The 55,746-nt window shown below is 66.2% G+C and carries 56 protein-coding genes and 2 pseudogenes (2 of these 58 running past the window's edge); 10 read left to right on the top strand and 48 right to left on the bottom strand.

Annotated features, from left to right (window positions below; all coding sequences use genetic code 11):
- The 32 genes and pseudogenes from C1926_RS16800 to C1926_RS16650 all read right to left on the bottom strand — a co-directional run.
- Positions 1-320: the 5' portion of a FliH/SctL family protein gene (locus C1926_RS16800; protein WP_174214134.1), read on the bottom strand. The gene continues 289 nt to the left of window position 1, outside the view; only the first 320 of its 609 coding nucleotides appear in the window; the start codon lies at positions 318-320; its stop codon lies beyond the left edge, outside the window.
- Between the two features lie 29 nt (positions 321-349).
- Positions 350-1,336, bottom strand: a complete 987-nt coding sequence (fliG, locus tag C1926_RS16795) for a flagellar motor switch protein FliG (protein ID WP_079225218.1) — start codon at positions 1,334-1,336, stop codon at positions 350-352.
- Between the two features lie 7 nt (positions 1,337-1,343).
- The gene (gene fliF, locus C1926_RS16790) at positions 1,344-2,990 is read right to left on the bottom strand and encodes a flagellar basal-body MS-ring/collar protein FliF (RefSeq protein ID WP_108759994.1); all 1,647 of its coding nucleotides are present in this window, start codon (positions 2,988-2,990) and stop codon (positions 1,344-1,346) included.
- Positions 2,991-3,003: 13 nt separating this feature from the next.
- Positions 3,004-3,372 carry a flagellar hook-basal body complex protein FliE gene (gene fliE, locus C1926_RS16785; RefSeq protein WP_108759993.1) on the bottom strand — a complete coding sequence of 123 codons (369 nt, stop codon included), beginning with the start codon at positions 3,370-3,372 and terminating at the stop codon, positions 3,004-3,006.
- A gap of 446 nt (positions 3,373-3,818) precedes the next feature.
- Entirely contained in the window at positions 3,819-4,235 is a 417-nt protein-coding gene (locus C1926_RS16780; protein WP_108759992.1) for a hypothetical protein, read from the bottom strand.
- Between the two features lie 164 nt (positions 4,236-4,399).
- On the bottom strand, positions 4,400-4,975 hold the full coding sequence (locus C1926_RS16775) for an SUKH-4 family immunity protein (protein WP_159095134.1): 576 nt from the start codon (positions 4,973-4,975) through the stop codon (positions 4,400-4,402).
- 444 nt (positions 4,976-5,419) lie between these two features.
- Entirely contained in the window at positions 5,420-5,890 is a 471-nt protein-coding gene (locus C1926_RS16770; RefSeq protein ID WP_108759990.1) for a hypothetical protein, read from the bottom strand.
- 146 nt (positions 5,891-6,036) lie between these two features.
- Positions 6,037-6,224: pseudogene (locus tag C1926_RS21855) on the bottom strand (helix-turn-helix domain-containing protein); the annotation flags it as partial.
- A 60-nt stretch (positions 6,225-6,284) separates the two neighbouring features.
- Positions 6,285-6,815 carry a hypothetical protein gene (locus tag C1926_RS16760; RefSeq protein WP_254057304.1) on the bottom strand — a complete coding sequence of 177 codons (531 nt, stop codon included), beginning with the start codon at positions 6,813-6,815 and terminating at the stop codon, positions 6,285-6,287.
- 80 nt (positions 6,816-6,895) lie between these two features.
- Positions 6,896-8,401, bottom strand: a complete 1,506-nt coding sequence (locus tag C1926_RS16755; protein ID WP_108759988.1) for a sigma-54 dependent transcriptional regulator — start codon at positions 8,399-8,401, stop codon at positions 6,896-6,898.
- Entirely contained in the window at positions 8,398-8,775 is a 378-nt protein-coding gene (locus C1926_RS16750) for a response regulator transcription factor (RefSeq protein ID WP_049460600.1), read from the bottom strand. Before C1926_RS16750 ends, C1926_RS16755 begins: the two co-directional genes overlap by 4 nt.
- A 14-nt stretch (positions 8,776-8,789) precedes the next feature.
- Positions 8,790-10,199 carry an RNA polymerase factor sigma-54 gene (rpoN, locus tag C1926_RS16745; RefSeq protein ID WP_108759987.1) on the bottom strand — a complete coding sequence of 470 codons (1,410 nt, stop codon included), beginning with the start codon at positions 10,197-10,199 and terminating at the stop codon, positions 8,790-8,792.
- Positions 10,200-10,578: 379 nt separating this feature from the next.
- Entirely contained in the window at positions 10,579-11,211 is a 633-nt protein-coding gene (locus tag C1926_RS16740; protein ID WP_079221828.1) for a response regulator transcription factor, read from the bottom strand.
- Positions 11,212-11,302: 91 nt separating this feature from the next.
- A complete protein-coding gene (locus C1926_RS16735) occupies positions 11,303-11,881 on the bottom strand; it encodes a PilZ domain-containing protein (protein ID WP_079221829.1) in 579 nt (192 codons plus the stop codon).
- A complete protein-coding gene (locus C1926_RS16730; RefSeq protein WP_079221830.1) occupies positions 11,878-12,168 on the bottom strand; it encodes a hypothetical protein in 291 nt (96 codons plus the stop codon). The genes C1926_RS16735 and C1926_RS16730 overlap by 4 nt, the downstream gene beginning before the upstream one ends.
- Positions 12,165-12,581 carry a flagellar export chaperone FliS gene (gene fliS / locus C1926_RS16725; RefSeq protein ID WP_079221831.1) on the bottom strand — a complete coding sequence of 139 codons (417 nt, stop codon included), beginning with the start codon at positions 12,579-12,581 and terminating at the stop codon, positions 12,165-12,167. Before fliS ends, C1926_RS16730 begins: the two co-directional genes overlap by 4 nt.
- Before the next feature lie 128 nt (positions 12,582-12,709).
- On the bottom strand, positions 12,710-14,047 hold the full coding sequence (gene fliD / locus C1926_RS16720) for a flagellar filament capping protein FliD (RefSeq protein ID WP_108759986.1): 1,338 nt from the start codon (positions 14,045-14,047) through the stop codon (positions 12,710-12,712).
- Positions 14,048-14,230: 183 nt separating this feature from the next.
- Positions 14,231-15,835 carry a flagellin gene (locus tag C1926_RS16715; RefSeq protein ID WP_108759985.1) on the bottom strand — a complete coding sequence of 535 codons (1,605 nt, stop codon included), beginning with the start codon at positions 15,833-15,835 and terminating at the stop codon, positions 14,231-14,233.
- 223 nt (positions 15,836-16,058) lie between these two features.
- A complete protein-coding gene (locus C1926_RS21850; protein WP_254057418.1) occupies positions 16,059-16,316 on the bottom strand; it encodes a flagellin in 258 nt (85 codons plus the stop codon).
- A 678-nt stretch (positions 16,317-16,994) separates the two neighbouring features.
- Positions 16,995-17,609, bottom strand: a pseudogene (locus tag C1926_RS21845) (flagellin); the annotation flags it as partial.
- Between the two features lie 86 nt (positions 17,610-17,695).
- On the bottom strand, positions 17,696-18,904 hold the full coding sequence (gene flgL / locus C1926_RS16705) for a flagellar hook-associated protein FlgL (protein WP_108759983.1): 1,209 nt from the start codon (positions 18,902-18,904) through the stop codon (positions 17,696-17,698).
- On the bottom strand, positions 18,901-20,781 hold the full coding sequence (flgK, locus tag C1926_RS16700) for a flagellar hook-associated protein FlgK (RefSeq protein ID WP_108759982.1): 1,881 nt from the start codon (positions 20,779-20,781) through the stop codon (positions 18,901-18,903). The genes flgL and flgK overlap by 4 nt, the downstream gene beginning before the upstream one ends.
- 8 nt (positions 20,782-20,789) lie before the next feature.
- Complete coding sequence (gene flgJ / locus C1926_RS16695; RefSeq protein WP_108759981.1) at positions 20,790-22,001, bottom strand: flagellar assembly peptidoglycan hydrolase FlgJ; 1,212 nt, start codon at positions 21,999-22,001, stop codon at positions 20,790-20,792.
- A 1-nt stretch (position 22,002) separates the two neighbouring features.
- Complete coding sequence (locus C1926_RS16690; protein WP_254051575.1) at positions 22,003-23,145, bottom strand: flagellar basal body P-ring protein FlgI; 1,143 nt, start codon at positions 23,143-23,145, stop codon at positions 22,003-22,005.
- A gap of 2 nt (positions 23,146-23,147) precedes the next feature.
- A complete protein-coding gene (gene flgH, locus C1926_RS16685; protein ID WP_079221838.1) occupies positions 23,148-23,840 on the bottom strand; it encodes a flagellar basal body L-ring protein FlgH in 693 nt (230 codons plus the stop codon).
- A gap of 22 nt (positions 23,841-23,862) precedes the next feature.
- Positions 23,863-24,648 carry a flagellar basal-body rod protein FlgG gene (flgG, locus tag C1926_RS16680; RefSeq protein ID WP_079221839.1) on the bottom strand — a complete coding sequence of 262 codons (786 nt, stop codon included), beginning with the start codon at positions 24,646-24,648 and terminating at the stop codon, positions 23,863-23,865.
- 103 nt (positions 24,649-24,751) lie between these two features.
- Positions 24,752-25,501: a flagellar basal body rod protein FlgF gene (locus C1926_RS16675; RefSeq protein ID WP_108759980.1), complete on the bottom strand. Its 750-nt coding sequence runs from the start codon at positions 25,499-25,501 to the stop codon at positions 24,752-24,754.
- A gap of 32 nt (positions 25,502-25,533) precedes the next feature.
- Positions 25,534-26,757 (bottom strand): flagellar hook protein FlgE, encoded by a 1,224-nt coding sequence (gene flgE / locus C1926_RS16670; RefSeq protein ID WP_079221841.1) that lies wholly within the window; start codon positions 26,755-26,757, stop codon positions 25,534-25,536.
- Positions 26,758-26,789: 32 nt separating this feature from the next.
- On the bottom strand, positions 26,790-27,470 hold the full coding sequence (locus C1926_RS16665; RefSeq protein ID WP_108746655.1) for a flagellar hook capping FlgD N-terminal domain-containing protein: 681 nt from the start codon (positions 27,468-27,470) through the stop codon (positions 26,790-26,792).
- Between the two features lie 23 nt (positions 27,471-27,493).
- Complete coding sequence (flgC, locus tag C1926_RS16660) at positions 27,494-27,901, bottom strand: flagellar basal body rod protein FlgC (RefSeq protein ID WP_079221843.1); 408 nt, start codon at positions 27,899-27,901, stop codon at positions 27,494-27,496.
- A 3-nt stretch (positions 27,902-27,904) separates the two neighbouring features.
- Positions 27,905-28,300, bottom strand: coding sequence for a flagellar basal body rod protein FlgB (gene flgB, locus C1926_RS16655; RefSeq protein WP_079221844.1), 396 nt, complete (start codon positions 28,298-28,300; stop codon positions 27,905-27,907).
- Positions 28,301-28,450: 150 nt separating this feature from the next.
- A complete protein-coding gene (locus C1926_RS16650; protein WP_079221845.1) occupies positions 28,451-29,395 on the bottom strand; it encodes a chemotaxis protein in 945 nt (314 codons plus the stop codon).
- Between the two features lie 203 nt (positions 29,396-29,598).
- On the opposite strand from C1926_RS16650, the gene flgA reads away from it, so the two are divergent.
- From flgA to C1926_RS16630, 4 genes are all read left to right on the top strand, one after another.
- Positions 29,599-30,255 carry a flagellar basal body P-ring formation chaperone FlgA gene (flgA, locus tag C1926_RS16645; protein WP_108759979.1) on the top strand — a complete coding sequence of 219 codons (657 nt, stop codon included), beginning with the start codon at positions 29,599-29,601 and terminating at the stop codon, positions 30,253-30,255.
- A 75-nt stretch (positions 30,256-30,330) separates the two neighbouring features.
- A complete protein-coding gene (gene flgM / locus C1926_RS16640) occupies positions 30,331-30,636 on the top strand; it encodes a flagellar biosynthesis anti-sigma factor FlgM (protein ID WP_079221847.1) in 306 nt (101 codons plus the stop codon).
- A complete protein-coding gene (locus tag C1926_RS16635; RefSeq protein WP_079221848.1) occupies positions 30,633-30,971 on the top strand; it encodes a flagellar protein FlgN in 339 nt (112 codons plus the stop codon). The genes flgM and C1926_RS16635 overlap by 4 nt, the downstream gene beginning before the upstream one ends.
- Positions 30,972-31,085: 114 nt before the next feature.
- Positions 31,086-32,303, top strand: a complete 1,218-nt coding sequence (locus C1926_RS16630; protein WP_079221849.1) for an ATP-binding protein — start codon at positions 31,086-31,088, stop codon at positions 32,301-32,303.
- A gap of 75 nt (positions 32,304-32,378) precedes the next feature.
- On the opposite strand, the gene C1926_RS16625 is transcribed toward C1926_RS16630, so the two are convergent.
- The gene (locus C1926_RS16625) at positions 32,379-34,154 is read right to left on the bottom strand and encodes an EAL domain-containing protein (protein ID WP_079221850.1); all 1,776 of its coding nucleotides are present in this window, start codon (positions 34,152-34,154) and stop codon (positions 32,379-32,381) included.
- 3 nt (positions 34,155-34,157) lie between these two features.
- The gene (locus C1926_RS16620) at positions 34,158-36,260 is read right to left on the bottom strand and encodes a PAS domain-containing sensor histidine kinase (protein ID WP_108759978.1); all 2,103 of its coding nucleotides are present in this window, start codon (positions 36,258-36,260) and stop codon (positions 34,158-34,160) included.
- A 131-nt stretch (positions 36,261-36,391) separates the two neighbouring features.
- Here C1926_RS16620 and C1926_RS16615 point away from each other — a divergent pair, with 131 nt between their 5' ends.
- Complete coding sequence (locus tag C1926_RS16615; RefSeq protein ID WP_108759977.1) at positions 36,392-39,130, top strand: GGDEF domain-containing phosphodiesterase; 2,739 nt, start codon at positions 36,392-36,394, stop codon at positions 39,128-39,130.
- Between the two features lie 363 nt (positions 39,131-39,493).
- Here the strand turns inward: C1926_RS16615 and C1926_RS16610 are convergent, their stop codons facing one another.
- The 8 genes from C1926_RS16610 to C1926_RS16575 all read right to left on the bottom strand — a co-directional run bounded on the left by C1926_RS16610 (position 39,494) and on the right by C1926_RS16575 (position 45,038).
- Entirely contained in the window at positions 39,494-39,961 is a 468-nt protein-coding gene (locus C1926_RS16610) for a hypothetical protein (protein WP_254057302.1), read from the bottom strand.
- A 120-nt stretch (positions 39,962-40,081) separates the two neighbouring features.
- A complete protein-coding gene (locus tag C1926_RS16605; protein WP_108759976.1) occupies positions 40,082-40,546 on the bottom strand; it encodes a hypothetical protein in 465 nt (154 codons plus the stop codon).
- Positions 40,547-40,650: 104 nt separating this feature from the next.
- Positions 40,651-40,872: a hypothetical protein gene (locus C1926_RS16600; RefSeq protein WP_108759975.1), complete on the bottom strand. Its 222-nt coding sequence runs from the start codon at positions 40,870-40,872 to the stop codon at positions 40,651-40,653.
- Between the two features lie 98 nt (positions 40,873-40,970).
- The gene (locus tag C1926_RS16595; RefSeq protein ID WP_079221856.1) at positions 40,971-42,161 is read right to left on the bottom strand and encodes a methyl-accepting chemotaxis protein; all 1,191 of its coding nucleotides are present in this window, start codon (positions 42,159-42,161) and stop codon (positions 40,971-40,973) included.
- A gap of 175 nt (positions 42,162-42,336) precedes the next feature.
- The gene (hflD, locus tag C1926_RS16590) at positions 42,337-42,951 is read right to left on the bottom strand and encodes a high frequency lysogenization protein HflD (RefSeq protein WP_108759974.1); all 615 of its coding nucleotides are present in this window, start codon (positions 42,949-42,951) and stop codon (positions 42,337-42,339) included.
- Positions 42,948-44,090 (bottom strand): tRNA 2-thiouridine(34) synthase MnmA, encoded by a 1,143-nt coding sequence (gene mnmA, locus C1926_RS16585; RefSeq protein WP_079221858.1) that lies wholly within the window; start codon positions 44,088-44,090, stop codon positions 42,948-42,950. Before mnmA ends, hflD begins: the two co-directional genes overlap by 4 nt.
- Positions 44,087-44,548, bottom strand: a complete 462-nt coding sequence (locus C1926_RS16580; RefSeq protein WP_108746662.1) for an NUDIX hydrolase — start codon at positions 44,546-44,548, stop codon at positions 44,087-44,089. Before C1926_RS16580 ends, mnmA begins: the two co-directional genes overlap by 4 nt.
- Before the next feature lies 1 nt (position 44,549).
- Positions 44,550-45,038, bottom strand: coding sequence for a hypothetical protein (locus C1926_RS16575; protein WP_108759973.1), 489 nt, complete (start codon positions 45,036-45,038; stop codon positions 44,550-44,552).
- Between the two features lie 110 nt (positions 45,039-45,148).
- Between C1926_RS16575 and clpS the strand changes: the two genes are divergently transcribed.
- Together clpS and clpA are read left to right on the top strand one after the other, a co-directional pair.
- Positions 45,149-45,475: an ATP-dependent Clp protease adapter ClpS gene (gene clpS, locus C1926_RS16570; RefSeq protein ID WP_079221861.1), complete on the top strand. Its 327-nt coding sequence runs from the start codon at positions 45,149-45,151 to the stop codon at positions 45,473-45,475.
- Positions 45,476-45,846: 371 nt separating this feature from the next.
- Entirely contained in the window at positions 45,847-48,129 is a 2,283-nt protein-coding gene (gene clpA, locus C1926_RS16565) for an ATP-dependent Clp protease ATP-binding subunit ClpA (protein WP_079221862.1), read from the top strand.
- Between the two features lie 76 nt (positions 48,130-48,205).
- Here clpA and C1926_RS16560 read toward each other — a convergent pair whose 3' ends face one another.
- The 5 genes from C1926_RS16560 to C1926_RS16540 all read right to left on the bottom strand — a co-directional run bounded on the left by C1926_RS16560 (position 48,206) and on the right by C1926_RS16540 (position 51,450).
- A complete protein-coding gene (locus C1926_RS16560) occupies positions 48,206-48,586 on the bottom strand; it encodes a hypothetical protein (RefSeq protein ID WP_108759972.1) in 381 nt (126 codons plus the stop codon).
- A 142-nt stretch (positions 48,587-48,728) separates the two neighbouring features.
- Positions 48,729-48,893, bottom strand: coding sequence for a hypothetical protein (locus tag C1926_RS21840; RefSeq protein WP_234458411.1), 165 nt, complete (start codon positions 48,891-48,893; stop codon positions 48,729-48,731).
- A gap of 274 nt (positions 48,894-49,167) precedes the next feature.
- Complete coding sequence (infA, locus tag C1926_RS16550; protein ID WP_005409596.1) at positions 49,168-49,386, bottom strand: translation initiation factor IF-1; 219 nt, start codon at positions 49,384-49,386, stop codon at positions 49,168-49,170.
- A gap of 86 nt (positions 49,387-49,472) precedes the next feature.
- The gene (gene aat, locus C1926_RS16545; protein WP_108759971.1) at positions 49,473-50,213 is read right to left on the bottom strand and encodes a leucyl/phenylalanyl-tRNA--protein transferase; all 741 of its coding nucleotides are present in this window, start codon (positions 50,211-50,213) and stop codon (positions 49,473-49,475) included.
- A gap of 112 nt (positions 50,214-50,325) precedes the next feature.
- The gene (locus tag C1926_RS16540; RefSeq protein WP_108759970.1) at positions 50,326-51,450 is read right to left on the bottom strand and encodes a GNAT family N-acetyltransferase; all 1,125 of its coding nucleotides are present in this window, start codon (positions 51,448-51,450) and stop codon (positions 50,326-50,328) included.
- Positions 51,451-51,869: 419 nt separating this feature from the next.
- Here C1926_RS16540 and C1926_RS16535 point away from each other — a divergent pair, with 419 nt between their 5' ends.
- Together C1926_RS16535 and C1926_RS16530 are read left to right on the top strand one after the other, a co-directional pair.
- The gene (locus tag C1926_RS16535; RefSeq protein ID WP_108759969.1) at positions 51,870-53,405 is read left to right on the top strand and encodes an N-acetylmuramoyl-L-alanine amidase; all 1,536 of its coding nucleotides are present in this window, start codon (positions 51,870-51,872) and stop codon (positions 53,403-53,405) included.
- Between the two features lie 284 nt (positions 53,406-53,689).
- The gene (locus C1926_RS16530) at positions 53,690-54,079 is read left to right on the top strand and encodes a hypothetical protein (protein ID WP_108759968.1); all 390 of its coding nucleotides are present in this window, start codon (positions 53,690-53,692) and stop codon (positions 54,077-54,079) included.
- Between the two features lie 73 nt (positions 54,080-54,152).
- Here C1926_RS16530 and trxB read toward each other — a convergent pair whose 3' ends face one another.
- On the bottom strand, positions 54,153-55,124 hold the full coding sequence (trxB, locus tag C1926_RS16525; RefSeq protein ID WP_079221869.1) for a thioredoxin-disulfide reductase: 972 nt from the start codon (positions 55,122-55,124) through the stop codon (positions 54,153-54,155).
- A gap of 233 nt (positions 55,125-55,357) precedes the next feature.
- Here trxB and C1926_RS16520 point away from each other — a divergent pair, with 233 nt between their 5' ends.
- A protein-coding gene (locus C1926_RS16520; RefSeq protein ID WP_079221870.1) for a DNA translocase FtsK crosses the window boundary here: on the top strand, positions 55,358-55,746 show its beginning. The gene runs 1,972 nt beyond the window's last position; 389 of the gene's 2,361 nt are visible here — the first part of the coding sequence; its start codon is at positions 55,358-55,360; the stop codon falls past the right edge of the window.

Below are 55,746 nucleotides of genomic sequence, written 5' to 3'. Positions count from 1 at the left end.
CCGACCAGCGCACCGGCGATGCGCACCGCCAGTTCGCCCAGGGCGCCGACCACTTCGTTTTCCAGCCGCACCAGCGGCCGGCTGAAGTTGTCGAGGATGCCTTCCATCTGCGCGACCAGGCGGCGCACTTCGGCCTGGCCCTGGCCGTAGCCCTCGGCGTGGCCGTGCTGGAAACCTTCCTTCTCTGCGCTGTCCTGGATCGCCTGGATTTCCTCCAGGGTCGGCAGCTGCAGGACCGGTTCCGGCTCGTGCTCGGGGTCCGGCTCGGTGAGCTCGAAGATGTCCTCCTGCTCCAGCTGCGGTTGCGGCTGGGCCAGCAGGTCGGGGGCAAGCCAGCGCACGACGTTGCTCACAGCATGGCCTCCGCGCTGCCACCGATGGTGACGGTGCCCTCATCGGCCATGCGCTTGACGATGGCCAGGATCTCGCGCTGCGCGCCTTCCACATCGGACAGGCGCACCGGGCCACGGGCTTCCATGTCTTCCAGCAGGATTTCGGCCGCACGCTGGGACATGTTGCGGGTGATCTTGTCGCGCACCTTGATGTCGGCGCCGCGCAGGGCCAGGCCCAGGCGCTCGCCGCTGACTTCACGCAGCACCAGTTGCATCTCGCGGTCGTCCAGGTCCACCAGGTCGTCGAACACGAACATCAGGTCCTGGATGCGGCCACTGAGCGGCGCATCGATGCGCGCGATCTCGCCCAGGATCGCCTGGTCCTGGCCGCTTTCCATGAAGTTGAGGATGTTGGCCGCGCACTGCACGCCGCCGATGTTGGACGACTTCAGGTTCTGGTTGCCGGCAAACTGGCGCTCCATGATCTCGTTGAGTTCGTTCAGCGCGTTCGGCGGAATGCCGTCCAGCGTGGCGATGCGCAGCAGCACGTCGACGCGGGTGCGGTCGGGCAGCAGCTTCAGCGCATCGGCGGCCTGGTCGGTTTCCAGGTGGGCCATCACGATGGCGATGATCTGCGGGTGCTCGTTGCGCACCAGGTCGGCCACCGCACGCGGGTCCATCCACTTCAGCGCGTCCAGGCCGGTGGTATTGCGGCCCAGCAGGATGCGGTCGATCAGGCCGCTGGCCTTCTCGCTGCCCAGCGCCTGGATCAGCATGTTGCGGATGTAGTCGTCCGAGCCCACGCCCAGCGAGGTCTTCGAGCCCAGCTCCTGGTTGAACTGGTCCATCACCCGGCCCACCTGGTCGCGGGTGATGTCGGTCATGGTCGCCATGGCGATGCCGATCTTCTGCACTTCCTTGGGTTCCATGTGGCGCAGCACTTCGGCCGCGTCCAGTTCACCCAGCGACAGCAGCAGCACGGCAGCGCGCTGCACGCCCGTCAGTTGTACGTCAGTCATTGGCCACCCAGCCCTTGACCACCTGGGCCACGCGCTTGGAGTCGGTCTTCACGGCTTCACGGGCCATCCGCAGTCGTTCCTCATATGAATCCACCGGCAGGGCCAGTGGGTCCGCCCCGGCCAGGCTGACGCGGTCAGCGCCCAGCGCGGGCAACGGAGTGCCATCGTCATCCACCAGCTGTACGTCCGCGGTGTGCGGTTCCAGCTCGGTGTTTTCGTCCTTCTTGTTCTGCCCGGTGATGCCGCGCAGGGCAGGGCGCAGCACGCCGAACAGCAGGGCCAGCACCACCACCGCGCCCAGCAGCATGCGGCCGGCATCGAACACCCACGGCAGTTCCCACCAGGCCGGGCCTTCGACCGGGGTGGTGTCGCGCACGAACGGCGCGTTCATCACCGACACGGTGTCGCCACGTTCGGCGTTGAAGCCCACCGCCTGCTTCACCAGGGCTTCGACGCGGGTCAGCTCGGCAGCGGCCAGCGGCTGCGGGGTGACCTTGCCGTTGGCACCGGCGCGCGGCACGTTGTCCACCAGCACCGCCACCGAGACGCGCTTGATGCGGCCGGCCGGCTGGCGGGTGTGCTGCAGGGTGCGGTCCAGCTCGTAGTTGCGGGTGGCGTTCTTGCTGCTTTCGGTCGGCGCCTGCGCGGTGGGCGGTGCGGCCTGCTGGCCCGGCGGGCTGTTGCTGGTCGCGCCCGGCACGCCCTGCGGGCCCGGGGTGCTGGTGGTGTTCTCGCTCATCTGCTCGCTGCGCAGCTTCTGCGGTTCACCGTTGTAGAGTTCGCGGGCTTCCTCGGTCACCGAGAAATCCATGTCCACGCTCACTTCCGGATTGACGCGGCCGGGGCCGGTCATCGGTTCCAGCAGCTCGCGGATGCGCTGGTTGAACGAGGTTTCCTGGCGGCGCACCTGCTCGAACTGGGCGGCGTTGACGGCCGCTTCGCTGTTGGGGTCGCTGACGCTGAGCATGCGCCCGCTCTGGTCGACGATGGTCACCCGTTCCGGGGCCAGGTCGGGAATGCTGGCGGCCACCATGTGCACGATGGCGTCGACCTGGCTGCGTTCCAGCTGCTGGCCGCCGCGCAGTTCCAGGGTGACCGAGGCACTGGCCACGTCACGCTGGCGGGTGAAGGCGCTGGGCTTGGGAATGGCCAGGTGCACGCGCGAATCGCGCACCGGGCGCAGCGTGTTGATGGTGCGCGACAGCTCGGTTTCCAGCGCGTGCTGGTAGCGCGCGCTTTCGACGAACTGGCTGACGCCGAAACCGGGATCACGTTCCATCAGCTCGAAGCCGAGCTTGCCGGTGTCGGTCAGTCCGGAGCCGGCCAGCTTCAGGCGGGCATCGTGCAGGTTCTTTTCCGGCACGGTGATGCCACCGGTGGCCGGGTCCAGCTCGAACGGAATCTGTGCCGCGCGCAGCAGGTCGGTCGCTTCTGCGGTCGCCTTCTGGTCCAGGCCGGTGTACAGCGGGACCATGCCGGGCTTCTGCGACCAGAAGAACACGAACAGGCCTGCCGCCACCGCCACCGCGATCATCGCCATCAGGCCCAGGCGGCGGGTGATCTGCAGACTCTGCAGGCGGTCGAACCACTGCCCGGCCTTTTCGGCGTTCAGGGTTTCCTTGGAGAGCGTCAGTGCCATGCGTCAATGTTCCTTACAGCGGCATGTTCATCACGTCCTGGTAAGCCTGGACGAGACGGTTGCGGACTTCCACGGTGGCGCGGAAGGCGATCTGGGACTGCTGCGAGGCGACCATCACCTTGGCCAGGTCGGCGCCGGGTTCGCCCAGTTCGAAGGCCTTGGCCAGGGCACCGGACTTCTGCTGGGCGTCGTTGACGCCGGCGATGGCGCCGCGCAGGGTCTCGGTGAAGCTGGCGGGCTGGACCTGCGGTGCATCCAGCACCGTGCCCGGCAGGGCATTGCTGCGCGGCGCTTCGGCCAGCGGGTTGAGCGTCGCGTTCTGTCCCACCTGGGTCTGGTAGGAGCGGATCTGGGAGAGGATCGAAGTGACGGAGTGGGACATCTGCAACGGTTCCAGAAACAGGGATGGGGGTGTTCGCTGGAGCAGTTGCAAGCGGCGTGCCGAAACCGGTTTTCGATTCAGTGAGGTGAGGGTGGGGGTGTTGGCAGGGCTGCGCTGTTGTTGGTGGGTGCCGACCGTTGGTCGGCAACAGCAGGAGCGACGGCAAGAGCTGGCTATCCGTGGGTTGGCGGGGTGGGTCCGGTTGAGGGGGACGCTGCAAGTACGTCCATGTAAGCTCGGTCGCCGCATCCATGCGGCTCACGCCCCCTCAACCGGACCCACCCCGCCTTCGACAGATTTCCGTGATCTGTTGGAACCCGCCGCTGATGGTGCTTCTGCTGATTGGGGGGGGGGCGACTGTTGGTCGGCACGGGGTCGGATCCCGTTGCGACGCAACGGGCTCTGACCCCAGTGAGGCGTCATTTAACCGGCGTCGGTTTTCCGGCCTAGGGCTGCAGGGTCCAGAGGCCGGAATTCTGGCGCTGGCGCGGTGCGATGGGGCCGTCGTGCTGCGTGTAGATGAACCGGCCCTGCTGGTCGCTCAGGCAAGTCAGCAGCAGGGTGTAGTGGGCGGGGCCGGCCGGGTGGTTTTCAGTCATCCGGATCTCAGCGATGTGCGGGGCCAGCCGCTGGTAGCGGTAGCTGCCGCCGATGCGCAGGCCGGTGCCGAGGATGTCCAGCACGTACTGGTTGCCGGCAAAGCTGACCTGCACCATCCGCCCGGCGTTGGGGTTGTCGGGCGCATACAGCGGGTCGCTGAGGTTGGTGAACTGGCGCTGGTCCAGCGTGGTGGGCAGGCTGCAGTCGGCAGCGGCAGCCAGGGCCGGGCAGAGCAGAGCAGTGAGCAGGGTAAGTCGATGCACGGTGGAACCTCCTTGGGGTGTCCCTGCAATGCACCGCAGTTCGGGGTCGGTTGTCTTTAGGAAAACTTGTAAACGCAATGCAGGCCGGACCCCTTTACAGAGGAAAGGGCTCCGACCCAACCCGGGTCCGGGTCCGGGGCCGCAGAGCGGGTCTAAGTCGATTACTACCAGGGATAGCCGAGATCGATTCCGAGCGACCGGTGTAGTTCCACCTTCTCGGATGAAAGAGGAAAGAACCCTTCTGACAGCTCGTAAAGGCATGTGGGCCAGAAGCTGCTCTCGTCCGCCATTGAAGCCGCATCGCAGATCCGGAACGTGGCCTCTAGTTCCGTGAGCGTGGATTCCGCCAAGCTACCACTGGAGTTCAGCAGAGGTCGGATTGCTGCCATGAACGCCTGATGGAAGGCTGCGAATCTCCGCAGATCTGAATTGCAGTATTGGGGCGCCGCTTCGGAATGGATGGGAAGTAGTCCTACTGAACCATCTCTCAGGTCCACGAAGAAGAGTCCGCCCAATACGTGTCCGAAGATCGCCGTGGTGCGATCGTCAGTCTCATGTCGCTGCAGGCGCGAATGGAACATCGTGTTGGTGTTGGCATACGGTGCAAGACGGTACGACAGCCGCTGTGCTTCGAGCAGCAAGGCGGAGTGATCGATCTCTTCCTGACTGATTGGCGTCAAGTCAAGCGTTGGCGGTCTGGTTGAATTTTCCATCTGGGCAAAGCTACCGGCATATTCCACCGGTGCCTTTAGGAGAGGTTGTAAACGCAGTCGTGTAGCCGAATTCCCCATCCATGCGCGGCGTGGATCTACGCATGCAGCGGCGCCAGAAAAAAGAACGCCCGGGCAAGCCCGGGCGTTCGTGTTCCTTTCATGCGGGTCAGGCTGCTCAGCCGGCCAGTTCAGCATGCTCGCAGCATTGGGGTTGTCGGGCTGTTACAGCGGGTCGCTGAGATTGGTGAATCTAGTGCTGGTCGAGGGTGGTTGGCAGGGTGCAGTCGGCGCCGGTGGCCAGAGCCGCGAAAAGCAGGGCTGCACACGACGGGATGCGGTACATGACGGAACCTCTTTGGGGTGTTCCATCGTTCTTCTATAGCAGCGTACCGTTGTCTTTAGGAATGCGCGCAAATGCACAGGGGGCAGGGTGCTTACTTTGGGAGGGAACCGAGTCCATTGCCTGCCGCCTCAAGTTGCAATTTCGCGCTGCGATTTCACTTCTTCGTACCAGGCGTTGAATACGTCGAACGGCAGTAGCGTGTCAGTGTTGGAGAACTGGGGTTCGTAGCTGAAGGTAACCGACAGTCTGCCCTGTATGACGTCGTAGCGAAGTCTCATTTCGGTAGGCGGATCACGACCGTTGTCCTCATAGAGTTCGTTCAACTGGTCAAGGTCGTTCAGAAGGCACTCAAGAAGGGACGACAGCTGTTCATCGAACGTGCGAGAGCTGAAATCAGCGGTGACAACTTTGCCCCTGTCCAGTTCATGTGTCTGGCAAAGACTGCCATTGATGTCGAAGAAGACGTCTGCCGAGGATGTGCCATTCTCCGCTGAGCAGTGCAGGTAAATACCATCTGCCTCATCGCCAATGAATTCCAGGCAGACGCTAAGCATCGATTGGAGAATGTTCTGGTGGGAATCCTCAAACGTCTTGCCCATGCGTGTTCCTGCTTTATTGGAGCGCGAGAGTGTATGGCGCTCCTGCGCAAAATTCATTGGGAATAATTGTAAATTCCAGTAGATGCTGAATGCGGACGTGGCCAAAGGCCCTCCTGCGGAGAGGAGCCGACCCCGGTTGCCCAGCATCAGCCGGCGAGTTCAGCCTGCTCGCGCTCGATGCCGTCAGCTTTTCCACCAGGGTGGTGCGGCGCAGGCCGAGCAGCTGGGCGGCATGGGCGACCACGCCCTGGGTGCGTTCCAGTGCTTTGCTGATCAGGCCAAGTTCGATCGTGGCCATGTGGTTGCGCAGGTCTAGGCCGTAATTGGGCAGGGCCGGCTGGGCGCCACCGTTCTCCGGCGCGGTCTGGCCGCCATTGCCTCGATGCCTCCCTCTTCATCCAATCCGTGGCCGCTGCCACCTCCGCTCTTCGAACCACGCCTGGAAGATATCGTTGGCCATCAGGGTGTCGTGGTTGGAATACTTCAGGGCATAGCCGTACTCCACCGCGAGGCTGCGCCGCACGACGTCGTAGCTGGCCTTAATCTCCGTCGGTGGCTTTCGATGATGGTGGTCGTGAAGGGCGATCAACTGCTTGAGATCGCTCAGAAGGCAATCCAGAAGCGCAGACTGGTGTTCCTCGGATGTATTGAAGACAGCTGCTTCTGCCGAGTAAACGGACTTGTTCAGCAAGTGCTTCTCGTAGAAGCCAGCACCGATCTCGTAGAAGACATCAGCAGCCAGCAGCCCTTGTTCTGCTGAGCAATAGAGATAGATCCCATTGGCTCTGTCATCGCTGTACTCAAGACACACACTGAGCATGGATTCCAGGATTTCCTGCATGGAATCTTCGAAGGTTCCGCTCATTTCATTGCCTTGATCGAGATCGCAACCCTCGAGGCTACTGCCTGCCGGAGCGATGCGCATTGGGAATAGTTGCAAATCCCGAAAAAGAAACGCCCGGGCAAGCCCAGGCGTTCGTGTTCCTTTCATGCGGATCAGGCTGCTCAGCCGGCCAGTTCAGCCTGCTCGCGTTCGATGCCGTACTTGCGCAGCTTTTCCACCAAGGTGGTGCGGCGCAGGCCAAGCAGCTGGGCAGCGTGGGCCACCACGCCCTGGGTGCGTTCCAGGGCTTCGTTGATCAGGCCCAGTTCAATCGTGGCCATGTGGTTGCGCAGGTCCAGGCCGTCGTCCGGCAGGGCTGCAGGCGCGGTGCCACGGTTCACGGCGATGCCGTGTTCCAGCGCCGGCTGGCCGCCGCTGCCGGGGGTGTGGAAGGAGAAGCTGCGCAGGTCCAGGCGTTCCTCGTTGGGGGCCACCGGCGCCGGCGCGGGGGGCGCCACCGGTGCCAGCGCGGCATCGCCACGGTAGCGGGCCGGCAGGTCCTGCACGCGCACCGAGCCACCCGGATGCAGCACAGCCAGGCGCTCGACCAGGTTGGTCAGTTCGCGCACGTTGCCGGGCCACTCGTAGCTGGCCAGGGCCTGCAGCGCTTCGGGGGTGAAGCGCACTTCGCCGCGGCCGGTGCGGCCGAGCTGCATGGCGATGGTTTCCACCAGCGCCGGCAGGTCTTCGCGACGCTCGCGCAGCGCCGGCACTTCGATCGGGAAGACGTTGAGGCGGTAGAACAGATCCTCGCGGAACTTGCCTTCGGCGATGCGGGTTTCCAGGTCGCGGTGGGTCGCGGCGACCACGCGGACGTTGCAGCGGATGGTCTGGTTGCCGCCGACGCGCTCGAAGCTGCGCTCCTGCAGCACGCGCAGCAGCTTCACCTGCATCGGCAGGCTCATGTCGCCGATCTCGTCCAGCAGCAGGGTGCCACCTTCGGCCATTTCAAAACGGCCCTTGCGGGCGGTCAGCGCACCGGTGAAGGCACCCTTTTCGTGGCCGAACAGCTCGCTTTCCAGCAGGTCGGCGGGAATGGCGCCGCAGTTGATCGCCACGAACGGGCCATCCCGGCGCGGCGAGCGTTGGTGGATCGAACGCGAGACGACTTCCTTGCCGGTGCCCGATTCGCCCAGCACCAGCACGGTGGTGTCGAAGGCGGCCACCTGCTCGATCATGGTGCGCAGTCCGGTCACGGCCGGGCCGTTGCCGGTCGGGCCCTGGTCCTGCACCGCACCGGCCTGGTGCTCGGCATCCAGGCGCTTGAGGCTGGCACGGCGCAGCAGGGCTTCCATCTGCGCATGGCGCAGCGGGGCTTCCAGCGGCCAGATGTTGGCTTCGTGCAGGCCGTGCTGCTGGGCAAACGCCGCAGCTTCACCGTCGGCCAGCAGCACCGGCGGCGGCAGGCTGCTGCCGCCCAGCCAGGCGTACAGCGCGGTACTGGCAGCGCTGTCGTCCAGGCTGCCGACGATCACCGCCATCCAGTCGTTCTGGCGCTGGCGGCCCAGGTCGAAGTCGGCCGCGTCGGAGACCCAGCGCGGGTTGAAATCCATGAATTCCAGCAGGGCAACGGTGCGCTCGGCACGCACGGCGTCGTTGTCCAGCACAAGGATACGCGATTCACTCACGATCGATCCTCCCTGAGGCCTTCCAGGATCGGCATGACTTCCTGGATGTACGACAACTTGCTGACGAAATTGTCGGCGCCGGCGCGCAGCGCGTGCTCGCGGTGCTCGACGTCGTCGAAGTGGCTGGCGATCACGATGTACGGGGCGTCGTCCTGCGACTTGATCAGGCGGGTGGCCTGCAGGCCGCCCATTTCCGGCATTGCCAGGTCCATCAGGACCACCTGCGGGCGCAGCGACTCGGAACGCTCGATCGCTTCCAGGCCGTTGCCGGCGCTGCCGACGATCTGCAGCCAGTCGATCTTGCGGAAGTGGCGCATCGCCGCGTTGATGAATCCCTCATGGTCATCGACCAGCAGAACTGTGAGCTTGTTCATGTCCAACATCCTTTTCAGCCCACGCGGGCCAGCTGTGGTTGCCTGGCGCTGAGCCGGCGCCGTTCGCGGGCCGGGGCGATATCCAGTTGTTCGCGGTATTTTGCGACGGTTCGGCGGGCAATGTTCACCCCCTGGCGCGACAGCAGGCCGGCAATGGCCTCGTCGGCCAGCGGGCGACCGGCCGGTTCGGCGTCGATCAGGCGGCGCACCATGGCCTTGACGGCCTGGCCGGAGACGCTGGCGCCTTCCAGGCGCACGGCGAAGAAGTGCTTCAGTTCGAAGGTGCCGCGGGGGGTCTGCAGGAACTTGCCGGTCGTGATGCGGGATACCGTGGATTCGTGCATGCCGATCGCTTCGGCCACTTCCTTCAGGGTCAGCGGTGCCATGGCTTCCTCGCCACGCACCAGGAACGCGGCCTGGCGCTCGACGATCACCCGCGCGGTGCGCAGCAGGGTGTCGTAGCGCATCGACAGGCCGCGGCTGAACCAGCGTGCTTCCTGCAGCATTTCGCGCAGGGCCGGGGCGGCGTCGCTGGTTTCGGCCAGCGCCTGTTCGTACTGGCTGTTGATCGACACGCGGCGGCTGGTGGCCGGGTTCAGGGCCACCTTCCACTGCTCATCGGCGTGCCAGGCGACCACGTCGGGCACCACCACCGCATTGCGCTCGGGCAGCAGGCTGTCGCCCGGGCGCGGCTGCAATGACAGGATCAGGCGCACGGCCTCGCGCACGTCGTCCACTTCGGCGTCGTGCTGGCGGGCCAGGGCAGGGTAGTCGTGCGCGGCCAGGGCTTCCAGCGCGCCTTCCAGGATGCGTGCGGCCAGGTGCCGGGCCGGCACCACGCCGTGCAGGCTGTACAGCTGCGCCAGCAGGCCTTCGCGCAGGTCCTGCGCGGCCATGCCGGCCGGTTCGCCGTGCAGCAGCTGCTGGCGGATGGCTTCCACGCCGGCGCCATCGATATCGAACTGCGCACTGGCCAGCAGATGCAGCTGGTCCAGCGGGGCCTGCAAGTAGCCGGCTTCGTCGCAGTGCTCCAGCCAGAAGGCCGCCACGGCCAGCTCGCGCTCGTCCAGGTCCAGGGCCAGGCGCTGCAGCACGCGCAGCTGCGGGTCGCTGGACTCGCCCGCGGCGATGCGCGCCATGCGGTCGTCGTCGCCGTCCTGCCAGCTGCTGCCGGCCACGTCCCACATGGACGACTCGGGCAGCTCATCGAAGGCTGCCGTTTCCAGGGTGGTGGTGCTGGCGTCGGTGGCCTCGGCCGCCGGTGCTTCAGCGTCCTCGATTTCCAGCAGCGGGTTGGAATCCAGCAGGCGCTGGATTTCCTGTTCCAGGTGCAGGCCGTCCAGTTGCAGCAGTCGGATGGACTGCAGCAGCTGCGGCGTGAGGTGAAGCGTCTGGCCCAGCTGGGTCGAAAGTGCAGCCTTCATTTCAGTTCCCCGGCGCCGCTCCCCGACGCCTTGTGGAACACATCTTGCTTTTGATCCCGGGCAGGCGGAATCGGGGGGTTCCTGAGTGCGCTGGTGGTATTCCCGACAGCTTGTAGGGGTATTCCCTACAGCGTCGCGGGAAGTTGACGAAGTCCTGCGCCAAGTTGTTGATTTGTGGTGGCCAGGCTGCGTGTCCGGGGAGCCTGTGTGTACGGAAATCCGTCAGGGCGTGTCGGGGTGACGGAATCCTGTCGTCGCTGCACGGGCCGGAAAGGGGGGTAGAGTCGACTGTCAGTCGACTCCCGCGCGAAGTGCAGTCGACCAACGGTCGACTCTACCGAGGCAGAGGGCGCAGAGCGCAGTCGACCAACGGTCGACTCTACTCGAGCTCGTGCTGGTGCCGTGCTGCCAGCAGCAGCAGGTCGTTGGCGCGGCGGCAGCCGAGCGACTCCATCATGCGCGCGCGGTGGGTCTCCACCGTCTTCACGCTGATACCGAGGTCGGCGGCGATTTCCTTGTTGCTCTCACCCTTGCCGATGCGGCGCAGGATCTCGCGCTGGCGCGGCGACAGGGCGGCGATGCCGGTGGGCTTCTCGCGGCCCAGCATCGGCGCCAGCATCTTGGCCGAGATCTGCGGGCTGAGGAACACCTGGCCGGCGTGCGCGGCGCGCAGCGCCAGTTCCAGCTCCTGCGGGGCGGCATCCTTCACCACGAAACCCACGGCGCCACGGTCCAGTGCATCGCGCACATGGGCGGCGTCGTCGTGCATGGTCATCATCACGATGCGCGTACCGGGCGAGCGCAGGCGGATGTCGCTCAGCGCTTCCAGGCCGGTACGGCCGGGCAGGGACAGATCCATCAGGACCACGTCGGGGGCGTGTTGCAGGGCCATCTGCAGGGCCTGCTCGGCGTTGCTCGCCTCGGCCACCAGCTGCACATCGGCAAACCCCTGCAGCAGTCGCGCCAGGCCGGCCCGAACCAGGGTGTGATCGTCGACGATGAGAACTCGCACAGGCACGTGGCTGGTCCGTGAGGGGAGACCACCTTAACTTAGCTGAACGGGCACGCCAAGGGCCGTCCGTCCCGCTTCCGGGTGGCAGGTTTCAGCGCGCTCGCCGCGCTTCGGCAACCTGACGCCGATGCAAACGGAACAAGTGCCGTTCCATGGCCATTTCCAGGCCATCGCCAAGGCGGTTGAAGCGCAGCCACAGGAAGTGGCCGCCGCTGCCATCGGCTGCTTCGGCGATCACGTCCACCGGCAGGTCGATGTTGTCGGGCAGCCAGTCGCTGGGCTGCAGGCGTACCACCCCGGCCTGGCCGGGCAGGGCGCCGCTGCGCGGGCCCAGCTGCAGGCGGATGCCGCGGCGCGACCAGCGCACCGGGCGGAGGGGCAGGTCCTGGCCCTGCTGGCGCACCAGGCGGCCCAGCAGCACCATGGTCAGGTCCAGCTTGGCTTCCAGGCGCTGGATCTGCAGGCTCGCTTCGCTGCGTTCGTCGTGCTCGTCCCCGCGGCTGTCTTCCACCAGCGCCAGGCTGCGCAGCAGGCCTTCGGCACTGCTGGTGCGGCCCGCCGCACTGCCGGCCTGGAACTCGGCCGGCAGGGCCAGTTCGCAGCTGAGCGTTTCATCGAACAGCTCGCTCTCGGCAGGGTGGTGCAGCGACGTGGTCGGCAGCAGGGTCATGCCAGCGATTCTGCCTTCAGGTACGCATGGGCGGCGCGAAGGGAGCGGCCCGTGTGCTTGAGGTGTGCGGCGGCTTCGTCGCGCAGCCCGATCATGCGGGCCAGCACGCGCTGCTGGTGGTCGCGCAGGGCAAGGATGGCCTCGTTGCTGGGGCGCTCGACCACCATCGACAGTGCGGCCACGGCCTGCAGGTGCTCGGCCATCAGGCGCTCGCTGGTGTCGTAGTCATCGCCCGGCAGGCTGGCGTCGAGCGTGTCCAGCGAATCGTGCAGTGATTGCAGGTTCACGGTGCCACCGCCTTGACGTGGCGCTGGTCGGCCGGAATGGCGTTCCAGGCCGAATCGATTTCGACCATCAGGCCCAGTGCTTCCTGCAGCGCGGTGGAATCATTGTGCAGGTTGCCTTCGGTCAGGCGCATGATGACGAAGTCGTACAGCGCCGACAGGTTGCCGGCGATCTCGCCACCAGCTTCGTGGTCGAGCGAGCCATGCAGGTGGCCGACGATCGCACAGGCTTCGCCGATGGCCTTGCCCTTGCGCGCCTGGTCATTCTGCTGCAGCGAGGCTTCAGCGGTGCGGATGCGCTCGCATGCACCGGCCAGCAGCAGGGCCACCAGCTTGTGCGGATCTGCGTCCACGACCGAGGTGGTCACACCGACCTTGCGGTACTGCTCGGCGAACTGCCGATTGGAACCGTACATATATGGAATCTCCTGGAATGCCTGCCCATCCGCGCGGGTAGGGGCATGGGTTCGGCACGGGGTCTAACGTGTTATCGGCGCAGGTGGCGTGCTACTTGAGTGCCACCTGCACGGGAAAAGCGCGTGGATCAGCCGAGCTGGTCGATCAGCGAGCCGCTGGCGGACTGCATCTGCGAGACCATCTTTTCCATCGCGGTGAACTGCTTGGTGTAGCGGTCGGAAACTTTTTCCATGCTCTTGTCGAGATCGTCCAGCTGCTTTTCCAGCGCCTTGATCTGCTTGTTCAAGGTGGCCTGGCGCTGGGTGATCGTGCCGCTGGTGGTATCCAGGCTGCTCTTCATCAGCTCGGTCATCGGCTTGGCCAGCGCACCTTCGGCACCGAACAGCTTGTTGGCCGCTTCCGGGTTCTTCGACAGCGCGGTGTCCAGCTTGGCCGCATCCAGGCTCAGGGTGCCATCGGCGGCGATGGTCAGGCCCAGGTCCTTCAGATCGTTGACGTTGCTGCTCAGCTGCGTACGCAGCTGCTGCTGCAGGCCGCGCACCATGGCATCGCCGGTCATCGTCGAGGCGGTGTTGGTTTCGGCGTTGTAGGCGCTGGAGCTCTTCAGCGTCGACTGGATCGAGTTGTAGGCGGTGATGAACGCGTTGAGGTTGGTTTTCAGCGTGCTGTTGTCGGGGGCGATGGTCAGCGTCTGCGGCTCGCCTTCCTTGGCCTTGGTCAAGGTCAGGCTGACACCGGGCACCAGATCGGTGATGGTGTTGGAGCTGCTGGTACGGGTGAAGCCATCAACCACGACCACGGCATCCTTGGCCGGCACCATTTCGCTCATCTTCGAGGCATCGGTGCCGTCGTAGACCAGGCTGGACAGCCCGCCATTGCCGCCGCTGGCGCTGACCTTCAACGCGCCCTTGGTGCCCGAATCGACGGCGGTGAGCACCAGGTGCTGGCCATCGTCGGCGGTGACCACCGCAGCGGTGACGCCCTTGCTCTGCGCGGCCGAGTTGATTTCCGCAGCGATCTTCTCCAGCGTCGCGCCGGCTTCGATCTCCACGTTGATGGTCTTGTCGCCGTAGGCAATCGACAGCGTACCGTCACCCACGACGGCATCCTTGGTGTAGGCCTGCGAGCTCAGCTTCTGGTTCTGCGCCAGCGATTTGACTTCCACCTGGTGGGTACCCGCCGCGGCCTTGCCGGCCGTGGTGCTGGTATCCAGCGTGGCGGTGAAGTTCGACTCGGTGGGCGTGGTCAGCTTCATGCCGGGCTTGGCCATGCCTGTCACCAGCGTCTTCAGCGCCGTCTGCAGGGTGGTCATGCCGCTCTTGATGGTGCCCAGCGCCGACAGTTTGGCGCTGGCCGCAACACCGGCCGAGTTGATCTGGTTTTCGCGGGGCTCGCGTTCCTTGGCGGTCAGCTGGGCAACCAGCGAGGGAATGTCGAGACCTGTACCAATCGTGCCGATGGCCATGCGGGGAATCCTTGTTCTTGGACGGGCCGTTCAGGTGTCCTGCACCTGCTATCGGCCGGGGATGGGCGAGCTTGAGCGTTGAAACGCTTCCCCACCCGGTGCAAGGCGCGTGCCAACCGGCCGCCGGGCACGAAGAAGGGGGCTTTCGCCCCCTTCCCGTTACTGCAAGGTACTACCGCTGGATCAGCGCAGCAGGCTCAGCACGTTCTGGCTGGACTGGTTGGCCTGGGCCAGCATGGCGGTACCGGCCTGCTGCAGGATCTGGTTGCGGGTCAGCTCGGCGGTTTCCGAAGCGTAGTCCACGTCGCGGATGCGGCTGCGGGCTGCGGACATGTTCTCCGACGAGGTGTTCAGGTTGGCAACCACCGAGGTGAAGCGGTTCTGGATGGCGCCCAGGTCGGCACGGGCCGAGTTGATCGAGTTCAGGGCTGCGTCCATCGCCAGGATGGCGTTGTCTGCACCGCCGACCGAGGAGATGTCCATATCGGCGAAGCCGGTCTTGGCACCGCCAGCGGCGTAGTTGGTGGTGGCAGCGGCGGTCAGGCCGGTCTGCTCCAGCAGGTCGGCTGCGTCGGTCGAGCCCGCAGCGCCCACGGTGAAGTCGCCTTCCTTGCCGGTCAGCTGCACCTTGCCCTCGACCAGCGCTGCGCTGACGCCGGTTTCGTGCGTCTTGGCGTTCACGGCGTTGACCAGCTGGGTGGCACGATCGCCAGCCGAGCCGACCGCGGTCAGGTCGATCTGGATCGCCGAGGTGGCTGCGCCATCCAGCGTGCCGGTGATGGTGAAGCTGGCGGCGCCGAACTTGGACGGGATCGCAGCTTCGCCTGCAACACCGTCGGTGCTGATGGCAGTGGTGCCGGCGAAGGCCGGGGCGGTGCCGTAGGCAGTGCCGGCGACGCTCTGGGCGCGGGTGAAGTTTGCACCGTCAGCGCGGGAGACCGTCAGGGTGCCTGCGCCGATGGCGCCAGCGATGGTGGTGGCCGCACCCAGGTCCAGGCTGAAGCCGTTGACGGTGCCGGTACCGTCGGCGCCGAAGCCGGCGGTGACGAAGGCAGCGGCGTTGCTTGCTGCATCCGAAGTGCCCGTGACGGTGATCGCCAGGGTGGTGCTGCCTGCAGCGAAGGTCTGGGTAACGCTGCTGGTCGCATCGCCGCCGACGGATGCAGTGATCGCACCCAGGGCCTTGGTGGCGGCAACAGCCGGGACAGCGGCGACGGCATCACCGTTCGGCACAACGCCGGAGGCGGTTGCCGAGGTGGTGGCGCTGGTCCAGTTGCCGAGCTTGCTGATGTTGGCGTTGGCAACCTGCGAGATGTTGATCGTCTCGCCCTGGTTGGCGCCGATCTGGAAGGCCTGGTTGGTGAAGCTGCCGTCCAGCAGGCTGGTGCCGTTGAAGTTGGTCTGCTCGGCGACGCGCTGGATTTCCTGCTTCAGCAGCTGCACTTCGGCATTCAGCGCCTGGCGGTCGGAAGCGGAGTTGGTGGCGCTGCGCGACTGCACGGCCAGTTCACGGACGCGCTGCAGGTTGTTGCCGATTTCACCCAGGGCGCCTTCAGCGGTCTGGGCCAGCGAGATACCGTCGTTGGCGTTGCGGGCGGCCTGGTTGGCGCCGCGGATCTGGGTGCTGAAGCGCTCGGAGATGGCCAGGCCGGCGGCATCGTCCTTGGCGCTGTTGATGCGCAGGCCCGAGGACAGGCGCTGAATGGTGGTGGCCAGGTTGGTGCCGCTGGTGCTCAGGTTGCGCTGGGCGTTCAGCGACATGGTGTTGGTGTTGATGACTTGTGCCATGGTGCGGTTTCCTTGTTGGCAGTGTGTCCGGCAGAGCAGCCTGACCGGTTTCGGGGGGCAGTGGCTGGCTTCCCCCCAAGGGGTGTGCTACCGCTGCTGAAATCAATAACGGCACTACCCCTCCGGCCTTTAGGAAAGTTTCGGTGCTTTTTTCCCGGGGCAAATGAAAAGGCCCCGCCATCTGCATGGCGGGGCCTCGGTGGAGCTCAGGGTGCGGCGTCGGTTACGACTGCAGCAGACGCAGCACGTTCTGCGGCACCTGGTTGGCCTGGGCCAGCATGGCCGTGCCGGCCTGCTGCAGGATCTGGCCACGGGTCAGCTCGGCGGTTTCCTGCGCGTAATCCACGTCGCGGATGCGGCTGCGGGCGGCGGACAGGTTTTCCGAGTTGGTATTCAGGTTGGCGATGGTCGAGGAGAAGCGGTTCTGGATCGCACCCAGGTCGGCACGCGCCGAGTTGATCGACTGCAGCGCGGCGTCCATAGCCAGGATGGCGTTGTCAGCGTTGGCCTGGTTGGAGATGTCCAGCTCGGCAAAGCCGGTCTGCGTGGTGCCGGCGGCGAACGAGGTGCCGGTGGTGTCGCTGCTGCCGGCGGTCAGGCCGGTGGCATTGGCCAGCTCGGTCGCGCTCAGGCTGCCACCGATGGTGAAGTTGCCTTCCTTGTTTTCCAGCTGCACCTTGCCGTCGATCAGCGATGCCGTCACGCCGGTTTCGTGGGTCTTGGCGTTGATGGCATTCACCAGCAGGGTGTTGCGCTCCGTTGCGGTATTGGCGGCGCCGACGGTGATGTCGACCACGCCGCTGCCATCGGCCTTGGTCATCGTCAGCTGGCCGGCGGTGACGGCCGGGTAATCAGCGGCGACGGCAGGCGTACCGTCCTGGTGGTTGGCGACGAAACCTGCAGTTGCGAAGCCTTCACCGGCACCGGCACCGGTAACGGTGATCGCCATGTCGTTGCCATCGGCACGCGAGAACGCCAGCGTGCCTGCAGCCACGGTACCGGTCATGGTGATGCCAGCGGCAGCGAGCGCGTCGGACTTGTTGGCCAGGGCGGTGGTGAGGTCGGCCACGCTGACCGCATCACCCGCAGCAGCGGTATGGATTTCAACGCCGCCCACCGAGAAGGCGAACCCACCCGCAGCGGCAGCCGCAACCGGAGTGAAGGTGCCCGACACGCCGGAGGTGGTCGGCGTTGCAGCTGCCGCACCGCCGGTTGCGGCCTGGCCGGTCACGCTGGCCGGGGTCGAGGCGCTGGTCCAGTCGCCCAGCTTGTGCACGTTCGCATTGGCGATCTGCGAAATGTTGATGGTCTGGCCCTGGTCGGCGCCGATCTGGAAGGCCTGGTTGGTGAAGCTGCCATCCAGCAGGCTGGTGCCGTTGAAGTTGGTCTGCTCGGCGACGCGCTGGATTTCCTGCTTCAGCAGCTGCACTTCGGCGTTCAGCGCCTGGCGGTCGGACGCGGAGTTGGTGGCGCTGCGGGCCTGCACGGCCAGTTCGCGGATGCGCTGCAGGTTGTTGCCCACTTCACCCAGTGCGCCTTCGGCGGTCTGGGCCAGCGAGATGCCGTCGTTGGCGTTGCGCGCAGCCTGGTTGATGCCACGGATCTGCGTGGTGAAACGCTCGGAAATGGCCAGGCCGGCGGCGTCGTCCTTGGCGCTGTTGATGCGCAGGCCCGAGGACAGGCGCTGGATCGAGGTGGCCAGCGAGCTGCTGCTGGTGGTCAGGTTGCGCTGAGCGTTCAGCGACATGGTGTTGGTGTTGATGATCTGTGCCATGGTGCTTCTCCGTGGTTGCTCGGTTCGTTTCGGTGAGGAAAGGCGCGGGACGCGCCGTGCTGGAAGTCAGGTGGAACGGGAAAGGGTCAGCCGATCTTGTTGAACAGGGACATCGCCTGCATCTGGCTGAAGATGGTCTGGGCGGCTTGAAGGGCAGCGTTCTCCAGCTTGTATTGGCCGATCGCATCGGCGTAGTCGAGATCGCGCATCGTCGAGAGCGTGCTCTTGACGGTGACGGCAGTGGCTTCGCGGGCGCTGGCCGCGGTATCGATGGCGGCCAGCTGCGCACCGCCCTTGGCACGGGCGTCGATCATCGTTTCCGAGGCCCGGTTGAGGTCGCGGATACTCGACTGCAGGGTGTTCTGCAGTGCCGTGCGCTGGCTTTCGGTGGACGGGTCGGTTTCCAGTGCCGCGACCAGGCTGTCCAGGGTGGAGAAGATGTCGCGGGTACCCGCGTCGCTGATGTTGAATTCGTCCCCGGCCGCCGGCGCACCTTCGATGCGCATGCTGACGCCGGCCACGACGATGTCTTCGCCGGGCTTGTGCGTGCCGGTGCCCACCACCGTGCCGCTGCCGTCCACGACCTCGTAGGCCCCTTCGGCGGTGCCGGTGAAGCGCACGTTGAGCGTGCCGCCGGCCCAGCTGCCGCTGCCATCGCGGCTGATGGAGGTGAGCAGGCCGCTGCCGCTGTTGCCGGCGGCGGCGCTGGCATCCACGCGGCCATCGCCGGTCGGGATGCGCATGAAGATTTCGCTGCCGGGCAGGGCATCGGACACCAGCTGGCCGGGCGCAACCTCCACCTGGCGCTGGTTCTGGTCGCCGTTGTAGGTGACCGTGCCGCCGGACAGCTTGAACGGCGCATCGGCGTCGTTGCTGCCACCGAACAGGTAGCGGCCGCTGCCGTCGCGGGAGTTGGCCAGCGACAGCAGGCTGTCCTGGATGGTCTTCAGTTCGCTGACGATGGCCTTGAGGTCACTGGACTTGGGCACCGGGCTGTTGGCCTGGATGCTCAGTTCAACGGCGCGCGACATCAGTTCATTGACCTGGGCCAGCGCGTTCTCCTGCAGGCCAAGACGGTTCTGCACGCTGTTGGCGTTCTTGCCGAGCTGCTCGAGGCCGGCCACGACGCGGTCCAGTCCAACGGCGGTGCCGGCACCGACCGGATCGTCCTTGGCCGAGCTGATCTTGCTGCCGGTGGCGATCTGCTGCTCGAGGTGGCTGATCTTGGACTGCTTGGCCAGCATCAGCGATACCGACTGGTTGAACATCATCCCGGTGGAAATGCGGCTGCTCATCGGCGGATTGCTCCCAGGATGGTCTGGAACATGTTGTCGGCGGTGGAGATCAGCTGCGAGGCGGCCTGGTAGGCCTGTTGCAGGCGCAGCATGTCGGCGGCTTCTTCATCCAGGTTCACGCCGGAAATCTCGTCGCGTGCGGACTGCGCCTTGTCCGAGATGACCTGCTGCGCATCGAGCGAATACTCGGCCGAGCGTGCAGCGGCGCCGACCTGGGTGGTCAGGCCGCCGAGCGCGCCGTTGAGGGTGACCGTGCCGGCGTTGAATGCCTTGGCATCCTCGACCTTGGCCAGCAGCGCGGCGTTGCTGTTGTCGGACGAGCCTGCCGGGGTGGGGGTGATGTTGAAGGTGTCGCCGGTCTTGGGCGCGCCATCCAGCACGAAGCTCCAGCCGTTGGCGCTGATGGTCTGGCCGGGCGTATAGGTCTGCGGCGCCCCGCCATTGATGGTGTAGGTCGTGGCCGAGGTGAACACGATCGCGGCAGGGTCGCGCAGGTTGGCGTTGCCGACGTCGGTCACCGCAACGCCGGTCAGCTTGCCGGTACCGGTGTTGGCCAGTGCTGCCGTGCCCTTCACGGCGGCGGCGGCCGCGATGCGCGAGGGATCGGTGATGGCCGTTTCCAGACTGCCGGCCACGCCGGCGGTCGGCTGCAGCAGGAACCGGTCGTTGGTGGCCGGCGTGCCGTTCACCACCAGCTCGACGCCGTTGATCACCAGCGGATCGGTGGCGCTGCCGGTGCCGGTCAGGGCAACGCTGGCGCCGGTGTCGGCGCGGCTGGCCTGCCACTGCGTGCCGTCGAACTTGAGCACGATGTTCTGTGCATCCAGCTTGGACAGGTCGCCATAGGTCGCCGTGATGCTGCCGGTGCCGGCGTTGCTGGTGTTGGGGGTGACGCGCGGGTTGCCGATGTTGAAGAAATCGCCACCCATCTGGCCATACAGGTCCACGCCCTGGCGGTGGGCCTGGTTGAAGCTCTCGGCCAGGCCGACCGCGAGCTTGCCCAGTTCGGCCTGGGCCGGGGTCAGCACGGTGTCGCGGAACTCGAGCATGCCGCCGATCTTCCCGCCCACGGCTTTCGGGTCCAGGGTGATCGTGCCGCCCTGGGTCTGCAGGGCGAGCTGCAGGCGCTCGGGCTGGTAGGGGTCGGTCACCGTAGTGACCTTGGAGGCCGTCGTGCCCACCACCAGCGCATTGCCGCCGGCGGTATAGACGTTCATCACGCCGCCATCCTGCACGACCGCGGTGCCGCCGGTGTAGCCGACCAGTTGCGAAATCAGCTGGTCGCGGCGGTCCAGCAGGTCCGGCGCTGCGTCGGTCACGTTGCTGCCGATGGCGCCGTTGATCTGGGCGATTTCCTGGGCCAGCCGGTTGATCTCGGTGGCACCGGCGATGAGCCCGTTGTTGACCTCGCTGCTAAGGTTGTTCATCTGCGTATTGAGCTGGCCGAAGCGGCTGGCCAGGGCCTTGCCGCCATCAAGCAGGCTCTGCCGGTCGGCCGTGCCTGCGGCATTGGACGACAGGCCGCTGACGGCATCGAAGAAGTTGGACCAGGAGCCGGCGACGTTCGTGGCCGAATCGGAGAACAGGGCGTTGACCCGGTCGGCCATGGTCGACAGCTGCTTCAGGCGCGCGAGTTCGCCGCTGCTGTCGAGCAGCCGCGAGATCGCCAGCTGGTCTGCCGCGCGGCGGATGTCGGTGATCCGGGTGCCGCTGCCCACCTCGCCAAACCCGTAGTTCTGCGGATCGGCGGTGGCGAAGTCGACCTTCTGCCGGCTGTAGCCGGGCGTGTTGATGTTGGCGACGTTATGGCTGGTGGTCGCCAACGCACGCTGGAAGGCGAGCAGGGCACTGGTACCGGTGGAAAGGACGCTGGACATGGGGTTCCTCAACGACGGGTGATACCCAGCGCCGCAGTCGCGGTGCTGGCGAAGGTCTGGCCAAGGCGCGTGCCGGCGTCGGTCACGGCGGCCACGGCGCGCTCGATGGTCGGGCCACCGGCGATCGCGGCGATCTTGGCCGCGTAGCGCGGATCGGTGGCGTAGCCGGCGCGCTGCAGGCCACGGGCGAAGCCCTGCACGTCGGTGCCGGCCTGCAGTGCCTGCTGGTAGCGCGGGCTGGTCTTCAGCAGGCGCACGTAGTCGGCGAAGCTCTCGGCGGGCGTGCTGTAGGCGCGGAAGCTGGCCGTTTCGTTACGGCGCACGCCATCGACATACTCGTGGGTACCGGCGACGGCGCTCTGGCCCTTCCAGCCGGTGGCCTTGATGCCGAACAGGTTGTGCGAGGTGCTGCCATCGGCGTGCTTGATCTGGCGCTTGCCCCAGCCGGTTTCCAGCGCGGCCTGGGCCACCAGGGCGCGGGCATCCACGCCCAGTTCCTTGGCCGCGCTCTGTGCGTGGCCCCAGATGCTGGCCACGAATCCTTCGGGCGTGTTCGCGCCCAGCTGGGCCACGGCGGTGCGGGTGGCCAGGGCATCGGCCGGCGTGCCCATGCTGCCGCGGTTGCTGGCGGTGGCCGCCCACTGGTCGTTGCTGGCCGCCCAATCATCGCCGTCGATGCTGCTGGCGTACGGATCGCTGGTGCCCAGCGAACGGTGCATGCTGCTGCTGTCGCGGCCGGCAATCAGGTCCAGGGCCTGCTCCATCGGTGCCAGTGCGGGGCTGGTCGCGGCCTGCACGCCCTCCTGGGCGCCTGCCGCCATCTGCTGCAGCATGCGCACGGCCTGGCTGGCATCGTCCAGCGACAGCGAGGGCGCCGCCTTGGCCGGTGCATTGAGCTGGTAGGCGCGGCTGGCCTTGGCCGGGTCCACGCGGGTATCCAGCGCCGGGCCGTCGGCCTGCTGGCCGGACAGCTGGCGGCTGATGATGGACGACAGGCCCAGGCCTTTGCCCCGGGTCATCGCCTCGGCGATCTTCTGGTCGTACATCTCCCGGAACATCTTGTTTTCACCGGGGAACAGCGAATCACCGAAGCTGGCATCACGCATGCTCTTGACCAGCATCTGCGCGAACTGGCCTTCCAGCTGGCGCGCGACCTTGTCGACCCTGGCCGGGTCGGTCTGCTGTGCAGGATTCAGGTCGAAGGCGGGATTGATGCGCATGTCAGATCACCTCTAGTTCGGCGCTCAGCGCACCGGCCTGCTTCAGCGCTTCCAGGATCGCGATCAGGTCGCCCGGGGCAGCGCCCACGGCGTTCACGGCATGCACGATTTCATCCAGCGTGGTACCGCCGTTGAACTTGAACATGCGGCTGCCATCGTTGGTGGCCGTCACCGTCGACTGCGGGGTGACCACGGTCTGCCCGCCACCGAAGGCATTGGGCTGGCTGACGTTGGCGTTCTCCTGGATGGTCACCGTCAGCGAGCCATGCGAGATCGCGGCCGGGCCGACGCGCACCTGCTGGCCGATGACCACGGTGCCGGTACGCGAGTTGACCACCACCTTGGCAGGGGCGCTGCCCGGGGTCAGTTCCAGGTTTTCGATGCGGGCCAGCAGGCCGATGCGCGCGCCCGGGTCGGTCGGTGCGGCCACGGCCACGGTCACGCCATCGACGGCACGCGCAGCGCCCTCGCCGAAGGCGTTGTTGAGCGCAGCGACCATGCGCGAGACCGTGGTGAAATCGTTCTGGTGCAGGTTCAGGGTGATGTCGCCGCCGTTGGCCAGCGGATCGGGCAGGGCGCGTTCGACGGTGGCGCCGTTGGGAATGCGGCCCACGCTGGGCACGTTCACCGAGACGCGCGAACCATCCTTGCCCTGTGCGCCGAAGCCGCCGACGATCAGGTTGCCCTGGGCGATGGCATAGATCTGCCCATCGGCGCCGCGCAGCGGGGCCATCAGCAGCGAACCACCGCGCAGCGACACCGCGTTGCCGATGGAGGACACGGTGATGTCGATCGGCTGGCCAGGCTTGGCAAACGGCGGCAGCTCGGCGTGGATCGCCACGGCGGCCACGTTCTTGAGCTGCGGGTTGACGTTGGCCGGCACGTTCACGCCCAGCTCGCCGAGCAGGTTCTTCAGGCTCTGCACGGTGAAGGGTGCCTGGCTGGTGCGGTCACCGCTGCCATCCAGGCCCACCACCAGGCCGTAGCCCACCAGTGCATTGCCACGCACGCCGCCCACCTGGGCGAGGTCCTTGATGCGCTCGGCGCTGGCCGGGAAAGCAACGGCGAGCACCAGGAACAGCGATCCGTAGAGCGACGCCGCGCGTCGCTGCAGGAAATATCGGAATGAAATCTTCATGGCCATACTCAGAACGGCGTCAGGCCGGAATTGAAGAAGCGGCTCAGCCAGCCCATCGCGTTGGACTGCGCGACCGGGCCGCGGCCGCCGTAGACGATGCGGGCTTCAGCCACGCGGCTGGAGGGAATGCTGTTGTCCGGCGCGATGTCGCCCGGGCGCACGATGCCCTGCACCTGCACCAGTTCGTCGCCCTGGTTCAGGCGCAGGTTCTTCTGCCCCTGCACCACCAGGTTGCCGTTGGGCAGGCGCTGCACTACGGTCACCGTCACGCTGCCCTGCAGGCGGTTGCTCTGCGCGCTGTTGCCCTTGCCGGTGAAATCACGCTTGCCCGAAGCAGTGGCGCTGAGCACGTCCTTGCCACCCAGGGTCACCGGCGCACCGAAGATCGACGGCGTGCCGATGCTCAGGTTCGATTCCTTGTTGGTGGCGGTGTTGGCGCTGGTCGTGGCGGTGGTGTTCTCAAGCAGCGTGATGGTCAGCAGGTCGCCGACATCGCGTGCGCGGCGGTCCGAGTACAGCTGCAGCGTGGGGCCGGCGGCATAGATCGCACCTGCGGTTGGTGCGGCCTGCGGCGGCATGATCGGCTGGATCGGCGCCATGGCGGGGTACGGGCGCACGTCGCCGGCGATCACGCAGCCGCCAAGCAGGGCGGCCACGGCGCAGGGCAGGGCGATTCGGGCAAGGGTGGAGAAGGACGACATGGCGGTATCCCGTTGGCGACGGTCAGACGTTCTGGTTCAGGTAGCCGAGCATCGCGTCGGTGGTCGAAATGGCCTTGGCGTTCATTTCGTAGGCGCGCTGCGTTTCGATCATCGAAACCAGTTCTTCCACCACGTTGACGTTGCTGCCTTCCAGCGCACCCTGCACCACGTTGCCCAGGCCGTTGAGGCCGGGGTTGCCGTTCTGCGCCGGGCCGGAGGCAGTGGTTTCCAGGAACAGGTTTTCGCCGCGGGCCTGCAGGCCGGCCGGATTGACGAAGTCGGTCAGGGTCAGCGCGCCGATTTCCACGGTGGCGGCGTCGTCGGCCATCTTCACGCTGATGGTGCCGTCGCTGCCGATGGTCACCGACTGCGCGCCTTCGGGAATCTGGATGCCCGGCTGCACCGGGTAGCCGCTGTTGGTGACCAGCTCGCTGTCCTGGTTGATCTTGAACGAGCCGTCACGGGTGTAGGCCGAGCTGCCATCGGGCATCTGCACTTCGAAGAAGCCACGGCCATTGACCATCACGTCCAGTGCGCGGCCGGTCTGCTGCTGGCTGCCCTGTTCGAAATTCTTGGCGGTGGCCACCACGCGCACGCCGGTACCGATCTGCAGGCCGGTCGGCAGCTGCGTCTGCGCCGACGATGCGCCGCCAGGCTGGCGCACCTGCTGGTACAACAGATCCTCGAAGCTGGCGCGGTCCTGCTTGAAGCCGGTGGTGTTGGTGTTGGCGAGGTTGTTGGAAACCACCGACATGCGCATCTGCTGCGCATCCAGTCCGGTTTTCGCAATCCACAGTGCCTGGTTCATCTTCGAAGTCCTGTCTGGGTGAAGCCGGCCGCGCGGTGCGGCCCTTGGGTGAGGTAGTGCAAGCGGCGTGCCAGCAACGGCGCGTGCCGGTGCCGGAATTCCGTCAGCCGCCCAAGCGCAGCAGACTGTTGGCGCTGCGTGCGTTCTCGTCGCCGTGCTTGATCACCTGTACCTGCATTTCGTACTGGCGCTGCAGCTGGATCATCTGCACCAGCGCACCGGCGGCATCGACGTTGCTGCCTTCCAGCTGGCCGCTGTGCACCGTCGGTCCCTGTGCCTGCGCGAACGGCTGCTGCGGATCGGTGTTGGCGAAGAGGCCGTCAAGGCGGCGCTCCAGGCGTTCGTCGGCGGCCTGCACGATCTTGATGCGGCCGATCATCGCCATCGTCTGCGGGCCTTCGCCCTGCGGGATGATCGAGATCGTGCCGTCGTTGCCCACTTCCATCGCCTGGTAGGGCGGGATGGCGATCGGGTTGTTGTTGTCGTCCAGCACCGGACGGCCGCTGGAGGTCACCAGCTGGCCGTTCGGGGTGACCGACAGCGCGGCGCCACGCGTGTAGGCCTCGCTGCCGTCGGTGGCCTGCACGGCCAGCCAGGTGCCGGTCTGCAGCGACAGGTCCAGCGGCTTGCCGGTGATGTGCTGCGCGCCGGCGGTGCGGTTGAAGCCGGCGTCGACGTGCAGCGCATCCACCCGCGAGGCAAAGCCCTGCCCACGGATCGGGAAGGCTTCGGTGTTGGCCAGCGCTTCCTTGAAGCCGGGGGTGTCCGAGTTGGCGAGGTTGTGGCTGAGCGTTCCCTGCGCCTGCAGGGAGGCGCGGGCGCCGGTCATCGCAACGTAAAGGGCTTTATCCATGGGGGGCGTTCCGTGACAGGGTCAGCAGGTCATCAACGGATGTTGATGACGGTCTGGGTGATCTGGTCCTGCGTGGTGATCATCTGCGCGTTGGCCTGGAAGTTGCGCTGCGCGGTGATCATGTTCACCAGCTGCTCGGTCAGGTCCACGGTCGATGCTTCCAGCGCGCCGGCCTGGATCTTGCCGAGGTTGGAGCTGTCAGGCGCGGCGGTGCGCGGGGTACCCGACTCGAAGGTTTCCACCCACAGGTTGTTGCCCTTCTGCGCCAGGCCCTGGGTGTTGTTGAAGCTGGTCAGTGCCACCTGGCCCAGCGGCTTGTCATCGCCATTGGAGTAGCGCGCGTAGACCACGCCGCTGTCGGACACGGTGATCTCGTTGAGCTTGCCGGCCGCATAGCCGTCCTGCTGCGTGTTGCGCAGGGCGAACTTCTCGCCGTACTGGGTCGAACCGCTGATATCCAGCGTCATGTTCAGTTCGCCCGCACCGGTGGTGGGGGTGAACGTGCCGAGGCTGATCTTGGCATCGGCCGGGGTGGTGAGCTTGCCGCTGTTGTCGAACGCGATCGCGGTCGGCGTACCGGCCGGTTCGCCATCGACGTAGTTGTGCACGGTCCAGCCGTTGGTCGCGGCGTCCTTGACGAAGTAGGACACCTGGATGTGGCTCACGCCCAGCGAGTCATAGACGGTGATGCCGCCGCTGGACTGGTTGTAGCTGTTGGAATCGGTCGGATCGAAATCGGCGACCGTCGGCTGCTTGGCGTTGGCGGGCAGGGTGAAGCCCACCTTCACTTCGCTGGTCTGCTTGGGCGGGCTGTCGGTGGTCAGCAGCTGCAGGTCGACCAGGCGGCCGGCGTCGAAGCTGGTGCCATCGGCATTCGGTGCGAAGACCTGCAGGCGTGCGCCCTGCGGGTTGACCACGTAACCGGCCGAGTCGGTCTGGAAGTTGCCGGCGCGCGAATAGACGCGTGCGCCGTTCATGTTCATGGTGAAGAAGCCCTCACCGGAAATGGCCATGTCCAGGCTGCGGCCGGTCTGGTCGTTGTTGCCCTGGATGAACTGCTGGGCCACGTTGGTGACGCGCGCACCCGAGCCGGTCTGGTTGTTGGACAGGCCATAGCTGGTGGCGGCGAACAGGTCGGCGAATTCGGCGCGCGACTGCTTGAAGCCGACCGTGTTGACGTTGGCGACGTTGTTGGCGGTGACGCTCAGGTCGGTATTGGCGGCGTTGATGCCGGACAGCGAGACGTTGAAGCCCATGGGATTGCTCCTGGTAGATGCGGGGGTGCGGCTCAGCTGACGCGGAGCACGTAATCGATCGGGGCCGTGCCCAGGCCCTTGAGGTTCAGGTACAGGCCGTCGGAGCCGACGGTCACGCTTTCCACCGGCGCCTGCACGTAGGTGGACAGCTTGGTGCTGGTGCCTGCGGTATCGACGTGGTTGGCGACGATGGAGTACTTGCCCGGCGCCATGCGGTTGCCGTTGGCATCCTTGCCGTCCCACTTGAACGCCACTTCGCCGGCGGCAGCGGCTTCGACGCTGATCGAGGTGACCTTGCTGCCGTTGGCATCGGTGACATCGACGGTGACGATGCCGGCGGCGGGTGCCGCAACGGTGCCGCTGACATCACCTTCCGCTTCGAGCACCAGCTTTTCCGAGGGCACCAGCACTTCGTGGCCGACCAGTGCCGCGCCACGCAGCACTTGGTCGCTGGCCATCGATTCCTGGAAGCCCTTCACCGAGGTGTTGAGGTCGGTGATGCCCTGCACGGTGGACATCTGCGCCATCTGCGCGACCATCTGCGTGTTGTCCATCGGCTTCAGCGGATCCTGGTGCTGCAGCTGCTCGGTCATCAGGCGCAGGAAGTCGGCCTGGTCGAGCGTGTTCTTCTTCTTGGTGCTGTTGCTGTTGGGGGCGTTCAGGCCGAGGGCGGCGTAGACGTCCTGGTTGGTCTGGGTAGTGACGGTGGTCATGCGGTAATCCTCGCGGGCGCGCCTCAGCGGCCCATGGTCAGGGTGGCCAGGGCCAGTTCCTTGGCGGTGGTCAACATCTCCACGCCGGCCTGGTAATTGCGCGAGGTCGAGATCAGGTTGACCATCTGCGCCACCGGATCGACGTCGGGCTGGTAGATGTAGCCATCGGCGTCGGCCAGCGGATGGCCGGGCTCGTAGCGCTTGATCGGCGCGGCATCGCTCTGGGTGATTTCCTTGACCTTGACCGAGGTGATGTTCGGATCGGTCTTGCTGGTCACGGCCTGGAAGATCGGCTCCAGCGGCTTGTAGACCGCGTCGGCCGAGCCGGCGATGCTGTCGGCGTTGGACAGGTTGGAGGCGATGGTGCTCATGCGCACCGACTGCGCCTGCAGTGCGGAGCCGGCGATGTCGAAGATCGGCAGGTTGCTCATGGCTTACTGCCCCGTGATCGCGGTGAGCATGGAACGGACCTTGCTCTCGACGAAGCTGAGCGAGGCACGGTATTCCAGCGCGGCGCGGCCATAGGCGGCGCGCTCGGCATCAGGGTCGACGGTGTTGCCGTCAAGGCTGGGCTGTACGCCTTCGCGGGCCACCTGGAACGGGTTCAGGCCACTACTGATCTCGTAGTGCCGTTCGCTCGTGGTGGTCATCAGGCCGTTGGCATCCAGGCCCTGCGCGTTGCGCAGGGCGGCGTCGAAGTCCAGGTCCTGGGCCTTGTAGCCGGGGGTATCGGCGTTGCCAAGGTTGCTGGCGATCAGCTTCATCCGCTGTTCGCGCAACGGCATGGCCTGGGCATGCACGCCCAGGTAGTCGGTAATCAGGTTGCGCACGGTGCACTCCCACGGGAACGATGCCCGGGAAGCTGCAAGCGGTGTGCCAAAGAGGGCAGGGGTCGGACCCCCGCAGGGGCTCTGACCCCGGTGCCGCCGGATTGCGAAGGGGGTCGGAGCCCCTGCGGGGATCCGACCCTGGTGGCGGCCTTACGCCGCCATCGCCACCTTGCGCAGGCGGTCCAGCACGAAGTCGGCCAGCTCGTGCGGCGAGTACTTGGCCACGAAGGCGTTGGCGCCGACGCGCTCCACCATCGCATTGTTGAATACGCCCGACAGGGAGGTGTGCAGCAGCACATACAGCCCGGACAGGCCGGCGTGGCGCCGGATTTCCGTCGTCAGCGTGTAGCCGTCCATCGCCGGCATCTCGATGTCCGAGATCACCATGGCGTAGCGGTCGGCCGGGTTTTCACCCGAGGCGTGGATCTGCAGCAGGTGGTCCAGCGCCTGCTTGCCATCGGAAAGCAGGGTCGCGCCGACCCCCAGCTGGTCCAGCACGCTGCGGATCTGCTGGCGGGCGACGCGGGAGTCGTCCACCACCAGCACCTGCAGCTGCGGGGCGTCGGCCGGCATGGCCATGGTCGGGTCCAGCACGGCCTCGCCACGGATCTGGGCGATGTCGGCCAGCACGCTTTCCACGTCGATCACCTGGATCAGCTCGCCCTGGAAGCGGGTCACCGCGGTCAGGTAGCTCGATTCGGCGCCCAGCTCCGGCGGCGGGTGGATGTCCTCCACCGCGATGTTGACGATGCGCTCGACCCCGCTCACCAGGAACCCCTGGATGGAGCGGTTGAACTCGGTCACCACCAGGTAGCCGGGGGCGGTGTCCGCGTCCGGCTCACGCTCGGGGTGGCCGATGGCCAGGCCCAGGTCCAGCACCGGCACCGAGCGGCCACGCACGTCGGCCACGCCGGCGAACTGGCCGGGCAGTCCGGGTACCTGGAACAGCTCCGGGCGACGCAGGACTTCCTGCACCTTGAAGACATTGACGCCAAAAAGCTGACGTCCGCCGAGACGGAACAGCAGCAGCGCCAGGCGATTGTGGCCGGCCAGTCGGGTCCGCTGGTCGATCCGGTTGAGCAGGTCATGGGACATGGCTGCTGTATCGGCGCAGGGGCGGCCGAACTTGAGGGCTTTTGTAGAGTCGAGCCATGCTCGACTGCCGCTCTTGTAGAGTCGAGCCATGCTCGACTGCTTTGCTCCGAACAGCCAGTCGAGCATGGCTCGACTCTACAAGGGCAGGGCTCTGGCACGCCGCTTGCACGCACCCGGCCAGGTCTTTCCGAGCAGGAGGCGCCATGCGCCGGATCACATCTCTATTGGGCATTGCACTGGCGCTCGCCTCGCCGTGGGCGGCCGCTGCCGATTGGCAGCCGGTGGCCAGCATCCGCACGGCGGCGCTGTCGACCCTGGCGGCCGGCAGCGAGGGCGAGGCCGTGGTGGCCGACGCGCTGCGCCTGCCGCGCTGCGGGGCCGCCCTGCAGGTGCAGCCCACCGCCAACACCACGGTGGAGGTCAGCTGCCCCGATGCCGGGGGCTGGCGCCTGTTCGTGCCGGTGAAGGTGCGCCACAACCAGGCGGTGCTGGTGCTCACCCGTGGCATTGCCACTGGAGAAACCCTGGCGGCGGCCGATATCAGTACTGCCCAGCGTGACGCGGCCCGGATCGCCGGCGCCGTATTGTCCGATCCCGCAAGCGCTGTCGGTCGTATCGCCCGTCGGCCGCTGCAGGCCGGAAGCCTGTTGTCGGCCAACGACCTGGTCACCGAGCGTCTCATCAAGCGAGGAGACAGTGTGGCCCTGGTGTCCCGGCGCGGCTCGGTCGAGGTGCGCATCGCGGGCCGGGCGATGGGCGATGCAGGCGAGAACGAGCGCGTTTCCGTTGAAAACCTGTCCTCCCGCCGAATCGTGCAGGGGACGGTGGACGCCCATGGTGACGTAATCGTGGCGCGTTGAAAAAGTAAGAGATTTCCCTAAAGATCACGGCCCTGCGGTCGTTATCCCTTGTGAACGGCAACTCCAGGACACCCCATGAGCCAGAAAATCGACGGCAACCTGCAGGTCCCCCAGGCACTGCGCAGCGTGACGACCCCGGCCACCAAGCCGGGCGTCAGCGGTGATGCACCGGCCCGCCCGGTGGAGGCCGCTGACAGCCTGCGCCTGACCGGCGAGGCGACCAACCTGCAGGCGCTCGAGCGTGAGCTGAGCACCGCCCCGGCCATCGACACCCAGCGTGTCGCCGCCGTGCGCGAGTCGCTGCAGAACGGCAGCTACAAGATCAATCCGGACGCGATTGCATCGCGCATGCTTGAACTGGACCAGCAGCTGCAGGGATGACCGCGGCGATGAGTGAACATCTTCAGCGACTTGCCCAGGCCCTGGATGTCGAACACCAGGCCCTGGTCGAGCACGATGTGCACGCGCTGATCCGCGCTACCGGCGCCAAGCTGGAGGCGCTGCGTGCCCTGGATTCGACCCCGCCGCTGGGCGAGGCCGAGCAGCTGCAGGCGCTGGCCGAGCGCAACCGCGCCAATGGCGTGCTGCTGTCGCGCCGCCGCCGCGAGGTGGATTGGGCGCTGCGCCAGCTCGGTCGCACCGAAGCATCGTCCTCGTACGACGCCAAGGGCCAGGCGCACACGGTCAACGCACGCCGGCCACTCGCCGTCGCCTGACCGGCCTGGGGCGCACCCCGGCAGTAGATCCACGCCATGCGTGGATGCGGTCAGGCTGCTGCGCTGCGCGGCAGCGCGTATATTGGGCGCCTGTTCGCAAGCCCCCGAGTCGCCGTGTCTGCCGCCAACGCCCTGGTTACCGCCCCCCTTCCCCCGCAGCCGGTGCTGCAGGCCCTGCTTGAGCGCCTGCGCGAAGGGCTGCTGCTGTTCACCGAAGACGGGCAGGTGGCCCTGGCCAACCCGGCCGCGCAGAACCTGCTGGGCAGTGAAGAAGCCGCCGCAGCGGCGCCGCAGCGCCTGCGCGAGCTGCTGCCGCCGGATGCGCTGGAGCAGGCGCGCCTGCACGGGCAGTGGAACGGCAGCCTGCCGGTAGGCGAGGGGGTGGTCATCGCCCACCTGTACCACCACGGCCAACCCGGCAGTGGCCACTACCTGGCCCTGTTCCGCCCCATCGAGGGGCAGGAAGACTACGAGCGCGAACTGCAGCAGCGCCATGCCGAACTGCGCCAGGCCTACCTGCGCCTCAACGGCACCCAGGAAAAGCTGCTGCAGTCGGAAAAGATGGCCTCCATCGGCCAGCTGGCCGCCGGCGTGGCGCACGAGATCAACAACCCGATCGGCTACGTGCACTCCAACCTCGGCAGCCTGCAGGAATACCTGCGCAGCCTGTTCACCGTCATCGAAGCGTACGAGCGGGCCCTGCGCGCGCCGGACCCGAAGGCGCTGATCCCGGAAATCGACGATATCCGTGACCGCCTCGACATCGATTTCATCAGCCGCGACCTGCCGCAGCTGATGGCCGAATCGCGCGAGGGCATCGAGCGGGTGACCCGCATCGTGCGCGACCTGAAGGACTTCTCGTATTCCGGCCGCGACGAGTCGTGGAAGCTGGTGGACCTGCATTCCGGCCTGGAATCGACCATCAACATCATCTGGAACGAGCTCAAGTACAAGGTCACCCTGCACCGTGAGTTCGGCCAGCTGCCGCTGGTGGAATGCCTGCCGTCGGAGTTGAACCAGGTCTACATGAACCTGCTGCTCAACGCCGGCCATGCCATCGCCGAGCGCGGCACCATCACCGTGCGTACCGGCGTGGACGGCGACACGGTCTGGGTCGAGTTCGAGGATACCGGTGGCGGCATTTCGCCGGAGCTGCGCCAGCGCATCTTCGATCCGTTCTTCACCACCAAGCCGGTCGGCAGCGGCACCGGCCTGGGCCTGTCGATCTCCTACAGCATCATCAACAAGCACCACGGCCGCATCGACCTGGACAGCACGCCCGGCGTCGGCTCGCGCTTCCGCGTGGTGCTGCCGGTAAAGCAGCCGCGCTGACCTCGCTTCTGTAGAGTCGAGCCATGCTCGACTACGGCAAAAAGCAGTCGAGCATGGCTCGACTCTACAGGTGGGTCAACGCAGCGGCGTGCGATCCTCGCCGGCGTCTCCCGCTTCTACTGGCGTCGGCCCGGCATTGCTGCGCCGTTGTTCCTCGTACGTGCGGAATGCCTGGTGGATGTGCTTGCGCAGCTCATCATCGTTCCAGGGCTTGGTCAGGAAGCGGTAGATCGCACCGCGGTTGATCGCATCGGTCACCGTGTTCAGATCGGTGTAGCCGGACAGCACCAGGCGGATCGTGTCCGGGTAGAGCATCTTCACCCGGCCCAGGAACTCGGTACCGCTCATGTCGCTCATGCGCTGGTCGGACAGGATCACCTGCACGTCGTTGATCGCCAGCAGGTCGAACGCATCGCGCACGTTGCCGGCGGCCAGGATGCGATAGCCATCGCGACGGAACAGGCGCACCAGCGAACGCAGCACGTTCTCTTCGTCATCCAGCAGCAGCAGTGTGCGGTCCGGGCGGGTTTCGGCAAACGCTTCCGGGCGCAGGTAGCGGCGGCGGAGGGTCATGCCGGCGGCATCGGCCGACATCGGTTCGCCGAACAGGTAGCCCTGGAACACATCGCAGTCGTTGCGCCGCAGGAAGCCCAGTTGCGCCTGCGATTCCACGCCATTGGCGATCACCGTCATGCCCAGCTGGTGGCCCATGGCGATGATGGCGCGGGCGATGGCGGCCTCGCGGTTGCCGGCCGGCGCGCTCTTGATGAAGCTGCGGTCGATCTTCAGCTTGTCCACCGGGTAGCGCACCAGCGCGCTCAGGCTGGAATCGCCGGTGCCGAAATTGTCCAGGCTCAGGCTGATGCCTTCATTGCGCAGGTTGGCCAGCGTTTCGTGGACGAAGTTGACGTTGTTGGTCAGCGCGCTCTCGTTGATCTCCAGCGTCAGCATCTGCGCCGGCACGCCTGCGGCCTGGATCAGGCCCATCACCTCGGCAAAGAAGTTCGGCCGCAGCAGCTGCAGCGTCGACACGTTCACGGCGATGGTGAAGTCATCGAAGCCCTGGTCGCGCCACAGCCGCGCCTGCTTCAGTGCGCCTTCCAGCACCCAGGTGCCGATCTGCACGATGATGCCCAGGCGCTCGGCGGTACGCATGAAGCGCTCCGGCACCAGCATGCCCAGCGTCGGCGACTGCCAGCGCAGCAGCGCTTCCATGCCCACCACGTGGCCGTCGCGGGCGCTGACCAGCGGCTGGTAGCGCAGCTTCAGTTCGCCATTGGGAATCGCGTCGACGATCTGGCGGGCGATGATGCTTTCGCTGTGCGCGCTGGGCGGGGTATCCACCGCGTGGATGCGCACCGCATTGCCACCCTCGCGGGCAGCCTGGTACAGCGCGTCCTCGGCGTGGTCGAGCAGGCGCGAGGCGCTGCTGGCGTGCTCCGGGCACAGGCTTACGCCCAGCTTGCCGGTCATGAACAGGGTGTACGGCAGCACTGACAGCGGCAGTTCCATCTGCTGGCGGATCTCTTCGGCGAAGTCCTCCGGCAGCGGCAGGTCGGCAGTGCGCGGCACCGCCAGCAGGAACTCATCGCTGCCATGCCGCCACAGCTTGCCGCGGCCGCGCAGGTAGGACTGCAGGCGCTGGGCAACCAGCACCAGGGCCTGGTCGCCGACGTCGGCACTCATGTTTTCGTTGACCGATGCGAAGTGGTCGATGTCCACGTGCATCAGCATCAAGGGGGTGCCGCCGGAGGCAGCTTCGGTGACCATGACCTGCAGCTCGGGGTTGCCGGCGCCCAACCGATCAGGGGCGTCGTCGATGCTGACAAGGGGCATGTTGGGGTTCCACATGGCTCAGTATTCCGGGGAATCAGCGGCGGCCGCAGTGGCCGCCTGGTAGGGAAGGTGGACGTCGACGAGGGTACCGGCGCCATGCGCCGACTCGATATGGACATGGCCGCCGACGCTCTGCGCGCGTTCGCGCATCACGATCAGGCCCAGCCCGCGTGGGCCGTCCGGGTCGAAGCCCTCGCCGTCGTCACGGATCTGCAGGTGCAGGCCGCGCTGGTCGACATCGCGCAGCTGCAGCTGCACCTGGCTGGCACGGGCGTGGCGCAGCACGTTGGTCAGGCTTTCCTGGGCGATGCGGAAGCAGGCCTGCTCGATGCTGTTGTCCGGGCGCGAGGGCAGGGTATCGATTTCGGCCAGCAGCTCCACCGGCGAAGATCGGAACAGCACCCGCGCCTGCCAGCTCAATGCCGCCTCCAGGCCCAGTGCATCCAGCTGTGGCGGGCGCAGCAGGGTGGAGATGTCGCGCAGCTTCGCCACCGTGGTGTCGGCCAGGCTGACGATCTGCGCCAGGTCCTCGCCGCGGCGCTGCGCGTCCTCTTCATCCTGCGCCGCATACGCAGAAAGCTTGATGGCGGTGATCGCCTGGCCGATGTCATCGTGCAGGTCGCGCGAGATGGCGCGTCGCTCGTCCTCCTGCAGCGAGAACAGGCGGCCAGCCATGGCCTGCAGCTCGCGGTTGCTGATCTCCAGTGCGGTGCGCGTGCGCTCGGATTCGCTCAGGTCGCGCACGATCAGCAGCTTGCAGTCGCGGCCGCCGTAGCGCACTTCGCCCACGGCCAGGCCCGCATGGAAGCGGCGGCCATCGGCACGCTGCATCACCACCACGCTGTTGTGGCCAGGGCTGTGCTGCGGCTGGCCGGCGCGCAGCTGCACGCGCACGCGGTCCAGTTCAGCCGGGTCCACCAGCGCATCCAGCGGTTCACCCAGCAGGGTATGGCTGCCATAGCCGAACAGGGCCGCGGCCCAGGCGTTGGCGTACAGCACGTGCTCCTCGGACAGGATCACCACGCCGTCGGGCAGCACCCGCACCAGCTCGCGGAACTGCTCCTCGCGCTCACGCAGCAGGCGGCGCGACTGCTCGCGCTCGGTCACGTCCTGCAGGGTGCCCAGCACCCGCTCGCGGCCGGCCTCGTCCAGGCCACTCGCTGCGCGCAGGTGCACCATCAGCGCGCGGCCGTCCATCGACAGCACTGGCAGCAGTACGTCCACCTGCGCCGTGGGGCTGGTGCACAGCTCGGCCAGCAGCTGCTCGGTCTGGGTCGCAGTGGTCGGGTCGGCCGGTACCAGCAGTTCATCGAAGCGGTGCCAGCGCCGTGCCTCGGGCGGGCGCCGGCCAAGCAGGCGGTACACCTGGTTGGAATAGCGGCCGAGGCCGCTGGCCGGGTCCAGCTCCCAGGCGCCGATGCGGGCCAGTTCGTGAGCCTCTTCCACCCGGGCCAGGGCCTGGTCGCGGCGCAGCTGGGCCAGGTCTTCGGCCGTGCGGTCGATGGCGATCAGCAGGCGGGCGTTGCGCCCGTCATAGTCGATCGCGTTCGAGCGCAGTTCCATCTGCCGGACGCTGCCGTCGCGCAGCTGCAGCGGGGTGCGCAGGATGCAGATCTGCTCGGGTGCCTCGCGGATCGCCTCCAGCTTGGCCTGCAGCACCAGCCGGTCGCCAGGCGCCCACAGCACGTCGATGGCCTGCTGCAGCAGTTCGTCGCGCTCCCAGCCGAAGGCGAGGCAGGCGGCGGGATTGGCATCGAGGATGGCCAGGCTGTCCAGGTCGTAGACCAGGATCGGCCCGGGGTTGCCCTCGAACAGCTGCCGCAGGCGCAGCTCCGAGCCCTGCAGGCGGGTATGGGTGCGCAGCACGTGCTCGGCCAGCGGCCGCAGCAGCAGGTACAGCAGGCCAGCGCTGGCAAAGGCGAAGAAGGCGTCCTTCACGGTCTGCCAGAACGCCAGCTGCTGCGGGTCCGGCACCAGGGCCGCCATCGCGCCATCGGTGGCAATCATCCACGCCAGCGCCAGCACCAGGTAGCTCAGCACCACCCGGCGACGGTCACGACCCAGCGCCTTCGCCATCTGCGGGTCGGGAGCGGGGGCGGTGCCGGTCGGTTCTGCGGGCATGGACAGGGCAGGAGGAGGGGGCGCCGGCCATATTACCGCGCAGGTGCGCCTTGGCACTCAATTATCCGCCGGATGCGCCGTTAACCACTGCGTGCCCCGCTGTCGGGCGCGCCATTCCGGAGCAACATCGCGTGGACCAAGGGATCATCGCCAGCCTGCTGCAGCACCCGCTTGCCTCGGCGCTGGTCATCGTCGACCGTGGCGGGCGCCCGCTTGCAGCCAATGGTGCCGCGCGCGAGCACGGCCTGCCGTCGACGGTGGCGGCCTACGCGCCGATGCTGGAGGACCTGCGCCTGCTTGCGGCCGACGGTGGCATCGTCGCCTGTACCCTGCCGGGCGGACCCCGCGGTCACTACGATGGCTACCTGCGCGCGGTACACGATGGCAGCGGCAACCTGCTGGCCTTCACCCTCAGCGTGCCCGAGCCGGTGCCGGTGGATGCGGGCGGGCGCTGGGAGCTGGCCCTGGAAAGTGCCGGCCACAGCCTGTGGGACTGGGACATTCCCAGCGACCGGGTGGTACGCACCCCGGCGCTGGTGGACGAGACGGCCAACGCCATCATCGCCCGCGTGCACAGCGACGACCTGGGCGACATGCGCGCCGCGCTGGACGAACACCTGCGCGGCCACAGCGAGCAGTACAGCGCCCAGTTCCGGTTCCGCCAGGAAGATGGCCAATGGCGCTGGGTGCTGGATCGCGGCCGCGTGGTCGCCCGCACCGCCGATGGCCAGCCGCTGCGCATGGTCGGCACGCACACCGATATCGAGCAGCAGAAGCAGCTGGAAGCGCTGCTGCAGGAACAGCAGCTGCACCTGAGCGAGGCCCAGCGCATCGCCAGCATGGGCAGCTGGTCGTTCGACCCGACCAACCACCGGTTCTGGTGGTCGCCCGAGCTGCGCTCGCTGCTGGCCCTCGAGCCCGGCGAAGTGCCCGGCCAGCGCCGCTGGCTGAAGCAGCTGCACCCGCGTTCGCGCGGCGCGCTGCGTGCTGCGTGGCGCCGGCTGTGGCGTGACGGCCGCGCTGCCAACCTGGAACTTGAACTGACCCGTGGCAGCGAGCCATCGCAGCACCTGCGCCTGTGGATGCAGCCATTGCTGGACATGGATGGCCATCCCAAGCGCCTGCTGGGCCAGGTGCAGAACATCACCGAACAGCACCAGACCGACGCGCTCATCCGCTGGCGTACCGAACTGCTCAACCGCGTGTCCGCGCTGGGCCGCATCGGTGGCTGCGAGATCGAGGTCAGCACCCGGCACATGCAGTGGACCGAGGAGTGCTACCGCATCCACGGCCTGCGCAAGGAACCGATCACCCTGGACCAGGCGCTGGCGCTGTACACCGAAGATTCGCGCGCCCATTTCGAGGCTGCGCTGCAGCGCATTGCCGGTGGTGGCCTGCCCGAGCAGCTCGATCTGTGCTTCTACCGCCAGTCGGGCCTGCGCGTGTGGGTGCAGGTGCTGATCGAGCTGGACCGTCGCGATGGCCTGCCGCCGCGCTTCGTGGTCCTGTTCCGTGACATCACCCGCGAGCGCGAAGCCAACGAGCGCATCGAACTTCTGGCCCATTACGATCTGCTGACCGGCCTGCCCAACCGTGTCCTGCTCGGCGAGCAGACCGCCGAGGCCATCGAAGAAGCACGCGACCGCGGCACGTCGCTGGCGATGCTGTTCATCGATCTGGACGGCTTCAAGACCATCAACGACAGCTTCGGCCACGCCACCGGCGATGCGCTGCTGAAGGCCGCCGCCACCCGCCTGCACCAGAACCTGCGCAACAACGATCTGTTCGGCCGCTTCAGTGGCGACGAGTTCATCGTGGTGCTGCGTGACCTGGCCGAGCCGGAAGATGCCGGCCACGTGGCGCGCAAGCTGATCGGATCGCTGGCCGAGCCGCTGCGCCGGGGCGATACCACCCTGAAGGTGGGCGCCAGCGTGGGCATCGCGATGCTGGGCGATACCCAGACCGATTTCGATTCGCTGCTGCGCGCCGCGGATGCCGCGATGTACGCGGCCAAGGAAGCGGGGCGCAACACTTACCAGTACTACAGCCAGGACGCCCTGGCGCGCATCCAGCGCCGGCTGGAGATCGAACACGGCCTGCACGGCGCGATCGAGCGCGAGGAGTTCAGCCTGGCCTACCAGCCGTTGCTGCATGCCCACCACGGTGAGCCTCCCGCCATCGAAGCGCTGCTGCGCTGGCATCGCCCGGGCATCGGCTACTGCAGCCCGGCCGAGTTCATCCCCATTGCCGAAAAGTGTGGCGAGATCGTCCGCATCGGCGACTGGGTGCTGTCTGAAGCCTGCCGCCAGGCATCGGCATGGGACCGCGCCGGCCTGCGCTTCGAGCGCATCGCGGTGAACGTGTCGGCCGTGCAGCTGCGCGACCGTGGTTTTGCCGAGCGCGTCATCGAGATCTGCCACGCCCATGGCTGGCCGCCGCAGCGCTTGGAGCTGGAACTGACCGAATCGGCGCTGATCCGTGACACCGACATCCTGCGCCACTGTTTCGACGTGCTGGAGCGGCACGGCGTCCCGCTGGCGGTGGATGACTTCGGCACCGGCTTCTCCAACCTGCACTATCTCAACCGCTTCCCGGTAGGCCGCCTGAAGATCGACCGCAGCTTCGTGCAGGGCATGCTGCATGACACGGGCACGGCCGAAGTGACCCAGGCCATCGTCCATCTGGGCCATGCGCTGGGCATGAAGGTGGTGGCCGAAGGCGTGGAGACGCACCAGGAAGAAGACATGCTGCGCCGGCAGGGCTGCGACGAGATCCAGGGCTACCTGTACTCACGCCCGCTCAGCCCGCGCGACCTGGCACTGTGGCTGCGCCAGCAGCACGCCGCCCCGGAAGTCGCCCTGGCCCGGTAGCGCCGGGCCATGCCCGGCGGCACTGATCTGTGCCTTGGTGGGGGCCGACCGTTGGTCGGCACTGACGCCTGCACTCGCGATCATCCACGCATGGCGTGGATCTACTACCGGGCTTCGCCCTGGTGGGTGCCGACCGTTGGTCGGCACTGATGCCCGCACTCGCGCTCATCCACGCATGGCGTGGATCTACTACCGCGCTTCGCCCTGGTGGGTGCCGACCGTTGGTCGGCACTGATGCCCGCACTCGCGATCATCCACGCATGGCGTGGATCTGCTACCGGGCTGCGTCCTGGTGGGTGCCGACCGTTGGTCGGCACTGACGCCCGCATCGCATGGATCTACCGCAGCCGCGCGCGCACCGCTTCAACAACGCCGGCATAGCGCCGCCGCTGGATGTAATACCCCATGTAGAACACCAGCAGGAACACCACCATCGGCCACGCCATCGGGTGCACCAGGACGATCGGCAGCAGCATCGCGGTAAACACCAGCGCGAACCAGCTGCATCGACCAATCACCCCGCATCTCGCGGCGCCGCGTGTCGACCACCAGCTGGCCGCGCAGCAGCGGGAAGTAGCGGCCACCAAAATGCGGGGCGTAGCTCTCGCGGAACGCGACGCTGCCATCAGGCAGTGCATGGAACACCAGGCGCATCCACTTCTCGTCCGGAAGGTCATGCTCAAGCCCGCCCAGCGAGAGCTGGGCCAGCTGGGCCGGAGATGCGGCAATGCGCTGGTTGAACAGGGCAAGGCCGGTGCCGAAGAAGAACGGCGCCCACCGGACAAGCAGCAGGACTTCGACCAGCAGCAGGGCGATCAGGGTCAGGGCCATCGGTCTTCCATGAGCGGGACCGGCGCATCATGCCATAGCGGCTGCGGCACCATCACGCCGCGTAATTCAGTAGATCCACGCCACGCGTGGATGAAGTCAGGATGGCCTTGCTCCTGCAGGTCATTCCTCTTCAGCCAGATCGCTTAGGTCCAGGATCTGCGGATTGACACTGCTGGCAACGATGCTCCTGATCAGCCCTGGGCGGCGGCGAAGCGAGTAGGCGCGTATCGCATGGATGGGGCTGAATTCACACAGGGGGTAGCGCGAGTGCCCCACGATTACGGGTCTGTTGAAGTTAACGTCCTTGGGATCATCCAGTGGCAGGTCCCACCTCCCACCGTGTAACAGCCTGACGGTCTCTCCCAGGTATCGGGCAAGTATGACCCTCAGGGAGTCCCGCTCATCATCTGACAGTGTGACTTCCATCAAGTCATGCAGGCGTTCCAGCCTGTCGAGGCTTTCGGGGCTTCCATCGAGCGCAATGCCATGGATTAGTGCCTGCGCGACCAGCCATTCGATCTGGCCGTCCATGAGCATCAGGAATTGATCAAAGGCTTCGCGGGCCTCGTCCAGGTCAAGCGTCATGCTGGTGCCGTGTCAGATGGAGCGGGCAGTGTGTCCCGTCCGTGAAGCGCACGCCATGCAATAAATCCTAAATTGGCATCAGTGGTGCCGGATCGGGACACCCGTCAGGGATGTTTCAACGCATCCCCATCCAACCCAAGATCCCAGGCCATCCCCAGAAGCTCGCCAGCAGGCGCCGGTGGGGCAGGGCGGGCATCGGCCAGCTGCTGCAGTTCCTCGATCTCTTCGCGTGCCACCGTCTCCAGCGCCTGCAACTGCTCACGGACACCCGGGTTACGCGGGCGCTGGCTGGGGTCGATCGGGGGCAGGGCACGGATCAGGGTCATGGTGCGTGGGTCGGGAGCTTCCAACGGCAGGTTACAGGCAAAGGCCCCGGAATGACCGGGGCCTTGCGGGCTGCCGGAGCAGGCAGCGGACATCTGGATCAGAACAGCTCGACCGTACCGGCGCCCATGTTCTGCTGGGCAACCGGCTTGTGCGGCGGGCGTTCCCACTCGCTGCGCAGTTCGCGCAGGCGGCTGCCAGTGCGCTGCAGGGCAGTGGCGATCTCTTCGTCGAACACGCCGCCGTTACGGTGCAGCAGTTCCTGCAGGGCCACCGCTTCGCGGTTGATCGCGGTCAGGCGGTCCAGGTGGGTGTGTACGCCGCCCAGTGCCTGGGTGGCGATGTCTTCGAACTGCAGGGCGCGCACGGCCTCGGCCACGCTGCCGTCGATCGAGCGGGCGCACTCGGACACTTCGCGCATGCCATCGCCCAGCGAGGCGTTGATCTGGGCCACGTTGTCCAGCATCGCCGCCGCTTCCTGGCGCGCTTCGCGGGAGCGGTCCATGTCACGCGAGGCCATGTGCGAGACCGTCTCGCGCACCTTGGCAATGGCGTCCTTGGAGCTGTGGGCCAGCTTGCGGATCTGCTCGTTGAAGGTGGTCGAGCGCTCGGACAGGTTGCGCACTTCGTCGGCCACCACAGCGAAACCGCGACCGGCTTCACCGGCTCGGGCTGCTTCGATGGCGGCGTTCAGTGCCAGCAGGTTGGTCTGGTCGGCAATCGACTTGACGTCTTCCAGCAGGGCAAAGATGCCGTCCAGGTGCTGGGCCATCTGGTCGATGTGCTGCACGGTGGTGCTGCTCTGGCCGCTCACCTGTTCCAGCGCTTCCACCAGCTGTTCCATGCGGTGGCTGGCGTGCTGGGCAAAGCGGGCGACGTCGAGGCCGGCGCTGCCTTCGTCACCGGCGCGGTCGACGATGCGCGACAGGGCCTGGCTCTGCTGGCGGGACTTGCGGTTCATCGCATCGAAGCTGCCGCCCAGGCTGGACACAGCCTGGCGGATCAGGTCACGGGCGCGTTCCACTTCGCCACGCGAACCGTCGATCTCGTTGCCGACGAAGTTGCGCAGCTCGGTCAGCAGCTGGTCCTGCTCACGCAGGACACGGGCATGTTCCGGGGAACGATGCGCCTGGGCGCGGGTGGTCCACCACGCAAAGCCCAGCCAGCTCAGCGTCATCGTGGTCAGGATCGCCCAACGCAGGGCGGCCGGCCATTCGAAACCGATGGCGAAGGGGAGCAGCAGGGTCAGGGCCAGGGGGGCGGCCAGACGGATGAAAATGCGTGAGTACATGGACGTTCTCGGGAGGTGCACGGAGGATGTATCGGCCGTACCCCCTTTCTCTTTAACGTCGATGTGCTCTCTGAATGCGCCGGATTTCCGACGCATCGGTCAATCGGGGGCCGCCGGCATCGGGGTCGGATCCCTTTTCCATGGAAAAGGGCTCTGACCCCAGGCCCCAAGGCCCTCAGGCCAGCTGGCGGTCCACGGCCTCGGTCATCGCCTTGCGGCTGAGCAGGAAGTCCCAGTAGCTGCCCCCCAGCTGCCGCCACAGCACGGCGGCACGCACGGCTGCCAGCAGCAGCGCGCGGATCTCGGCCACCACCCCGGCCTGGCCCAGGTAGTGCGGGTTGCCCTGCACCATGACACGCGGCTTGAGGTGGCTGATGGTGTCCGCATACAGGCCACCCAGGCTGGCCAGCACGTCCGGGTGGCCGCTGTCGCCCAGCTCGAGGGCCTGGCGCTGGGCGCGCTCGATGCCCGAGGCGACCTTGTTCACGGTGGCACCGTCCTGCACGAACCGCCGCTCCAGCTGCAGCACCGACAGGGCCAGCTTGGGCAGGATCGGGTCCTGGCCCTGGTTGCGGAAGTAGTTGTGCAGCAGGCGCAGGCCGGACTTCAGCGCGTCGCGGTCACCAAACACCTCCTGCGGGGAGGCGGCATCGATGCGGAACACGCTGTCCACCGCGGTACGCACCGCCGCGGCGTCGGAATGGCCGGTATCGGCGATACGGCGCACCTGCTGCAGGGCCTGGGCAATGCCGGCCAGGGCCAGGACGCGGTCGTCGACAGTGAAACTCATGCAGCGATTACCTCAAAAGGAGAAGGGGTGGTGCGCAGGCGCTGTTCCAGCGGCGCATCGGTTGCGGCGATCACCGCGCCGCCCAGGCAGACATCACCGTCATACAGCACCAGCGACTGGCCAGGGGTCACGGCACGCTGCGGGCGGGCGAAGGTCACCAGCACGCTGCCATCGTCCAGCACCTCGACCGTACACGGCTCGTCCGGCTGCCGGTAGCGGGTCTGGGCGGTGCACTCGAAGCGGCGGGCCGGCGGCGCACCGGCAATCCAGTGGGCGGTCTCCGAGCGCAGCCGGTCGGACAGCATCCATCGGCTGTCACGGTCCTGGTCCACGTACAGCACGTTGCTGGCCACATCCTTGCCGACCACGTACCAGGGCGCGGCAGGGCGGCCGCGCACGCCGCCGATGTTCAGGCCTTCGCGCTGGCCCAGGGTGAAATAGAACACGCCCGGATGCTCGGCGATGACGCTGCCGTCGGCCGGATCGAGGATCTGGCCGGCCTTGGCGGGCAGGTAGCGGCCGAGGAATTCACGGAAATCGCGCTCGCCGATGAAGCAGATGCCGGTCGAATCCTTCTTGGCATGGGTCGGCAGGCTGACGTCGCGGGCGATCCGGCGCAGGTCGCTCTTTTCCAGGTCGCCGATCGGGAACAGGGTGGCGGCCAGTTGTTCCTGCCCCAGCTGGTGCAGGAAGTAGCTCTGGTCCTTGGAACGGTCGGCGCCGCGCAGCAGCAGCCATTGTTGGCCGCGCTGGGCGATGCGCGCGTAGTGGCCGGTGGCGATGCGCTCGGCCCCCAGCTCGCGGGCGGCATCCAGGAAGTGCTTGAACTTCACTTCGCGGTTGCACAGCACGTCCGGGTTGGGCGTGCGGCCGGCGGCGTACTCGGCCAGGAAGTGTTCGAACACCCCCTGCCAGTACTCGTTGGAGAAATCGCGGAAGTGGAACGGGATGCCGAGCAGGCCGCAGACAGCCACCGCATCGCGGCGATCATCCTCGGCGCGGCAGTCGCCACTGCCATCGTCGGCCCAGTTCTGCATGAACAGGCCGGCCACGGCCTCGCCCTGCTGCACCAGGCGCCAGGCGGCCACGGAGGAATCGACGCCGCCGGACACGCCCACCATTACCCGGGGACTGCTCATGCGACCTCCTGGACCAGGGAAAGCGGATGGCGCTGGCCGGCCAGGTAGTCGGCCACCACCTGCCAGACCAGCGGGCTGCGCAGGCGCGGGCCGGCGGCCTGCAGCTCGGCCGGGTCCAGCCATAGCGCGCGGTCGATGCCGGTATCCAGCGGCTGCGCCGGGTCGTGCGAGACCGGGCGGGCGGCGTAGCAGAAGCGCAGGAACGCCGTGCCGTCAGGCGCGGTCCACTGGTAGCAGCCGATGAAGGCGCTCAGTTCCACCGTCCAGCCGGTTTCCTCGCGGGTCTCGCGCAGGGCCGCGGCGGCGAGGCTCTCGCCTGGTTCCAGGTGGCCGGCGGGCTGGTTCAGCACCTGCCGGCCGTCAATGGTCTCTTCCACCAGCAACACGCGGCCGCCGTCGACCACCACGGTGGCCACGGTGGCATGCGGTGCCCAGCGCGGGTCCTGCACAGCGTTCAACTCAGAGGTCGTCCTTCTTGGTCAGCTCCAGCTCCATCGCATCGGCGGTCCGGATGGCCGCATCGATGGCGTCGCTGAGCTGGTCGGTGGTGGCATCGGCGTCGATCTTCACCACGAACATGGCGGTCTTGTCCTGCTTCACCCAGCCGCCCATCTTGGCGTCCTGGGAATCTTCCAGCAGGCGGTTGGCCACCGCTTCGGGGAACTGCTTGTCCTTGGACACATAGCCCGGCGACCACACCTCGCGGATGTTGTGGCTGCCGAAGTCCTCCACGGCCGAGCGCACGTAGACCATCTGCGTGCGGTCGCCTTCCACGTCGAACACCATCTGGTAGTCGCCGTCCTCGTCCACCTCGAAGGTGTAGCCCAGCTTCTCCAGGTGGCGGGCGACGGCGGCATCGGCCTTGCTGCTGTCAGCGGTGGTCGCGGCACCGGCGGTACCGGCGGCGGCCAGGGCGAGCAGCAGGGCAGGCAGAAGGGTCCTTTTCATGAAAATCCTGTGAAACGTGGGGGACAGGCGGTAATTGTGACGGCGGCCGTGCGTGCCGTCCATTCCGCGCCAGGCCGACGCAGCGCCGCCGCACCCTCTATAATGTACGGATGCCCCGCGAGTCTTCCCCCGAATCCCATCACGACCACGGTATCGCCGTGGAGCCCGCGCGCCCCGAAGTGGCGCCGCCGCCGTTCTACCAGGTGATGATCCTCAACGACGACTACACCCCGATGGATTTCGTGGTGGACGTCCTGCAGCAGTTCTTCAGCATGGACCTGGACAAGGCCACGCAGGTGATGCTGCACGTGCATACCCGTGGCCGCGGTGTCTGCGGGGTCTTCACCCGTGAAGTGGCCGAAACCAAGGTTGCCCAGGTCAACGAGTACTCGCGCATGAACCAGCATCCGCTGCTGTGCACGATGGAAAAGGCCTGACCCCCGGTAGTGCGTAGAGTCGAGCTTGCTCGACTGATCTTCAATGCAGTCGAGCAAGCTCGACTCTACCGAGTCAACGCCAGCAATCCGCACCGTTCCAGCCATGGCCGTTCTCTGGCCCCGCCTGCGTGCTCACGTTCAATCCGCCTGCCTTGCCCGCTGACCTCCGGGGCGAGGCGTGTTGCGGGTCATCACGTAGCAACGGACAGCCGATCGGGTAGGGTTCGCCGAAGCGCCGGCGGGCTGCCCGGGCGTGAACGATGATCAAGCAATCCGCACTGCTAACGCCATCTGAACGCAGCAATCCGCTAGGGTGATGGAAATCGCGTAGTCAGGCCGCATATTGTCCCCATCTGCCGCCGGAGTAATCCATGTTCAGCAAAGACCTCGAACACACCATCGGCCAGTGCTACAAGCGCGCCCGTGAGGCCCGGCATGAATTCATGACGGTCGAACACCTGCTGCTGGCACTGCTCGACAACCCGTCCGCCCAGGCTGTCCTCAAGGCCTGTGGTGCCGACGCCGAACGCCTGCGCCAGGAGCTGGAGCAGGCTATCGAGGCCTCGGTGTCCCGCCTGGCCGAAGACGACGGCCGTGATACCCAGCCGACCCTGGGCTTCCAGCGCGTGCTGCAGCGGGCCGTGTACCACGTGCAGTCCTCGGGCAAGAAGGAGGTCACCGGCGCCAACGTGCTGGTCGCCATCTTCGGCGAGAAGGACTCCCACGCCGTCTATTACCTCAACCAGCAGGACGTCACCCGGCTGGACGTGGTCAATTACCTGTCCCATGGCATCGCCAAGCTGGGCGAGGAGGGCGAGCAGCCGTCCTCCCCGGAAGGCGAGAGCCGCATGGAAGGCGGGGACGGTGAGCCCAAGGGCGATGCCCTGACCGAATTCGCCAGCAACCTCAACGAACAGGCCCGTGCCGGCCGCATCGACCCGCTGGTGGGCCGTGCGGACGAGATCGAGCGCACCATCCAGGTCCTGTGCCGCCGCCGCAAGAACAACCCGCTGTACGTGGGTGAGGCCGGCGTGGGCAAGACCGCGATCGCCGAAGGCCTGGCCCGTCGCATCGTCGAAGGGTCGGTGCCGGACGTGCTGGCCGACGCCGTCATCTACTCGCTCGACCTGGGCGCGCTGGTGGCCGGCACCAAGTACCGCGGCGATTTCGAAAAGCGCCTGAAGGGCGTACTGACCGCGCTGAAGAAGGTGCCCAACGCGGTGCTGTTCATCGACGAGATCCACACCATCATCGGTGCCGGTTCGGCGTCGGGCGGCACCATGGATGCCTCCAACCTGATCAAGCCGGCCCTGGCATCGGGCGAGCTGCGTTGCATCGGCTCGACCACCTTCCAGGAATACCGCGGCATCTTCGAGAAGGACCGTGCCCTGGCCCGGCGCTTCCAGAAGATCGACATCGTCGAGCCGACCGTGGGCGAAACCTACGAGATCCTGCAGGGCCTGAAGAGCAAGTACGAGGCCCACCATGGGGTTACCTACTCCGACGAGGCGTTGCAGGCCGCGGTGGACCTGTCGGTCAAGCACATTGCCGACCGGCTGCTGCCGGACAAGGCCATCGACGTGATCGACGAGGCCGGCGCCCGTCAGCGCCTGTTGCCGGAAGGGCAGCGCAAGGAGCTGATCGACGTCGAGGAAGTCGAGGCGATCATCGCCAAGATGGCGCGCATCCCGGCCAAGCAGGTCAGCGCCACCGACAAGGACGTGTTGCAGCACCTGGAGCGCAACCTGAAGATGGTGATCTTTGGCCAGGACCCGGCCATCGGCACCCTCGCATCGGCCATCAAGCTGGCGCGTTCGGGCCTGGGCAATCCGGAAAAGCCGATCGGCAACTTCCTGTTTGCCGGTCCCACTGGCGTGGGCAAGACCGAGGTGACCAAGCAGCTGGCGCTGCAGCTGGGCATCGAGCTGGTCCGCTTTGACATGTCCGAGTACATGGAGCCACATTCGATCAGCCGCCTGATCGGTGCGCCCCCGGGCTATGTCGGCTTCGACCAGGGCGGCCTGCTGACCGAGAAGATCGTCAAGACCCCGCACTGCGTGCTGCTGCTGGACGAAATCGAGAAGGCGCATCCGGACATCTTCAACATCCTGTTGCAGGTGATGGACCGCGGCGTGCTGACCGACACCAACGGCCGCGAAGCCAACTTCAAGAACGTGGTGCTGGTGATGACCACCAATGCCGGCGCGGCGCAGGCTTCGCGGCGGTCGATCGGCTTCACCAAGCAGGACCATGCCACCGACGCGATGGAGACCATCCGCCGCAGCTTCACGCCGGAGTTCCGCAACCGCCTGGACGCGGTCGTGCAGTTCCAGCCGCTGGGCTTCGAGCACATCCTGCGCGTGGTCGACAAGTTCCTGATCGAGCTGGAAATGCTGCTGCAGGAAAAGCACGTCAGCCTGTCGGCCACCCCGACCGCACGCGACTGGCTGGCCCACCACGGCTTCGATCCGCTGATGGGTGCCCGTCCGATGGCGCGCATGATCCAGGACAAGATCAAGCGCCCGCTGGCCGACGAACTGCTGTTCGGCAAGCTGGTCAATGGCGGCCGCGTCAGCATCGACGTGCGCGACGACGAGCTGGTGGTCGAGACCCACGCCGAACCGGAGCGCCTGCTGCCGGCAACGGTGGAATAAGGGCGGCCGGGCGCGGCCTGGTCACGATGTGATTGGCAAGGGCGGCTTCGGCCGCCCTTTTCATTTCCGCGACCGTTCAGCGCCCCTGCTGCGCCAACCGCTTGAAGGTCGCCGCATCGATCGGCTCGATCCGGGTCACCCTGCAATGGTTGCTGTCGGTCCGTAGCAGGGTACGGGCATTGCCGCAGATCTGTTCGGGCGTACTGCGCGTGAAAAACGTGTAGCTGGCCGAGGCAGCGGCGCCCAGGCAGCGCTTCTGCAGGTGGACTCGATAATGCGCATCGCCGTCGCGCAGCAGCACTTCCCGCTCCGTGCTGGACGGGCGGATGTCACGGTTGCCACCCAGGGCAATGCACTCGGCCTGTGGGGCGGGTTGGGCAGGGTCGGCGGCGTGTGCTGCAAGGGAACTGGCCAGCAGAACGACGGGCAACAGGGCGCGTGTGAGCAGGGCGTTCATGGCGAGGGCGGGGATGCGATCCGGATTGGATCGGATCCCACGATGCCGCTGGCGTCGCGGGTGCGAATCTGCCGCAAGCAGGCCTGACCGACGCCATGGTGCGTTCGGTCACGATGACCTCCGGCACGTAGGCCGGCCAGGCTCAGGAGCTGATGGCGCGGAAACCCAGTTGCCGGCCCTGGCCCATCGGGCCCTCGATCACGAACGCTACGGCCTCGTGCGGGATGTGCAGGCGCTGGCGCTGGCGTGTGCCGGCATGGGTGATCTCGCGCTCAGCGGCCAGGTACAGCGGGTGGGATGCGTCCATCTGGACGCAGATGAGGCAGGGCTGCCCAAACCAGGTGCCGTCAGGCCCCTTGCTGGCATAACAGCGGGCGGTCACGGACTGCGGGTCCAACACGATCAAATAGCTCATGCATCCAGAGGGTGGGCGAACATCACGCCAAGTCTAGCGATCCGTTCCCGCAACATCTTTCGGACTAATACGAAAAATCGCAGCCATCTGATGGCCCGGAGAGCGGGCACGACAAAAGGCCGGCAGCAGGGCCGGCCTTGTCAGGGTGGCGCAGGGCGCCGACCGCTTACTTCATGCGGTAGGTGATACGACCCTTGGTCAGGTCGTACGGGGTCATTTCAACCTTGACCCGGTCCCCGGTGAGGATGCGGATGTAGTTCTTGCGCATGCGGCCGGAGATGTGGGCGATGATTTCGTGCCCATTTTCCAGACGAACGCGGAAAGTGGTGTTCGGCAGCGTCTCGCTGACGGTGCCCTCGAACTCGATGGAATCGTCTTTCGACATGTAGTCCTGTGCGGTTCAGAAAACGGCCACGCTGGGCCTAAGGCGCGGTATTTTACGCGTCCTTCGCCCAGCTTGCAAAGATCCGGTTAAATTTCCGCCAGATCCCGGGCCGGCAGGCGCCCCACGGCGTGGGTCCACGGGCCTTCACGGCCTTCTTCGCGTACGGCCAGGCGGACATGCTGCAGGAATTCTTCCCGCGGCAGGTGAACGGCCCCCATCCGCAACAGGTGCGGGTTCTCCACCTGGGCGTCGATCAGGCGCCAGTCCCAGCGATGCAGGGTGGCGGCCAGCGCTGCCAGTGCGATCTTGGAGCCGCCGCTGGCGCCGCTGAACATGCTTTCGCCGAAGAACATCGTGCCGATGGCCACCCCGTAGATGCCGCCCACCAGGGTCTGCCGGTCCCAGACCTCGAACGAATGGGCGAAGCCAAGGTCATGCAGATGGCTGTAGGCGTCCACCATGTCCGGGCTGATCCAGGTGCCGTCCTGGCCCGGGCGCGGCGCGGCCGCGCAGGCCCGCATCACCTGGCTGAAGGCGGTATCGGCGGTGACCTCCCAGGTGCTGGCGCGCAACTGGCGGCGGAATCGGCTGGACAGGTGCACCCCGTCGGTGTGGAAGACCATACGCGGATCGGGCGACCACCACAGGATCGGCTCGCCCTCGCTGAACCACGGGAAGATGCCGCCCGCGTAGGCGTTGAGCAGGCGCAGCGGATGCAGATCGCCGCCCACCGCCAGCAGCCCGTCGGGCTTGCGCAGCGCGGTTTCGGCCGGAGGGAAGGGCGAATCCGGCGCATCGGACAGGCGCCAGGGCAGCGGGCGGGTCATGCGGGTGATTGTATTCGTCGCGACCCCGCCGGAACGCGATGGTGGATGCGCCTTGGCTCTGGTAGTGCCGGCCGCTGGCCGGCAGAGCCGCTTCAGTCGAGCAAGCTCGACGCTACCCGCCCGCGCGGAATGGGCTGTGCCCCATCAGCTCCTGCCGGTACCGGCGCACATCGCGCCGCTCCTGCTGGCACCACTCCTGCAGCGCCTCGGCAAATTCCGCATCGGCCACCCAATGCCGGCTGCGCACCAGTGTTGGCAGGAAGCCGCGTGCCAGTTTGTGCTCGCCCTGCGCGCCGGGCTCGAAGCGCGTCAGGCCTTCGCGCAGGCAGTACTCGATGCCCTGGTAGTAGCACGCTTCGAAATGCAGGCCGGGCAGGGTGGCGCCACCCCAGTAGCGGCCATAGAGCGTGTCGCCCCCGCGCAGGCACAGCGCGCCGGCAATCGGCTCGCCGTCCTGCTCGGCCAGGAACAGCACCAGCCCGCGGCCCAGCGAAATCGCCAGGTGGCGCAGGAACGCCTCGGTCAGCGCCGGCGCATTGCCGTATTCGAGGAAGGTCTGCAGATAGAAGCGGTACATCGCCTGCAGGTCGGCGCGGCTGGCGTCATTGCCATGCACCACCCGGAAGGTGATTCCCTGGCGGGTGACCTTGGCGCGCTCCTGACGGATGTTCTTGCGGTGCTTATGGTCCATTGCAGCCAGGAACTGCTCGAACGTGGTCCAGTCGCCCGGGTTCTGCCACTGGAACTGCACGTCTTCGCGCAGCAGCCAGTCGTCATTGAAGGCGTCGTCGTCGCTGGCGGTGTGGAAATTGATGTGCGCCGAAGACACCTCTAGCCCGTGCAGCTGCTCGCGAAGCACCGCCAGCAGTGCAGCCCGGTCCCCGCCATCGCGGGCCAGCAGGCGGGGTCCCGTCACCGGCGAGTACGGCACCGCGCCCAGCCACTTCGGGTAGTAGTCGCGACCGTGCCGCGCATAAGCGTTCGCCCAGGCGTGGTCGAACACGAACTCACCGTGGGAGTTGGTTTTCAGGTAGCCCGGGATGGCGCCGACCAGGGTGTCGTCATCCCACAGGGTGAGGTGCCGTGGCTGCCAGCCCCAGTCCTCGCGCAGGCAGCCGTGGGCCTCCAGCCCGGACAGGAAGGCGTGGCTGACGAAGGGGTTATGGCCGTCGTGCAGGGCATCCCAAACGGTGTCGGGAATGGCCTGCAGGGAGTCGAGTAAGCGGGCGGAGAGCATGGGGAAAGGATAGGGCAGGTGGGGTGCGAGCGGGGCTAGCGGAATCGGGCTGGTCGACTGAAGAGGTCGAGCCAGAGCCAAGCAGATGTGGCTCTATCGAGTCGTGGAGACATCTCCCGACGCAGGGCGGGTTCTTCTTAGTGAAGGCTTTGGACCCCGCACAGAGTTCTCGATTGAATTGAGTCTCAAAGTTGGTCGAGTGATCGTAAATGAACCGCTTTTTTTACAGGCCGTGTCAGCGCGTAAAGGCTTTCGCTGACTCAGGGGTGGGAGTTGCGTCATGAAAGATCGCAATTGCCTCATTAGCGCCAAGGACGTGATGTTTTTCAATAATTTTTCGAGACACAGCAAGGAAGTGTTTGTCAGTGTCTTTGGGCGCGGGTCTCGTGGCGCATCCTCACCTTTCTCAAGGAATTGACATGGAAACCAAGCGGGCACTTCGAAATAGTTGGCTGGCTTCGATACTCGCCTGTAGTGCGGCTTGCCTATGCGCGTCCGCGAGCAACCCGCCGCCGCTGGGAGAGACCGACGCGGCGCTAGATCTTCTCCTTACCCGGAAAGCGCAGGAAATACTCGATACCCATCGATTGCGCGAATCCAAGCCGCTGGGGGCGTCCGTCAGCGCCTCGGTCGACATTTCGCAGCGGAAAATGGTTATACGATTCGGGCCTGGAGTCTTGCCGCTGGAGGACGATCATTCCCTTGAGGAAATGGAGCAATACGTCAGGAATACTTTGGAGGCATATGCTCTGCAGGCGGGTGTGGGTGAGGTTGAGATCGTCGTGCTCTACGAAGGGAGGCTCTATTGGGAGCACTTTCCCCGGAGCGTCCTCGCCCCTCTTCAAGCTGTTCCTCGGCAGGCCGGAGGTTCAGTTCTCGTTTCCGCCAGTCACGGTCTCTTGCGCACGCACCCTGGCCTGCAGTGGGAATTCCAGCGTCCCGAGCGGAATGGCATTCTTGAGGATCTGATCACACCGGGGTACGCAGACGAACTTGCACGGCTTCTCACGGATCGCGCTGATCTGACTGTGCATCGCGCCCGTCGTGGCGGAAATGACATTCATTCAGATTCGATGCGGCCTTGGAAAGAAATGTCAGCGCGATACCATCTCAAGAATCTCCTGCCTGAGCGCACAGACATTTGGCATCATTTTGCCAACAGCAACCGGAACGATAGAGAGGTGCTGGACGATATCCGGGCTCGTCCCTACTACGCCAATCATCTCGGTGTAGATGGGATGCTTAGTATTCACACAAATGCCGGCGATCCAGTCGCGCGAGGCTCTCGGGTTCACTACCACCCCAGCAAGCCAGGGGATCGGCTGCTGGCAGATCTCACGCTTTGCTATATGCGGGAAATCATCAATTCACAGGACGGGTATGTCGAATTTCCCGTGGCACGGAGTGGTGTTGCTGCGGGACATGGCGAGAACAGTTTCGCAACCATGCCGTCTGTCGTCGTTGAAGTTGCATTTCACACCAATGCTGCGGACGCCGTCGCTCTTCAGGATCCCGTCTTCCGTACGGCATCCATGAAGGGCGTCGAAAAGGGCTATCGACTCTTCCGCGAAGGAAAGGGCTGCGTCCCGCTCAAGGCCGAGCCAATTGACGGCATTCACCTTCCAGCAGGGGGCGCGCAGCAGGTTGATGTCGTATTTGAGGGCTATCCGCAGTACCCCATCGAGTTAGTGACAACTAACGTCGGTTGCCCGCCGGGCTGGAAATGTACTGATTCGCGCGTACGCATCGAACGGCCGGGTGCGAAGCCAAGTCAAGTCACCTTGCGATGCGAGAACACGGGAAGCGCACCCATCTATTGGAACACCCAGGTGGTCGACGATGATGGCGTTAAGTCTCCGCCCGTGCCGCACTGGGTTCAGTGCATCCGCGGACCAGGAAGCGCGGTTGCAAGTCCTGGTGTCCACGCCGGAGTCGAGGCTGCATCAGCAGGATGAAAAAACGGGCGCTTCCGCGCCCGTTTTCTTCAGTCGAGCATGACTCGGCCCTATAAAGGCCGGATGAAGCCTTGCACTGAATTTCTCAATGCAAATCTGGAGAAAAATCCATGAGAGTGGCTCGGGCATTTTGGCCTGCTCTAGGATCCATTCTTTTCATCGCTGGGGTACTTGCAGTGCCGAGGTCACTAGCCGAGCCTCGTACCGAGGTGTCTGGGTCGCTGCGACGCGACGCACAACTTGACGCGTCACTGACCCTTAGGGCGCAGGAGATCCTGGATCGAATGGAGCGGCTTGAGGGGCAGTCGAACGATATCCGTGTGCAGGTCTCGTTCGAATTCAATGAGGGGGCGCTTCGGATTCATTTTGGTCCTGGGATCCTGCCGAATGACTACGGCGCAAGCTTTGAGGATCAGCATGACGACTTCCGACACAGCTTGACGCACATTGCGCAAAAAGCTGCGCCAGTAAAAGTAATTACATTCCGCTACGACGGCCGCGAGATCGAAGCGTACTTCCCGGAACTCAGGCAGGAGGCGGAGGATGCTCAGAGGGCGCGCGAAAGGAGGTCGCTGGGCATGGGCACTCCCGATGCGGTGTGCATCCGTGGGTCGGGAGGTGCGGTTGCCAGTGCTACCGTCCCCGCCGGAGTCGAGCCTGCGACAGCGGGATGAAAAAACGGGCGCTTGCGCGCCCGTTTTCTCCCGTCGAGCATGGCTCGACGCTACAGGAAAGACAGCTGAAGCCTCAGCTGGCCTTGCCCTGTGCGTCCAGGTAACGCTCGGCGTCCAGTGCGGCCATGCAGCCGAAGCCGGCCGAGGTGATCGCCTGGCGGTAGTGTTGGTCGGCCACGTCGCCGGCGGCGAACACGCCTTCCACCGAGGTCTGGGTGGCGTTGCCGCCCAGGCCCGAGCGGATTTCCAGGTAGCCGTTGTTCATCGCCAGCTGGCCGTCGAACAGCTGGGTGTTCGGGTGGTGGCCGATGGCCACGAAGAAGCCGTGGGCGTCGATGTCGCGGGTGCTGCCGTCCAGGGTCGACTTCACACGCACGCCGGTGACGCCGGCGTCGTTGCCCAGCACTTCTTCCACCTGGTGGTGCCAGACGGTCTCGATCTTGCCGGCAGCCACCTTGGCGAACAGCTTGTCCTGCATGATCTTTTCCGCCTTCAGGGTGTCGCGGCGGTGGACCAGGTAGACCTTGCGGGCGATGTTGGACAGGTACAGGGCTTCCTCGACGGCAGTGTTGCCACCGCCGACCACGACCACGTCCTGGTCACGGTAGAAGAAGCCGTCGCAGGTGGCGCACGCCGAGACGCCGCGGCCCTTGAAGGTCTCTTCGGTCGGGATGCCCAGGTACTTGGCCGTCGCGCCAGTGGAGATGATCAGGGCATCGCAGGTGTACTCGTGGCTGTCGCCGATCAGCTTGAACGGACGCTGGGACAGGTCGGCCGTATGGATGTGGTCGAAGATGACCTCGGTCTCGAAGCGCTCGGCGTGGGCCTGCATGCGCGCCATCAGGTCCGGGCCCATCAGGCCATGGGCGTCACCCGGCCAGTTGTCCACCTCGGTGGTGGTCATCAGCTGGCCACCCTGCTGCAGGCCGGTGATGACGACCGGCTTCAGGTTGGCGCGGGCGGCGTAGACGGCGGCGGTCCAACCGGCCGGGCCGGAACCGAGGATGACGAGGCGCTGGTGGCGGGAGGGCAGGCTGGTGCTCATGTAAACTCGCGAAAAGGTAGATGGGACAAGGCGCTGGCGATGTTTGCGCAGCATCCTCGGCAGGTCATAGAGTGGCGGCTGGGGCGGGGTGATTCAAGCCGATGAACAGAACGCCGTCACCCATGGGTGGTTTTGGCGCCTGTCGGCACCCTTGATGTCACCCGTGACTGAAAACTGACGCCGTGTCGTTTATTATCAAACACTAACAGCGCATTCCAAAGGTATGGTCTAAGGTGGCGAAGCAGGTGCCCGAACGCTCCAAGTCCGACGACAAAAAGGCGTCGCGTCGCTCGGCGGCAGCGGCCACAACCGACAATCCCCGTCGTCAGCGCCTGTGGCGCGACCTGGGGTTGATCGCCATCGCGCCGGCGCTGCTGTATCTGGCGGCCAGCCTTTTCACCTATTCAGCCAGTGACCCGGGTTGGTCGCACACCGGCAGCGTTGTCGCGCCCGTGCACAACATGGGTGGCCGTGCCGGCGCGTGGATCGCCGACGTGCTGCTGCAGCTGTTCGGCTACATCGCGTTCCTGTTGCCGGTGGTGCTTGGTGCGCTGGCGTGGATCGCCATGTTCGGCCTGAAGCGCGAAAGCAAGGGCGAGAACGATCTCGATCCGGCCCTGCG

It is taken from the genome of Stenotrophomonas sp. ZAC14A_NAIMI4_1 (assembly GCF_003086915.1).
Classification (GTDB): Bacteria; Pseudomonadota; Gammaproteobacteria; order Xanthomonadales; family Xanthomonadaceae; genus Stenotrophomonas.
The sequence above is the reverse complement of the archived record's forward strand: the minus strand, read 5'-3'. Positions and strand labels throughout refer to the sequence as shown.

Excerpts from the sequence above, each read along its gene's own strand:
- fliF (WP_108759994.1), bottom strand. The coding sequence starts at position 2,990 with ATGGCACTGACGCTCTCCAAGGAAACCCTGAACGCCGAAAAGGCCGGG.
- fliE (WP_108759993.1), bottom strand. The coding sequence starts at position 3,372 with ATGTCCCACTCCGTCACTTCGATCCTCTCCCAGATCCGCTCCTACCAG.
- C1926_RS16770 (WP_108759990.1), bottom strand. The coding sequence starts at position 5,890 with ATGGGCAAGACGTTTGAGGATTCCCACCAGAACATTCTCCAATCGATG.
- C1926_RS16760 (WP_254057304.1), bottom strand. The coding sequence starts at position 6,815 with ATGCGCATCGCTCCGGCAGGCAGTAGCCTCGAGGGTTGCGATCTCGAT.
- C1926_RS16750 (WP_049460600.1), bottom strand. The coding sequence starts at position 8,775 with ATGAACAAGCTCACAGTTCTGCTGGTCGATGACCATGAGGGATTCATC.
- rpoN (WP_108759987.1), bottom strand. The coding sequence starts at position 10,199 with ATGAAGGCTGCACTTTCGACCCAGCTGGGCCAGACGCTTCACCTCACG.
- C1926_RS16735 (WP_079221829.1), bottom strand. The coding sequence starts at position 11,881 with ATGACCCTGCTGCCGACCACGTCGCTGCACCACCCTGCCGAGAGCGAG.
- fliS (WP_079221831.1), bottom strand. The coding sequence starts at position 12,581 with ATGTACGGTTCCAATCGGCAGTTCGCCGAGCAGTACCGCAAGGTCGGT.
- fliD (WP_108759986.1), bottom strand. The coding sequence starts at position 14,047 with ATGGCCATCGGCACGATTGGTACAGGTCTCGACATTCCCTCGCTGGTT.
- C1926_RS16715 (WP_108759985.1), bottom strand. The coding sequence starts at position 15,835 with ATGGCACAAGTCATCAACACCAACACCATGTCGCTGAACGCCCAGCGC.
- C1926_RS21850 (WP_254057418.1), bottom strand. The coding sequence starts at position 16,316 with ATGGACGCCGCGCTGCAGTCGATCAACTCGGCGCGTGCCGACCTGGGT.
- flgL (WP_108759983.1), bottom strand. The coding sequence starts at position 18,904 with ATGAGCAGCCGCATTTCCACCGGGATGATGTTCAACCAGTCGGTATCG.
- flgK (WP_108759982.1), bottom strand. The coding sequence starts at position 20,781 with ATGTCCAGCGTCCTTTCCACCGGTACCAGTGCCCTGCTCGCCTTCCAG.
- flgJ (WP_108759981.1), bottom strand. The coding sequence starts at position 22,001 with ATGCGCATCAATCCCGCCTTCGACCTGAATCCTGCACAGCAGACCGAC.
- C1926_RS16690 (WP_254051575.1), bottom strand. The coding sequence starts at position 23,145 with ATGGCCATGAAGATTTCATTCCGATATTTCCTGCAGCGACGCGCGGCG.
- flgH (WP_079221838.1), bottom strand. The coding sequence starts at position 23,840 with ATGTCGTCCTTCTCCACCCTTGCCCGAATCGCCCTGCCCTGCGCCGTG.
- flgG (WP_079221839.1), bottom strand. The coding sequence starts at position 24,648 with ATGAACCAGGCACTGTGGATTGCGAAAACCGGACTGGATGCGCAGCAG.
- C1926_RS16675 (WP_108759980.1), bottom strand. The coding sequence starts at position 25,501 with ATGGATAAAGCCCTTTACGTTGCGATGACCGGCGCCCGCGCCTCCCTG.
- flgE (WP_079221841.1), bottom strand. The coding sequence starts at position 26,757 with ATGGGCTTCAACGTCTCGCTGTCCGGCATCAACGCCGCCAATACCGAC.
- C1926_RS16665 (WP_108746655.1), bottom strand. The coding sequence starts at position 27,470 with ATGACCACCGTCACTACCCAGACCAACCAGGACGTCTACGCCGCCCTC.
- flgC (WP_079221843.1), bottom strand. The coding sequence starts at position 27,901 with ATGAGCAACCTGCCGATCTTCGACATCGCCGGCTCCGCACTGCAGGCG.
- C1926_RS16650 (WP_079221845.1), bottom strand. The coding sequence starts at position 29,395 with ATGTCCCATGACCTGCTCAACCGGATCGACCAGCGGACCCGACTGGCC.
- flgA (WP_108759979.1), top strand. The coding sequence starts at position 29,599 with ATGCGCCGGATCACATCTCTATTGGGCATTGCACTGGCGCTCGCCTCG.
- flgM (WP_079221847.1), top strand. The coding sequence starts at position 30,331 with ATGAGCCAGAAAATCGACGGCAACCTGCAGGTCCCCCAGGCACTGCGC.
- C1926_RS16635 (WP_079221848.1), top strand. The coding sequence starts at position 30,633 with ATGACCGCGGCGATGAGTGAACATCTTCAGCGACTTGCCCAGGCCCTG.
- C1926_RS16625 (WP_079221850.1), bottom strand. The coding sequence starts at position 34,154 with ATGTGGAACCCCAACATGCCCCTTGTCAGCATCGACGACGCCCCTGAT.
- C1926_RS16620 (WP_108759978.1), bottom strand. The coding sequence starts at position 36,260 with ATGCCCGCAGAACCGACCGGCACCGCCCCCGCTCCCGACCCGCAGATG.
- C1926_RS16610 (WP_254057302.1), bottom strand. The coding sequence starts at position 39,961 with ATGGCCCTGACCCTGATCGCCCTGCTGCTGGTCGAAGTCCTGCTGCTT.
- C1926_RS16605 (WP_108759976.1), bottom strand. The coding sequence starts at position 40,546 with ATGACGCTTGACCTGGACGAGGCCCGCGAAGCCTTTGATCAATTCCTG.
- C1926_RS16600 (WP_108759975.1), bottom strand. The coding sequence starts at position 40,872 with ATGACCCTGATCCGTGCCCTGCCCCCGATCGACCCCAGCCAGCGCCCG.
- C1926_RS16595 (WP_079221856.1), bottom strand. The coding sequence starts at position 42,161 with ATGTACTCACGCATTTTCATCCGTCTGGCCGCCCCCCTGGCCCTGACC.
- hflD (WP_108759974.1), bottom strand. The coding sequence starts at position 42,951 with ATGAGTTTCACTGTCGACGACCGCGTCCTGGCCCTGGCCGGCATTGCC.
- mnmA (WP_079221858.1), bottom strand. The coding sequence starts at position 44,090 with ATGAGCAGTCCCCGGGTAATGGTGGGCGTGTCCGGCGGCGTCGATTCC.
- C1926_RS16575 (WP_108759973.1), bottom strand. The coding sequence starts at position 45,038 with ATGAAAAGGACCCTTCTGCCTGCCCTGCTGCTCGCCCTGGCCGCCGCC.
- clpS (WP_079221861.1), top strand. The coding sequence starts at position 45,149 with ATGCCCCGCGAGTCTTCCCCCGAATCCCATCACGACCACGGTATCGCC.
- clpA (WP_079221862.1), top strand. The coding sequence starts at position 45,847 with ATGTTCAGCAAAGACCTCGAACACACCATCGGCCAGTGCTACAAGCGC.
- C1926_RS16560 (WP_108759972.1), bottom strand. The coding sequence starts at position 48,586 with ATGAACGCCCTGCTCACACGCGCCCTGTTGCCCGTCGTTCTGCTGGCC.
- C1926_RS21840 (WP_234458411.1), bottom strand. The coding sequence starts at position 48,893 with ATGGACGCATCCCACCCGCTGTACCTGGCCGCTGAGCGCGAGATCACC.
- infA (WP_005409596.1), bottom strand. The coding sequence starts at position 49,386 with ATGTCGAAAGACGATTCCATCGAGTTCGAGGGCACCGTCAGCGAGACG.
- aat (WP_108759971.1), bottom strand. The coding sequence starts at position 50,213 with ATGACCCGCCCGCTGCCCTGGCGCCTGTCCGATGCGCCGGATTCGCCC.
- C1926_RS16540 (WP_108759970.1), bottom strand. The coding sequence starts at position 51,450 with ATGCTCTCCGCCCGCTTACTCGACTCCCTGCAGGCCATTCCCGACACC.
- C1926_RS16535 (WP_108759969.1), top strand. The coding sequence starts at position 51,870 with ATGGAAACCAAGCGGGCACTTCGAAATAGTTGGCTGGCTTCGATACTC.
- C1926_RS16530 (WP_108759968.1), top strand. The coding sequence starts at position 53,690 with ATGGAGCGGCTTGAGGGGCAGTCGAACGATATCCGTGTGCAGGTCTCG.
- trxB (WP_079221869.1), bottom strand. The coding sequence starts at position 55,124 with ATGAGCACCAGCCTGCCCTCCCGCCACCAGCGCCTCGTCATCCTCGGT.